This window comes from Diaphorobacter limosus (assembly GCF_033100095.1).
GTDB classification, from domain to species: Bacteria; Pseudomonadota; Gammaproteobacteria; order Burkholderiales; family Burkholderiaceae_C; genus Alicycliphilus; species Alicycliphilus limosus.
In genome coordinates this window covers 935,508-988,960 of record NZ_CP136921.1, presented here as the reverse complement: position 1 = coordinate 988,960, position 53,453 = coordinate 935,508, and the positions used below count along the sequence as shown (strand labels likewise).

The following is a 53,453-nucleotide window of genomic DNA, read 5'->3' as shown; positions in this document are numbered from 1 at the left end:
TGCAGGTCGTTGACGCGCTTGAAATCATCCAGGTTGATGAAGGCCAGGGCCAGCTTTCCGCCAGGCGGCTTGCGCGCAATCAACGCGGTGACCAGCTCCTGCACATGGGCGCGGTTAGGCAGGCCGGTGAGCTGGTCGTGGTTGGCGCGAAAGCGCAGTGCGTCGCGGCTTGTCTGCAACTTGTCCTGCAACTCCCGAAGCCGGCGGCTCTCGGCCTCCTTCAGGGTGGCTCTTTGGGCCGCCATCACATGCGTGCCGAGCAGGGAAAACTTGCGCGCCAGGGCGACATGGCTGCGGTCGAAGCCGCTTTGATGGGGTTCGCGCACCAGCACCATCAGGCTGCGCCGTCCCTGTATGAGCAGCGGCAAATACAAGGCCGGCTGCTGCGCTGACAGGGTGCCGCTCGGGCCCTGCGGCCAGGCGTCAAGGAGGGGGTCGGCAACGCCGCTGACCGTGCGCCCGGCAAGCACTTTGTGCAGAAAAGGGCCCACCGGCCAGCTGTGGTGCATCAGCTCCGGACGGCTGGTCGCCACGCATTGCACTGCATCGCTGCCTGGGTGCAGCTCCAGCAGCACCAGGGCAAGGGAACATTCGAACACCGGCTTGACGGCCGCAAAGACACCGGAAAACAGGTCGCCTTCGCTGCTGGTGCACAGCACGGCATCCAGGGCAGAGAGCAGCAGCTGCGAATGGAGGTTCTCGGTGCGCAGGGAGTCGATCTCGCGGCGCATGCAGATGATGGTCTCGCGTAGCTTCTCGGTGTCTTCCATGCGCCTGTGCCTATTTGCCAAAAGCGATTGCGGAAATCATCAGGTTGCCGTGCATGTTTCGCCCTTGCATGGCGCCCTGTTCACCAAAAGTGAAGCAGCCGACGAAGGGCGCGCCGGCGAGGCGTTGCGCCACCGCCTGGGCTACCTGGGGCATGTCCTCGCCCACGGCAAACATGCAGCCCGCGCAATACACCACCAGGGCGCCCGCCAGCGTGTTGGCGCCACCCGGCAGACTGGCGGCGGCCGCTGCGGCAACCAGGCCGGCGCGCTCCACCAGATGTGATTTGTGGCCGCGCATGGCGTACAGGCGCATCCCTTCCTCGACCTGGGCAAAGGTGGACAGCGCGCCGCCGGGCAGGATGCGTTCAGGGTGTATCAGTCGATGGCAGCGCACCTCGCCAATCCTGCCCGCAGCGAGCTGCGGCTCGAGTGCTCCGCCAAGCCAGCGGTTGTAGACCTCGGTGGCAGGCTGTTCGTCGATGGCGATGATGTGGCGTGCCGCCCCGCCCGCGGCGGCGGTGGCGCCGACGCGGGTGATGGTGCCGCTGTGACCGCTGGGTTCATAGCCACCCTGGAAGACGTGGCTGATGCCCCCGGAGGGGAACAGCACGCCGACCACCAGCCCGTCGCACAGCGGCCCATCCGGGCCGAGCTGACGCCAACGGCCGCCGATATCGTCGTCCGCCGAGCTGCCGCCAATGATGGGGCAGCGGTCGCTGACGATGCGGCGCAGGCCCTCGATGACGGCCTCTTCCTGCCCCGGGGCCTGGTAGATCCAGACCAGTTCGGGCAGCTCGCCGGGGCAACCGGCATCGTGCAGTGCTGCCTGGAGTGCGCGCTCTGCGCAGTCGGCGGCATTGCCCTGCAGACGGATGGCGGCCGTTCCGTAGTCACCGTCGGGGTCTTGCACCAGCAGCAGCCCTATGGAGCCGCCGCCGGCCAGGAAAAGCGTGATCGCCTGGTCGTCATGCAGCGCGTCGTAGAACACGCACAGAAAGTCCGCCGTGAACGGCTGCGCCTCGGCCAGGGTCTGGGCCAACGTGGCCAGGACCTGTGCCGTGCAGCTGCCGCTGGCGGTGTAGGACTTCATTGCGACCATGGCGATGTCGGTTTTCTTGGCCCTTGACGGGCGTTTGATTGGTGTTCAGCTGGTCGTGCTGCAAAGTTACCAGATGTACAAAGAATGACAAAACATATTGTGGCAAATTTGCAATTGTTTTACATCGTGGTAATGGGGCATGGCGGGGCGAGGCAACGCGCAGGCCATGGCGCGTTGCTGCCCGCGGCGCGCCGGGGCGGATTGGTCAGGCGGTCGAAGCGCGTGCCGGTGCCGGCGCGGCCTTGCCTGGCAGCAGCAGGGCCACGCCGGAGGCCAGCATGAGCAGCGCGCCCGCCAGGCCAAAGGCAAGCCAGTGCGTGCCCAGATGCTCGAAGCCCCAGCCGCCCAGCCAGGAGCTGATGGCCGCGCCGACCTGGTGCCCCAGGTAGGCCCAGCCGTAGAGCACGCCTACCAGGCGCACGCCATAGATGTCGGCCAGGATGGCCGAGGACAGCGCGATGCTGCCGGCCCAGGCAATGCCGCCTATGACCGAGGTGCCGTAGAGCTCCAGCGTGCTGCCGGCCAGCAGCAGCGAGAAGAAACCGAAGCCGCGCACGCAATAGATGGCGGCGAGCAGCTTGCGCCGGGGCATGCGGTCGGCCAGCCGGCCCAGCACCACGGTGCTGGGAATGGCCACCACGCCAATCAGGCCGATCCCCAGGGCACTGGTGGTAGCGTCAAAGCCATGATCCATCAGCATGGGCATGCCATGCGTGCCCAGCAGGTTCATGCTGAAGCCGCAGGCAAACAGGCCCAGCGTGATCTTCAGAAAGGTGGCCGTGCGCATGGCCTGCAGCACCGTGTAATGCTGGCCCACGGGCGCTACCGGATTGGCGGCATGGGCGGCACTGCCGGGCAGGGGCGCATCGCCGTCGGGTGGAGCCTGGTCGCGCATCACCAACAGAGCGGAGGGCACGGTGATGGCGCTGAACAGGACCGCGAAACCCAGCAAGGTGGCCTGCCAGCTCAGGTGCTGCAGGGCCAGGCCCAGGGCGGGCGTCATGATGGCGATGCCGGCCATGGAGCCGGTGGACAGGAAGAACAGTGCCATGCCACGGCGCCGGTTGAACCAGCGGCTGATGATGGGGGTCAGCGCGATGGGGCTGGTAAAGCCCGCGCCTAAGGACATCAGCACGCCAAAGCTCAGCATCAGGCCCAGCGGCGTGCGCGTGTTCACCGCCCACAGCGTCGCCAACACCAGCATGGCCGTGCCGCACAGCAGCACATGGCGTGTGCCGCGGCGCGCCACCAGCCAGCCCGCCAGTGGCATGGCCGCGCCATAGCACAGCATGCCCACGGCAACGATGGTCGAGAGCAGGCTGCGCGAGAAACCCAGATCCTCGGCCATGGGCAGGAACAGCGGGCCCAGGCCCAGGCGCATGCCCACCGTCAGGGCGGTGAGCACGGTGGCCGCGGCCACGATGTTCCAGCCGAAGTACCAGCGTTGGGGGTCTGCAGAAGGCATAGGGGGGAAGGAGCTGCGGGACGCAAACCGCTACTTGTACGCCATTCGGCGCCGCTGCGCCACGCCAGGGGCATCTTCATCGGCGCCGGCTGCCTTCGCGCCGCGCATCACGCTGGCGACAGGCAGGCAGTCACAGGGCCGCCACAATAGCCGCTGACTTTCACTCACGGAGACGGACTCATGGCGCGCACGGTGCAACAGCTTTTTGATCTTTCGGGCAAGACAGCCCTGGTGACCGGCGGATCGCGCGGCCTGGGGCTGCAGATGGCGCAGGCCCTGGGCGAGGCGGGCGCGCGCATCATGCTCAGCTCGCGCAAGGCCGACGACCTGGAGCAGGCCACGGCCCAGCTGCAGGCCGCCGGCATCAACGCGCGCTGGATCGCCGCCGACTGCGCGCGCGAGGACGACATCCAGCGCCTGGCCAGCGAGACCCTGCAGCGCATGGGCGACGTGGACATTCTGGTGAACAACGCCGGCGCCACCTGGGGCGCGCCGGCCGAGGATCACCCGCTGGCCGCCTGGGATAAGGTCATGAACCTGAACGTGCGCGGCTACTTCCTGCTGTCGCAGGCCATTGCCAGGCACAGCATGATCCCGCGGCGCGGCGGGCGCATCATCAACGTGGCGTCCATTGCCGGCCTGGCGGGCAACCCGTTTGCCATGAAGACCATTGCCTACAACACCTCCAAGGGTGCGGTGCTCAACTTCACGCGCGCGCTGGCCGGAGAATGGGGCGCCCATGGCATCAACGTGAACGCCATCTGCCCGGGTTTCTTCAAGACCAGGATGACCACCGTGCTCATCGAAACCTTGAACGAGGAGCGGATGACGGCCCAGGCGCCCCTGCGCCGCCTGGGCGACGACGAGGATCTGAAGGGCATCACGCTGCTGTATGCCAGCGATGCCGGCAAGCACATCACGGGCCAGTGGCTGGCCGTCGATGGCGGGGTGAGCGCCATCCTGGGCGGGTGATTGGCCAGCGGCCAAGCGCAAAGCGCCGCCTGGGGCTATTCTTGCCGTCTCAATTTTTCTAGGAGCCGCCCGTGCTGGATTTTGGAGCCGACATTCCCTTCGTCAAAGAACTGGGCTTTAGCCTGCAGCGCATGCATGGCGGCGAGTCGGAGCTGCACTATGAGGCGCGAGCCCAGCACACCAATTCCTACGGCGTGATGCATGGCGGCGCCGTGATGACCCTGCTGGACGTGGCCATGGCCACGGCCGCGCGCAGCGACACGCCGGACATGGGCGTGGTCACCATCGAGATGAAGAGCAGCTTCATACGCCCGGCGCGCGGCCCCATGGTGGCCAAGGGGCGCATGCTCGAGCGCACGCGCTCCATGGCCTTTGCCGAGGCCTGGGTGTATGACGCCGAGGGGCGCCTGTGCAGCCACTCCACCGGCACCTTCAAGTACGTGCCCAAGGCCCAGCCGGCGGCGGGGCAGGGCGCAGGCACCATCTCCACCGATGGGTGATATGAGCAAAATCGGCCGCTAACGCTTACCCCATAAGCGTGAACAGCTATCAAAACTGTAAAGGAGGCGCACAGCCATGCCACGCAATCAGCAAATCCTGCTCGACAACCGCCCGCAGGGCGAGGCCACGGCCGGCAACTTCCGCCTCGTCGCCAGTGACACCCCAGCGCTGCAGGACGGCCAGGTGCTGGTGCGGCATCACTACCTGAGCCTGGACCCCTACATGCGCGGGCGCATGAATGAGGGCAAGAGCTACGCAGCCTGCCAAAGCCTGGGCCAGGTGATGATTGGCGGCACCGTGGGCGAGGTGGCCGAGAGCCGCCACCCGGCCTGGGCCGTCGGCGACGCGGTGGTCGGCATGGGCGGCTGGCAGGAATACAGCGTGGTCGATGGCAACGCGCCTGGCCTGCTGCGCAAGGTCGATACCAGCCATGTCCCCTTGTCGTACTACCTGGGCGCGGTGGGCATGCCCGGCGTGACGGCCTGGTATGGGCTGGTGCAGATCATCGACCCCAAGCCCGGCGAGACCCTGGTGGTCAGCGCCGCCAGCGGCGCCGTGGGCAGCGCCTTTGGCGCCCTGGCCAAGGCACGCGGCTGCCGCGTGGTGGGCATTGCCGGCGGGCCGGACAAATGCCATTACGTGACCGACGAGCTGGGCTTTGACGCCTGCATAGACCATCGCGCGCATGGCGATCTGAAGAGCATGGCTGCAGCGCTGAAGGAGGCCTGCCCGGACGGCATAGACGGCCATTTCGAGAACGTGGGCGGCCATATCCTGGACGCCGTGCTGCTGCGCGCCAACGCCTTCGCCCGCGTGGCCCTGTGCGGCATGATCGCCGGCTACGACGGCCAGCCGCTGCCGCTGCACAACCCGGCGCTGATCCTCATCAACCGCATGAAGATAGAGGGCTTCATCGTCAGCGAGCAGATGCAGGTCTGGCCCCAGGCGCTGGCCGAGCTGGGCGCGCTGGTCGCCAGCGGCCGGCTGCGCCCGCGCGAGAGCATTGCCCAGGGCCTGGCGGCGGCGCCCGAGGCGTTTCTGGGCCTGCTCAAAGGCAAGAACTTTGGCAAGCAGCTGGTGAAGCTGATCTAAGCGCTTGGGCGGCCAGCCCCCATGCCGGGATGGCCCCGGCCGCCGCCCGCAGGAGTCGCACCATGACCGAACTCATACTGCACCACTACCCCGCATCGCCGTTCGCGCACAAGGCGCGCTGCGTGCTGGGCTTCAAGCAGCTGGCGTGGAGGTCGGTCACCGTGCCCAGCGTGATGCCCAAACCCGACGTGGTGGCCCTCACGGGTGGCTACCGGCGCACGCCCGTCCTGCAAATTGGCGCCGACATTTATTGCGACACGGCGCTGATCTGTGACGTGCTGGAGCATCTGCGGCCCGAGCCCACCTTGTACCCGCCGCACCTCAAGGGCGTCTCGCGCGTGTTCGCGCAATGGGCCGACGGCACGCTGTTTGCCGCCGCCATGGCCTACAACTTGCAGCCGCGCGCGGCCGAGGCGCTGTTTGCCGACTACCCCGCCGGCGCCGCCCAGGCTTTCAGCGCGGATCGGCGCGCCATGGGCATGGCGCACCTGGCTGTGCCGGACGCGGCAGCGGCCTACCGCTCCTACCTGCGGCGCATTGCCAACATGGTGGAAGAGCATGACTTCCTGTTTGGTGCCGAGCCCTGCGTGGCCGACTTTGCCGCCTATCACCCGCTGTGGTTCACGCGCCATTGCGTGCCCATGATGGCCGACATTCTGAGCGCCACGCCGGCCGTGCTGGAGTGGATGGACCGCCTGGCCGCCCTGGGCCAGGGACGGGCCGAGAAGTTCAGCGCCCAGGACGCCATCACGGTGGCCGCCGGCGCCTTGCCCCAGCCAATGCCGCCCCAGGTGTTCCAGGACGAGCATGGCATCGCCCTGGGCAGCCGCGTGAGCATTGCCGCCGAAAGCTTTGGCACCGAGCCTACCGAAGGCCTGCTGGTCGCCGCCACGCGCATGCACTACACCCTGGCGCGCAGCGACGCGCGCGCGGGCACGCTGCATGTGCACTTTCCGCGCATTGGCTATGTGCTGCGCGCGATCTGATCAAGAGGTTTGAGAAAAATCGGCCGCAAGCGCCCGCGCATCAAGCGCAAATAGCTATTGATTAAGTAGTAAAAAACTCAGGGTGCCGGCCGCACCAGCTGCACATGCAGCCGCGTGGCCCTGCCGACGTCGCCGCGCGCCTCGCCGCTGGCCATGTCCACGGCCCAGCTTTGCTGCACCGTCATGCTGCTCTCGCCCGCGCCGCCGCGCGCCACGTTGCCGTAGGCGTAGGGGTTGACGGTGTTGGTGTTGACGCTGGCCGTGCCCGTCCACAGCCAGTCGCGCGGCATGGCCGGGAACAGCTGCGTGTCCACCGATGGCGGCAGCGCCTTGCGGTTGACCAGGCGGCGCAGCTCGTTCACGCGCGGCAGGCGCCAGCGCACGCCCTCGGCCTGCCAGCGCTGGCGCGCCAGGGCCTGGGCCTGGCCGTAGCTCAGCAGCTGTGGCACGCCGGTGCAGCCGTTGCCACTCCAGCGCATGCCCTCCACGCAACGCGGCCAGGCCAGGCGCGCGCGGGTGTCTATCACCAGGCTGCCGTCGGGCGACAGGATCAGCGGCGGCTGCACCGCCTGCATGGGTGTGGCCGGCATGTCGTCAGCGCCGGCGTCTTCTGGCGTGGCGGCGCCCGCCGGCAGCACCAGCGCCATGGCCGAAAGCGTCAGGGCGGCGTGCAACAGGAGGGTGCGGGAGGGCAGGGGCATGGCGGATGGTGCGATGTGGGCTTGACAATGGGGGCTGTGGGCATTGTCCCGCCAGGGTTGGCCCTGCAATGCGGGCAATAGCGGCGGTTTCAGGGCCTTGTTGTGCGCGTTCGGCAGGCTTGGGCGAGTCTGGCGACAATCGGGCCGATGTTGATACCAGCCTCCCACCGCATGGCGCTGCGCCCCTCGCTTGCGGGGCGGCCATGAGCGCACGCCCGCCAGCCGCGGCCATCACGGCCGTCAGCGACGGCCTGCCGCAAACCGAGCGCCGCCAGGCGATGCGGGTCATCATCCTGGGCCTGACGCTGGCCGTGCTCGACACCAGCCTGGTGAACCTGGCCCTGCCCGACATTGCGCGCCTGCTGCAGTCCGATGCGGCGCATTCGGTTTGGGTGGTCAACGCCTACCAGCTGGCCACGCTGATCGTGCTGCTGCCGCTGTCCGCGCTGGGCGAGCGCTGGGGTTACCGGCGCGTGTACCTGGTGGGCATGGCGGTGTTTGCCGTGGCCTCGCTGGGCGCCATGCTGGCGCAGTCCATGGCGGCGCTGATTGCCGCGCGTGCCCTGCAGGGCCTGGGCGCGGCCGGCGTGATGGCCGTCAACGCCGCCCTGGTGCGCCTGATCTACCCGCGCGCCCAGCTGGGCCAGGGCATGGCCCTCAATTCGCTGGTCGTGGCCACGGCCTCGATGGCCGGGCCCACGGTGGCGGCGGCCATTTTGTCGGTGGCCTCCTGGCACTGGCTGTTTGCCATGAACCTGCCGCTGGGCCTCTACATATGGCGCCTGGGGCGGCGCGCATTGCCGGCCAACCCACCATCGGCGCACGATGCACCGCGCTTTTCGGCCATCGACCTGCTGCTCAACGGCGCCATGTTCACGCTGATCTTCCTGGGGGGATCGAGGCTGGGCGTGGGCGCTGCCGCGCAGACTGGGGGCGGCGCGGCAGGCGCCTGGCTGCTGCTCGCCGGCCTGGCCGTGGGGGCCTTGTTTCTGTGGCGCCAGCGTGGCCTGGCGGCGCCGTTGTTTCCGGTGGACCTGCTGCGCATTCCGGTGTTCGCCCTGTCCATGGGCTCGTCGGTGGGGGCTTTTTGTGCGCAGATGATGGGCTTTCTGGCCCTGCCTTTCCTGCTGCTGCAGGCCCATGGTCGCAGCCATCTGCAAGCCGGCCTGCTCATCACCGCCTGGCCCCTGGCCACGGCCCTGGTGGCGCCGCTGGCCGGGCGCCTGATCGGCCGCTATCCGGACGGCTTGCTGGGCGGCATAGGCATGGCGGTGTTCGCCGCCGGCCTGCTGTCGCTGGGCCTGATGCCCGCCCAGCCGGCCGACTGGGACATGGCCTGGCGCATGGCGCTGTGCGGCGCGGGCTTTGCGCTGTTCCAGTCGCCCAACAACCACACCATCGTCACCTCGGCCCCGCTGCACCGAAGCGGCGCGGCCAGCGGCATGCTGGGCACAGCGCGCCTGACCGGCCAGACGCTGGGCGCCGTGCTGCTGGCGGCCATCTTCGCGCTGCGCCCGGGGCATGACGGCAGCGCTGAGTCGCTGGCGCTGCTGCTTGCGGCGGGGTGGGCGGTGGCCGCAGGCGTGTGCAGCTCGCTGCGCGTGCGGCAGGGGCCAGTTTAATTGGGGTCAGATTCCAATTAATTTAGGCCGTTCAGGCTCTCTGGTAGGGCGTGAGCAGCTCTTGTTTTTGATGTGATTGACCAAGGCGCGCACCCGGCTACCCGCCAAACAGCCCACCCTCATCCAGCAGTTCAAAAACAATCCCCGACCGCGTCTCCATGCTTTTCTTGATGGCCGCGGGGATGGCCTGGCGCGTCTTGCGGCACAGGCCCGGCTGCTCGTGCACCAGGACGGTGATGCCGCGCAGGCTGCGCACCCCGTTGGGGCTGGTGCCTATCGTCAGGCGTACGCCAAGTTGCTCGAACAGGCGCCGCTCCATGTGGCGCAGGTCGGCCAGGCTGGTGATCTGCTCCAGGCGCTGCACCAGGCGCTTTTCCTCCTCGCGCGTGAGGCGCAGGATGCGCGTGTCGCCGCCACTGGCCTGCATCAATGCATCGCGCTGGCACACGCAGCTGCCGGGTGGGCATTCGGTGCGAATGGGAGGGGGCGGTGCGTTCATGGCGGCCCTTGATTATGGCGGGCACCTACAGCCTGTCACAGTGCCCGTGGCCCCTGTGGCAAACTCCCGCGCTTCGTTTTAGCGACTCGTTTCCAGGTACATGCAGCAAATCGTTCGGCAGTTGGCCGCAGAAATCAAAATCACCGAAGCCCAGGTGCGCGCCGCCGTGGATCTGCTCGATGGCGGCGCCACCGTGCCCTTCATCGCGCGCTACCGCAAGGAGGCCACGGGCGGGCTGGACGACGTGCAGCTGCGCGAGCTGGACGCGCGCCTGGCCTACATGCGCGAGCTGGACGATCGGCGCGCCGCGGTGCTCAAGGCGATTGACGAGCAGGGCAAGCTGACCGATGTTCTGCGCGGGTCCATAGCGGCCGCCGCCACCAAGCAGGAGCTGGAAGACATTTACCTGCCCTTCAAGCAAAAGCGCCGTACCAAGGGCCAGATCGCCAGGGAGTTCGGCATAGAGCCGCTGGCCGACAGACTGCTGGCCGACCCGACGCTGGACCCGCACGCCGAGGCCCAGGCCTTCTGCCAGCCCGCCACCCTGCTTGACGACGGCAAGCCGGGGCCAGACTTTTCGACGACGTTTGCCGTGCTCGACGGCGTGCGCGACATCCTGTCCGAGCGCTGGGCCGAGGATGCGGCACTGGTGCAAGGCCTGCGCGAGTGGCTGTGGGACGAGGGCCTGCTGCGCTCCAAGCTGGTCGATGGCAAGAACGCGAACGACCCCGAGGTCGCCAAGTTCCGCGACTACTTCGACTACGACGAGCCGATAGGCCGCGTGCCCAGCCACCGGGCGCTGGCGGTGTTCCGCGGCCGGGCGCTGGAGATTCTGGAGGCCAAGCTGGTGTTGCCTGAGCCGGAGGCGAACTCCACATCCCAGCCTGACCCGCGCCAGCCCAGCCTGGCCGAGGGCCGCATCGCCCTGCACCTGGGCTGGAGCCACGCCGGCCGCAAGAGCGACGACCTGCTGCGCAAATGCGTGGCCTGGACCTGGCGCGTCAAGCTGTCCCTGTCCACCGAGCGCGACCTGTTCTCGCGCCTGCGCGAAGACGCCGAAAAGGTGGCCATCAAGGTCTTTGCCGACAACCTGCGCGACCTGCTCCTGGCCGCGCCCGCCGGCCCCAAGGCGGTGATGGGGCTGGACCCGGGCATACGCACCGGCGTCAAGGTGGCCGTGGTGGATGCCACCGGCAAGCTGGTCGAGACCGCCACCGTCTACCCGCACGAGCCGCGCCGCGACTGGGACGGCAGCCTGGCGACGCTGGGGCGGCTGGTGCAAAAGCATGGCGTACAGCTGATCGCGATCGGCAACGGCACGGCCAGCCGCGAGACCGACAAACTCGCCGCCGAGCTCATCAAATTAATACAAAAATCGGCCTTAACCCAAGCAGGACAAGCGCAAACAGCTATTGAAAAAATAGTGGTGAGCGAGGCCGGCGCCTCGGTCTACAGCGCCAGCGAATATGCCAGCCAAGAGATGCCCGACGTGGACGTGAGCCTGCGCGGCGCCGCCAGCATCGCCCGGCGCCTGCAGGACCCGCTGGCGGAACTCGTCAAGATCGAGCCCAAGAGCATTGGCGTGGGCCAGTACCAGCACGACGTGAACCAGAGCGAGCTGGCGCGCACCCTGGGCGCGGTGGTCGAGGACTGCGTGAACTCGGTCGGCGTGGATCTGAACACGGCCAGCGTGCCGCTCTTGTCGCGCGTCTCCGGCCTGTCGGGCAGCGTGGCCAAGGCGGTGGTGCGCTGGCGCGAGGCCAACGGCGCGTTCAGGAGCCGCAAACAGCTGATGGAGGTCAGCGGCCTGGGCGCCAAGACCTTCGAGCAGGCGGCGGGCTTTTTGCGCATTCGCGGCGGCGAGAACCCGCTGGACATGACCGGCGTGCACCCCGAGACCTATCCGGTGGTCGAGCAGATCATCGTCAAGACCGGCAAGCCGGTGGCCGAGCTGATGGGTCGCACCGACACGCTCAAGGGGCTGAAGCCCGAGCTCTTTGCCACCGAGAAATTTGGCGCCATCACGGTCAAGGACATCCTGGCCGAGCTGGAAAAGCCCGGCCGCGACCCGCGCCCGGACTTCAAGGTGGCGCGCTTCAACGAGGGCGTGGAGGGCATTGCCGACCTGAAGGAAGGCATGGTGCTGGAGGGCACGGTGAGCAACGTGGCGCAGTTTGGCGCCTTCGTCGACCTGGGCGTGCACCAGGATGGCCTGGTGCATGTGAGCCAGCTGGCGCACAAGTTTGTCAATGACGCGCGCGAAGTGGTCAAGACCGGCCAGGTGGTCAAGGTCAAGGTGCTGGAGGTCGATGCGGCGCGCAAACGCATCAGCCTGACGATGAAACTGGACGCCGCGGCACCACGGCGCGACGGCCCGCGCGAGAACCGCTTCGAGGGCGCGGGCCGGGGCTACGCCCAGCCGCAGCGCCGCGCCGCAGACCCGGCGCCGCAAGGCGCCATGGCCTCGGCCTTTGCCAAGCTGCGGCGCTGACGGCGGTTGTGCAGCTTGGGCTCGGGCTTACTTGAGCCGGGGCTGAACGATGATCTTCACCGCCGATTCGTTGTTCTGGATCAGCGTTTCAAAACCCTGCGAGACCAGATCCTGCAACTGGATGCGCTGGGTGATGAAGGGGGTCAAGTCAATCTTGCCTTCCTCTACCAGCTTGATGGTTTCCTGGTGGTCGTTGCAGTAGGCGATGGTGCCGCGCACGTCCAGCTCCTTCATCACCACGGTGTGTACGTTGATGGTGGCCGGGTGGCTCCAGATCGAGACGATCACCACCACGCCGCCTGGCTTGGTGGCGGCCACCAGTTGGTCGAGCACCTTGTTGACGCTGGTGCACTCAAAAGCCACGTCGGCACCCTTGTCGCCGGTGATCTTCATCACCTCGGCCACCACGTCCACCTGGGACGGGTCGAGGATGTGATCGGCCACGCCGGACTCGCGCGCCTTCTCCTTCCGCTTGGCGCTCAGCTCGGTGATGATGACCTTCAGGCCCTTGGCTTTCAGCACGGCCGCCAGCAACAGCCCGATGGGGCCGCCGCCGCCCACCAGCGCCACGTCGCCGGCCTTGGCGCCGCTGCGCACATAGGCGTGGTGGCCTACTGACAGGGGCTCGATCAGGGCCGCCTGGTCCAGGGGAATGGCGTTGGAGATCGGGTGCACCCAGCGGCGCTTGACGGCAATCTTTTCAGACAGGCCGCCGCCGCGACCGCCCAGGCCGATGAAGTTCATGTTCTTGGACAGGTGGTAGCGCTCGCCCGGCCCGGTGGGCACGTCGTCGGCAATGATGTAGGGCTCGACCACCACATGCTGGCCCACCTGGATGTCGGTCACGCCTTCGCCGACGGCATAGACCACGCCCGAGAACTCATGGCCCATGGTGACGGGCGCGGACTCGCCCGATATGGGGTGCGGGTGGCCGCAGGGCGGAATGAAGATCGGCCCCTCCATGAACTCGTGCAGGTCGGTGCCGCAGATGCCGCACCAGGCGACGTCGATGCCGACGGTGCCGGGGGCCACGGTAGGCTCTGGAATGTCTTCGATGCGGATGTCGCCGCGGGCGTGGAAGCGTGCTGCTTTCATGGTTCAAGCTCCTGTGCTGGGTGGAAGATTGGGGGGCTCGGCGGCTTGCGCCACGATGCACTGCCTGGGCGCTGCCGAGTGAGAGAGGCCAGGCGCATGGCCCGAGAGTTCACGGGCCGCGTGGGCGCGCCAAGCGATGGGACATTGTCACGCCGCAGGGCTCTTCTGTCCATGCATGGCGATGGGCCGGTCACCGCCGTGGTGTGTCGTCCTCTGCAACTGTTTTGATAGCTGGATGCGCATGCACTGCAAGCGTGCCGAGCGAATTCGTCAAGTATCTGCAATGCACCTGCGTGCATAGAATGCACGCATCATTCACCTCGCCGCGCGGCGCCGCCATGCTTGCCAACCTGACTCCATTCCTGATCCATTGGGCCACGCTGGCGCTGGGCCTGTGGGTCTGTAGCCATGTGTTCAAAGGCATACGCTTTGATGGCGTTGGCGCGTTGGTCATCTCGGCGCTGCTGCTCGGCCTGGCCAACGCGGTCGTGCGGCCGCTGCTGGTGTTCTTGACGCTGCCGCTGACGCTGATCACCTTCGGCCTCTTCCTGCTGGTGATCAACGCGCTGGTGCTGATGCTGGTGGCAAAGCTGGTGAACGGCTTTTATCTGAGCGGCTTCTGGACGGCCTTCTGGGCCAGCATCTTCATGTCGCTGCTCAGCCTGGTGCTGGGCGCCTTCGTGCTGGGCGGCACGCCAGAGTTCATCATCGAAACCGGCCCCAGGGCCGGATCGACCTGGTTGTGAGGAATCAGTGGTGCCTGCTGCCGCCATAATGGCCGTTTCTTTTTGCGTCCCACCTGAGAGGCTGAGAGGAAATTCCCCGTGCCCGCTTTACACGCCAAAACACCCCCACTCTTTGTTGCAAATACTCGCCATAGCCCGAGCTATGGCTGCGTTTTGCGTCTCGATTGGCGGCGTTTTGACGCGTCCTTCGGGCACGGCCAATTTACTCTCAGCCTCTGACCTGTCATGGAGCTTCAAGCCTTGCTGGCGCAGCCCATCGCGCTGCCCAGCCTGCCACGCGCGGTGGCGCTGTTGATGAGCGAGCTGGCCCAGGCCGAGCCCAGCCTGCGGCGCCTAAACCAGTTCTTCGGCACTGATCCGGCCCTGGCCGCACGCCTGCTGCAAGAGGCCAACGCGAGCGCCTTTGGCGCGCAGCAGCAGATCAGCGGCATTCCCGAGGCGCTGGCCCTGCTGGGCGTGGCGCAGCTGCGCACGCTGGTGCGCGCGGCGCCGCTGGGCGCCTCCTCGCGCTCGGTGCCGGGCGTCAACCTGCAGCTGTTCTGGCGCTACAGCCTGAATACCGCCAAGCTGGCGCGATCCTTTGCCGGCCTGGTGCAGCAAAGCCAGATCGTGGCCTATACCGCCGGGCTGCTGCATGGCGTGGGCGAGCTGGCGCTGCACCTGGCAGACCCGGAGCGCATGCAGTCCATCAACAGCCTGATGCCGCCGCTGGATCCGCGCCGCGCCAAGCTGGAACAGCGCCTGCTGGGCTACTGCTACGCCCAGGTGAGTGCCGAGCTGGCCCGCCGCTGGCAGCTGCCCCTGGTGGTGGTGGACGCCCTGCGCCACCACCACGCACCGTTTGACAACAACGACTACGAACCCCTGGCCGGCGTGTTGCATCTGGCCGCCTGGCGCGCCCGGGCGCGCGAGGCGGGCCTGAGCGAGCGCGAGCTGGCGGTGTCCTTTCCCGGCAAGGTCGGCCTGACCCTGGGCCTGGACATCGACATGGTGCTGCAGCAGGATCCCATCGACTGGAAGGCTCGCCCGGACGCCGGCGACTAGATCTGCCACCATCGGCCGCATACCCACAAACAGGAGACTGGCATGAGCATGAAGCAGACCCTCGTCGCGCTGGCGGCGGGCATCACCTGGGCTTTGGGCGCGCAGGCGCAATGTCTGAGCGATGGTGACGTGGGCGTCATGGCCTCGCACTATGCGTCCAAGACACCGGCGCCCAACTTTCCCGCCTTGTCGGATGCCGACGGCGCCTGCACGCGCGCCAAGTTCAATGCGCTGCTGGCGTCCAGCTTTGGCAAGGTGGTGGGCTACAAGGCGGGCCTGACCAACCCGGCGGTGCAAAAGCGTTTCAACACCGACAAGCCGGTGTGGGGCAAGCTCTACGAGGGCATGATCGAGCAAAGCGGCGCCAGCGTGCCGGCCGCCTTTGGCGCGCGCCCTTTGTTCGAGGCCGACATGCTGGTGCGCGTGAAGGACGCGGCCATCAACCAGGCCAGCACGCCGTACGAGGTGCTGCAGCATATCGACCAGGTGATCCCCTTCATCGAGCTGCCCGACCTGGTGGTGCAGGCGCCGGCGCAGCTCAACGGCCCGGGCGTGGCCGCCATCAACGTGGGCGCGCGTCTGGGCGTGGCGGGCCAGCCGATTGCCGTGCCCGCGACGCGCGGCGAGCGCTATGCGCTGCTCGATGCGCTGGAGCGCATGCAGGTGCAGCTCACCAACAACCAGGGCCAGCTGCTGGCCAGCGGCAAGGGCAGCGACATCCTGGGCCAGCCGCTCAATGCCGTGGTCTGGATCGCGCAGGCGCTGCAAAAGGACGGCATCACGCTGCAGCCGGGCGACCTGATCAGCCTGGGCAGCTTCTCGCCGCTGCTGCCGCCACGCCCGGGCCTGAGCGTCACGGCCAGCTATGTCGGCCTGCCCGGCGCACAGCCCGTGCAGGTGCATTTCAAGCAATGACGAACACCGACCTCGCCGCGCAGACCCATGCGCGACTGACGCCGCAGATGCGCAGCGTGGTAGACCGCCTGGCACGCGCCGGTCGGCCTGCACTGCATACCTTGAGCCCGGCCCAGGCGCGCATCGCCTACGAGGCTGGTGCCGGCGTGCTGGAGGTGCCCAGGGCCGAGCTGCCGCGGGTCGAGGATCTGCATGTCCCCAGCCGTGATGGCGTGCAGCTGCCCGCGCGCCTGTATGCGCCCGGCACCGCGGCCGCGCTGCCGGCGCTGCTGTACCTGCATGGTGGCGGCTTCACCATTGGCAGCGTGGCCACGCATGATGTGCTGTGCCGCGAGCTGGCGCGCCTGGGCCGCTGCATGGTGCTGTCGCTCGATTACCGCCTGGCGCCCGAGCACGCCTTTCCCACCGCCAGCAACGACGCCTGGGACGCGCTCGCCTGGCTGGCCGCCAACGCCGCCCGGCTGGGTGCAGACCCCGGCCGCCTGGCCGTGGGCGGTGACAGCGCGGGCGGCACGTTGGCGGCCGTGAACGCCATCCTGGCGCGCGACGCGGGCCTGCCGCTGGCGCTGCAGCTGCTCATCTACCCAGGCACCACGGCGCACCAGGACACGCTGTCGCATACCGAGTTCGCGCACGGCCCGATACTCGACCGCGCCGCCATAGGCTGGTTCTTCGACCAGTACATTCCCAGCCGCGCCGAGCGCGAGGACTGGCGCTTTGCCCCGCTGCTGGCGCCCGATGTGGACGGCGTGGCACCGGCCTGGATAGGCCTGGCCGAATGCGACCCGCTGGTGGACGAGGGCGTCGAATATGGCGACAAGCTGCGCGCCGCCGGCGTGGCCGTGGATCTCGAGATCTACCGCGGCGTGACGCACGAATTCATCAAGATGGGCCGCGCCATTGCCGAGGCACGGCGCGCCCACCAGGACGCGGCGCGCGCACTGCGCGCCGCCTTTGGCATCGACGGAGGCTAAGCCCATGCAACGCCAGGACTTCCGCTGTTTTCACCGCCTGCGCGTGCGCTGGGCCGAGGTGGACATCCAGAAAATCGTCTTCAACGCCCATTACCTGACCTATGCCGACTGCGCCATGACCGATTACTGGCGCGCCCTGGCCCTGCCTTACGAGACCGGCATGCAGGCCCTGGGCGGCGAGGTGTATCTGAAGCAGGCCACGGTGCAATACCACGCCTCGGCGCGCCTGGACGACCTGCTGGACGTGGGCATGCGCTGCGCGCGCGTGGGCCATACCTCGCTGCTGTTCGAATGCGCCATGTTCGCCGGCGACCGGCTGCTGGCCACGGTGGAGCTGGTCTACGTGTTTGCCGACCCGGCCACGCAGACCAAGCGCCCCGTACCGCCCGCGCTGCGCACCATGATCGAGCACTATGAGGCCGGTGGCGAGATGGTGGAACTGCGCGTGGGCGACTGGGCCACGCTGGGCGCCGATGCCACGGCACTGCGCATGGCGGTGTTCGTGCAGGAGCAGGGCATAGACCCCGCCATAGAGCTGGACGCGCACGACCCCACGGCCGTGCACGCCGTGGCCTATAACCGCCTGGCCCAGCCCGTGGCCACCGGCCGCCTGTTGTACGAGGCACCGGGCGACGCGCGCATAGGCCGCATGGCCGTCGATCGCGTGGTGCGCGGCCAGCGCTGGGGCCGCGCGGTGCTCGATGCTCTGGTGCGGGCCGCACAGGCGCGCGGTGACGCCCAGGTGACGCTGCACGCGCAGTGCAGCGCCGAAGGCTTTTACCGCCGCGCCGGCTTTGTGCCCGTGGGTGCGGTGTTCGAGGAAGCGGGCATCGCCCACATCACCATGCGGCGCATGCTTTCTTAACTATTCTATTGATAGCTGCTTGCGCTTATCTGGCAAGCGCCAAAGCTTTTTTTGGCTTGAAGCCTGCTGGATGGGCTAGCGGATTTACTTGAGCAGCTCCTGCACCTGGTCGAGCGCCGCCTTGGCGCATTGCTCGTCCAGATGGCCGCCAGGGGCGCCGCCGATGCCCACGGCGCCTATCACCTCATTGCCCGCCTTGACCGGCAGGCCGCCGCCCAGCAGCAGATAGCCTGGAATCTGGCCCAGGTTGGCCGCGCCAGGGTTCTTTTGCGAGGTTTCCATGATGGCGCTGGTGGCGTTCTTGGCCGATGCCGAGGTGTAGGCCTTCAGGCGGCTGGCCTCCAGGGTGTGCGGGCCGGCGTTGTCGGCGCGCAGCTGCGCGCGCACCTGGCCGGCGTTCGCCCACGGGCGTGGTGTCCATCGCCTGCAGCGCGTTGGTCAGCAGGTTGTGCAGGATTTGTTGCAACGCCACCGCATCGGCACGGGCCGCAGGCAGGCCGGGGGCGAACTGCGGGTGCAGATGTACCTTGTGGGCGGACAGCTGCGGTTCGAGCAGGTGCAGCGCATCGATGACGGCCTGGGGCAGGTCGATGGCGCTGCTCTGCATGGCTGCGTCGGGGCGCTCGACCAGGCGGCGCAGCCTGGTCACCACATCCGATGCGCGCCGCGCCTGCGCCACCACCTGCGCCAGGGCCTGGCGCAGCAGCGGCATGTCGGGCGCGTCCTCGGCCAGCAGGCGCTGCGCGGCCTGGCTGCTGGCAAGCACCGCCGTGAGTGGCTGGTTGAGCTCGTGCGCCATGCCGGCGGCAAGCTCGCCCAGGGTGTTCAAGCGCGCCACCTGGCCCAGCTGCAGCAGCTGCTCGGCGCGCCGGCGCGCCACGCGCTGGCGCAGCAGCTGGCGCAGCGCCGTGAGCAGGGCGGCGCTGCCCGCCAACCAGCCCAGCATGCTGCCCCACGGCAGCATGGCCGCGCGCACCGCCTGCTGCATGTGCAGCACAAGGGGCTGGCTTGTGGCGGCCAGCGTTTTGGCGGCCTGCCACTGCCAGCGTGCAGCGTTTTCCGCGGCGCCCTGGATGGTGTAGCGTTGACCATCGAGCGCGAGCCAGGCGTGCACCGGGCTGCCGGGCGACAGCGGCCAGTCGTCGGCCAGGGCCGTGGTGCGCAGATCCAGGCGCAGGGCAAAGCTGGCTGGTGTTCCGGCCTGCACCAGGTAGAGCTGGCCACCGGTCAGATTGCTCGGAGCCAGCACGGCGTGGCCGCTGGCGCGGGATTGTGCGAGTGCCGCATCCATGCCCGGCGGCCAGCCAGCAGGCCAGGCGGGCGCGCCATGGTCATGGCGCAGCACTTCGCGCACCTGTGGGTAGGGGCGGGTGAGGGCGCTCCAGGGGGCCGGCTCGGTGGCGCGGCTTTCAGGTTGCAGCAAAACCAGCGTGGCCAGGATGGCCTCGTGCTGCACCATGCGCTGGCTGAGCACGCGGTGGGCAATGCGCGCGCCGGTGTCAAAACTGTCATGCAGTTGCTGCAGGCGCTGTTGCGCCAGCCAGACGCAGCCGGCTGCGCCCAGCACCAGCCAGGCCAGCCACCAGGGCGCCATGCGTCGCAATCCGTTCATGGGTAAATTCTGGCACGCGGCTTCACGGCACCGGCGGCTGCATCACGCGCTCGTACTGCGTGGGTGCCAGGCGCGCCACCAGCACGGCCACCAGCAGCGCCATGGCGCACTGCAGCCACCAGCCACCGGAGAACCCGCCGCCGCCCTGGTGCAGCCGCGCCATCAGCCAGGGCGGCAGGGCCGAGAGCAGAAAGCCGCCGCCCTGCATGAGCGCGTTCAGCGCGCCGGCCTGCAGCGGCGCGCGCAAATGGTCCAGTGCCACCAGCATGAAGAAGGTGAAGCAGCCGCCCAGGCCCACGCCCAGCACGATGGCCGTGGCCAGTGGCGCGGCAAGAGGTGCCATGGCCAGCAGCGCAAAGCCCAGCGCCTGGCAGCCCAGGGTGAACCATAGCCAGGGCCGGCGGTCTGGCCCGCCGCGCGCGGCCAGCACCGGCAGCAGCAGGGCCGCTGCCGCCTGAGCGATCGACAGCAGGGCGACCAGCGTGCCGCTCTGCGCGGCGCTCCAGCCCAGCTCCTGGTAGTGGGGCGCCAGCCACGCAATCATGCTGGCGTAGCCGCCGTTCATCAGGCCAAAGGCCAGCATCAGATACCAGGTGCGCGGGCGGCGCAGCAGCCAGGCGCTGGCGCCACGCTGCGTGGCGCCGGCCGCGGGCGTCGCCATGCGGCCCAGCTGCCACCAGGCCAGCGCCAGCGCCGCCAGCACCGGCAGCGTCCACAGCGCCAGGGCGCCGCTCCAGCCCAGGCCCCACTGCAGCGCCAGTGGTGACAGCTGCGCGCCTAAAGCGCCGCCGCCCATGAGGGAGGCCGAGTACACGCCCATCATCGGTGCCACGTGGCGTGGCGTGTGCAGCTTGATCAGGCCCGGCAGCGTGCCCTGTACCAGCGCCACGCCCACGCCGCACAGCGCGGCGGTGGCCAGCAGCCAGGCGGGCACCAGGCGCAGCGCGCAACCCAGGGCCAGCAGCGTGAGCGCCAGCGCCAGTGTGGGTCGTGCGCCCAGGCGGGGCAGTAGCGCAGGCGCCAGCCAGGTGCCCGCGCCCATCAGGGCCATGGGCAGCAGCGTGAGCCAGGCCAGCGTCTGCAGTCCCAGCCCGGTGTGCGCCTGTATGGTCGGCGTGAGCGGCCCGATGGCGGTGAGAAAGGGCCGCAGGTTCAGCGTGACCAGCACCACCGTGGCCAGCCAGGCCAGCGCGATGCGAGGGCGCTCAGCCACGGCGGCGTTGCAGCCTGAACGCGCTCAAATGTCTTCCAGCAGCGCGTAGGGCAGGGGCAGCAGCGTCAGCGGCACGCCCTGCGCGGCGCCCACCTGCAGCGCCCCGGCAGTGGCGGCAATCTGCAGCGACACCAGCGCATCCACGCCGCCACCGGGCGCAGCGGCAGCCTGCACCACCAGGCCCACGGGCTGCTCGGCGTCATCCTGTGCAAACACCTCGGCACCGACGGCGACCGGGGCCGGCGCATGGGCCAGGTAGGCGCGGCGCTTGAGCGTGCCGCGGAACTGGCTGCGCGCCACCACCTCCTGGCCGGGGTAGCAGCCCTTCTTGAAGTTCACGCCACCCACCGATTCGTAGTTCAGCATCTGCGGCACGAAGGCCTCGACCACCGGGGCGGTCAGCGTGGCGACGCCGCTCCTCACCTCGCTCCACAGCCACAGTGCCTCGCTGGTCGGCGCGCCGGCGGGTGCGGGGCTGGCGGCGGGCGCCAGCCACAGCGCGCGCGGCTGGCCGTCGGCGGGGTACAGGCGCACCACGCTGGCGTCGCCCAGGTCGGCCTTGGCCCAGGGCTCGTCGCCCTCGGGCAGCGCGGCGCGCGCGGCGTCACCCAGCAGGCCGTAGAGGGCGTAGTCGCCGCTGGCATCGCTCAGGCGCGCCTTGGCGCGCAGCACGAACATGGACAGGCGCTTGAGCGTGGGCGCCAGCAGGTCGCGTGCGCAGACCAGCAGCACCTCGGCATCGCTGCGCTTGAAGGCGATGCAGCTGGCGAGCATGCGGCCCTTGGCCGTCAGCAGGGCGGCCAACCGTGCGTGCTGCTCGTCCAGCAGGGCAAAGTCCTGGGTCAGCTGGCCGTGGAGGAATTTGGCGGCGTCTTCACCGGCTACGCGGATCACGCCAAGATGGTTCAGGGGGGACACGCCGTCCCGGGGCAGGGTGGACGGCGCTGGCTGCTTGTCGTTCATGCGCTGAATTATGATGCCCGGTTGTCTCTCTTACGGGCTGCAGGGTTGTGCGTCGTTTTCTCGTTTTGCTGGTGCTCATTGCCGTGATCGTTGGCGCCGCGGCCGCGTGGTGGCTGCAGGCGCCCCTGACACTGGCCGCGAACCAGTCGCTGGAGCTGGAGATAGAGCCCGGCACCACGCCGCGCGCCGTGGCCCGCGCCGTGGTTCAGGCCGGGGTGCAGACCGATGCCCGCCTGCTGTATTGGTGGTTTCGCCTGTCGGGCAAGGATCGCGGCATCAAGGCCGGCAATTACGAAATCCCCCAGGGCACCAGCCCCTATGAGTTGCTGCAGAAACTGGTGCGAGGCGAGGAGGCGCTGCGCGCCGTGACCCTGGTGGAGGGCTGGAACTTCCGCCAGCTGCGCCAGGCCCTGGCACGCGCCGAGCAGCTCAAACCCGAGACCGCGGATTGGAGCGATGCCGACATCATGGCCCGCCTTGGGCATGCTGGCTTGGCCGCAGAGGGCCGTTTCTTTCCCGATACCTACACCTACGCCAAGGGCAGCAGCGATCTGGCCGTGCTCCGCCGCGCCCTGCATGCCATGGACAGACGTCTGGAAGCCGCCTGGGCGCAGCGCGCGCCGGATACGCCGCTCAAGTCCGCCGACCAGGCGCTGATCCTGGCCAGCATTGTCGAGAAGGAAACTGGCCGTGCCGAGGACCGCGCCCAGATCGCCGGCGTGTTCACCAACCGCCTGCGTATGGGCATGCTGCTGCAGACCGACCCCACGGTGATCTACGGCCTGGGCGAAAAATTTGACGGCAACCTGCGCCGGCGCGACCTGCAGGCCGACACACCCTACAACACCTACACCCGCGCCGGCCTGCCGCCCACCCCGATCGCCATGCCGGGCCGCGCCGCGCTGCTGGCCGCCGTGCAGCCGGCGCAAACCAGGGCGCTGTACTTTGTGGCGCGCGGCGACGGTTCCAGTCACTTCAGCGAATCGCTGGACGAGCACAACCGCGCCGTCAATCGCTACCAACGCGGGCAGAAATAAATGCAAGGCCTGTTCATCACCTTCGAGGGCATAGACGGCGCGGGCAAGTCCTCGCATATCGACACCCTGGCACAGGCCCTGCGCGCCGCCGGGCGCCAAGTGACGCTCACGCGTGAACCGGGTGGCACGCCGCTGGCCGAGAAGCTGCGCGCCATGCTGCTGCACGATGCCATGGACGCGTTGACCGAGACGCTGCTGGTGTTTGCCGCGCGGCGCGACCATCTGCGCGTGGTGATAGAGCCGGCGCTGGCGCGCGGCGACGTGGTGCTGTGCGACCGCTTCACCGACGCCACCTTTGCCTACCAGGGGGTAGGGCGCGGCTTTGATCTGCAGGTGCTCTCTTATATGGAGCGCCTTGCGCAGACGGGTATTGCCCTAGAGCCCGATTTGATGCGAAACCCGGATCTGACCCTGTGGTTCGACGTACCGCCCGAGGTGGCGGCCGAGCGCCTGGCCGCCGCGCGCACCCCCGATCGCTTCGAGGCCGAGGGCGTGGAGTTTTTCACCCGCGTGGCGCGCGGCTATGCCGATCGTGCCGCCGGCGCCACGCAGCGCTTTGCCCGCCTGGACGGCGCCCAGCCGCGCGCGCAGGTCGCCGCCCAGATGCTGGCCGCCGTGGCCGCGCGTGGTTGGCTGCAGGGGGCCACGCCATGACGGCGGTCGCGCCCTGGATTGCCGCGCAGCGCACACAGCTCTTGGCCCAGCGCGGCCATGCCTGGCTGCTGCAGGGGCCCTCGGGCCTGGGCCAGTACCAGCTCGCGCTGGAGCTGGTGCGCGCCTGGCTGTGCGAGGCGCCCACCGAGCAGGGCGCCTGTGGCCAGTGCGCCAGCTGCCACGGCATAGCGGTGCACACCCATGCCGACCTGTGCGTGCTCATGCCCGAGACGCAGATGCTGGCCCTGGGCTGGCCCCTGCCCGAGAAGGCCCAGGCCGAGATCGAGGACAAGAAGCGCAAGCCCAGCCGCGAGATCCGTGTCGAGGCCATGCGCGACGCCGTCGAGTTTGCCCAGCGCACCTGCGGGCGCGGGCGCGGCAAGGCGGTGCTGGTGTTTCCGGCCGAGCAGATGAACCATGTCACGGCCAACGCGCTGCTGAAGACGCTGGAGGAGCCGCCCGGTGACGTGCGCTTTGTGCTCGCCACCGAGGCCGCGCACGAGCTGCTGCCCACCATACGCAGCCGCTGCCTGGGCCACACCATGCTCTGGCCCCGGGCCGACGTGGCGCAGGCCTGGCTGGTGGAGCAGGGCGTGACGCCGGATGCGGCTCAGGCACTGCTGCGCGCCGCCGGTGGCCGGCCCGACGACGTGCTGGCCCTGCACCGCGCCGGCCGCAGCCCCCAGGCCTGGGCGCTGATCCCCAGGGCCATGGCGCGCGGTGAGGTGGCGGCCCTGGCCGACCTGGAACCGGCCCAGGCCGTGGATGCGCTGCAAAAGCTCTGCCACGACCTGCTGGCCAGCCGCGTGGGCGCACAGCCGCGCTACTTTGCCGCAGCCGACCTGCCGCAGGCGCCGGGCGTGGGCCCACTCACGCGCTGGTCGCGCGCCCTGATGCAGGAGGCGCGCACGGCCGATCACCCCTTCAACGCCGGCCTGATGCTGGAGTCGCTTGTAGCGCAGGCGAAGAGCACACTAAACTCTCGCCGTTGAACGACCAAAGCCACCCATGAGCAGTCCCTCCACAGCGCCGCGCCCCAGCGTCATGCAGCTGAACATCAAGGAAAAGGCCGCGCTGTACGCGGCCTACATCCCGTTCTTCGAGGAAGGCGGCATCTTCGTGCCCACGCCGCGCGAGTACAAGCTGGGCGACGATGTCTACGTGCTGCTGACGCTACCCGATGACCCGCAGCGCTACCCCGTGGCCGGCCGTGTGGCCTGGGTGACCCCCGCACGCGCGGCCGGCAACCGCACGCAGGGCGTGGGCATCCAGTTCCCCAAGGACGAAAAATCGCGCCAGCTCAAGCACAAGATCGAGGAAATCCTGGGCACCGCCCTGGCCTCGGACAAGCCCACGCAGACCATTTGAGCTTTACCCGCTCAACCGCCGACCGCGCGCCGGTCGGCGTTTTTGTTTCTTTACCACCATGTTTGTCGATTCTCACTGTCACCTGAACTTTCCCGAGCTGATCGACCAGCTGCCGCAGATCCGCCAGGCCATGGCTGCGGCCCAGGTTGATCGCGCGCTGTGCATTTGCACCACGATGGAGGAATTTGCCGCCGTGCATGGCCTGGCCACCCGCTACGACAATTTCTGGGCCACCGTGGGCGTGCATCCCGACACCGAGCACATGACGGAGCCGTCCGTGCAAGACCTGGTCGAGCGCGCCGCGCTGCCGCGCGTGGTGGCCGTTGGCGAGACCGGGCTGGACTACTACGGTATGGAGGACCGCAAGGGCGGACGCAGCATTGCCGACCTGGATTGGCAGCGCGAGCGTTTTCGCACCCATATCCGCGCGGCGCGGTTGACGGGCAAGCCCTTGGTGATCCACACCCGCAGCGCATCCGAGGACACGTTGGCCATCCTGCGCGAGGAAGGCGAGGACGGCGGCGCGGGCAGCGCCGGCGGGGTATTCCACTGCTTCACCGAGACCGCCCAGGTGGCGCGCGCGGCGCTGGACATGGGCTTCCATGTCTCCTTCTCGGGCATCATCACCTTCAAGAGCGCGCAGGATCTGCGCGATGTGGCGGCCTTCGTGCCCATGGACAGGCTGCTGATCGAAACCGACAGCCCCTACCTGGCGCCCGTGCCCTACCGCGGCAAGACCAACAACCCGTCCTACGTGCCCTTCGTGGCCCGGCAGATCGCGGCCGTGAAGGGGCTGGCCGTGGAGCAGGTGGCCGAGGCCACCAGCCGCAATTTTGAACAGCTGTTCTTGCAAGGAGCCGCAGCATGACGCGCCGCCGCACCACCCTGGCCTGGCTGACCCTGGCGGTCATGGGCCCCGTCGCAGGCTGCGCCCATGCCGGCGCCTACGAGGATTTCTTCAAGGCCATAGAGCTGGACAACGGCGCCGCCATCAGCGATCTGCTCAAACGCGGCTTCGACCCGAATGCGCGTGACCCCAAGGGCCAGCCGGCGCTGGTCGTGGCGCTGCGCGAGGATTCACGCAAGGCCGCCGCGGCCCTGATCGGCGCCAGGGGCCTGAAGGTGGAGGAGCGCAACGCCAAGGACGAAAGCGCCCTGATGCTGGCCGCGCTGCGCGGCAACCTGCCGGCGGCGCGCGCCCTGATCAAACTCGACGCCGACGTCAACAAGACCGGCTGGACGCCGCTGCACTACGCCGCCTCGGGCACCACGCAGGACGCCAAGGCCATGGTGGCGCTGCTGCTGGAAGAAAACGCCTACATTGACGCCGCCTCGCCCAACGGCACCACGCCGTTGATGATGGCCGTGCGCTACGGCCCGGGCGATGTGGCGCGGCTCTTGGTGCAGGAGGGCGCCGACCCGACGCTGAAGAACGAACTGGGCCTGACGGCGCTGGACTTTGCCCGCCAGGCCGACCGCGCCGACATGGTGGAGCTGATCGCCCAGGCCGTGCGCCGGCGCCAGCCCAGTGCAGGCAAATGGTAATGCTATAAAAATAATTGCTATCTGCGCTTGATACACAAGCGTTAAGGCGGTATTTTGCTGTTGAATTGGTGATGGAGAACTCCTGCGAAAGCGGCTGGCATGGGGTTCACGAAGATTCTTTTAAATGCGAACGATTTGCATTTAGAATGAATTCTCCAACCACACACCGGAGGATCGCATGGAGTACTCGCCTTCTTCATCCAGCTGCCAGCATGCCTTGCTGGCGCGCAGCCCGCTCGGTCATGTGACCGTCTGCCCGGATTGCGCCGTGGTGCATCTGTCGCTCAACTGCGTCTCCGTGCGGCTGGAGGTGGAAGCCTTCGCCGCCCTGGCCGAGATGTTGAATCGGGCCCAGGAATGCCTGCATGGCAACCGCCCAGCGCAGGGTCTCGGCCATGGCGGCCAGGCGTGCGCGGTGCACTGAAGAGCGGGTCTGCGCACCATGGACAGGCTGCAGCAACAGGCCGGGTCGGCGCTGCGGGCCGACGTTGCCCATGTCGATGGTCTGGCCGGCGAGCATGGGGTCTTGTCCCGCGAGCTGGGCAGGGTGCAGGAGCGCTGCTCCCGGGTCATCGCCGAGCAGTCGGCCGAGATCGAACGGCTCAAGGCCCAGCTGCTGCGCCAGCGCGCCGTGGCGATAGCCAAGGACACGCGGATTGCCTTCCTGGCGCAGGATCTGGAGCGGCTCAAGGCGTCGCTGCCGGAGTATGCAAACACCATGAAACTGCGCGAGAAGCTGGAGCAGCTCGGCGCCCGGCAGGCCGATCTGGACGCGCAGAATGCAAGGCTGCGCCGGCAGCTGGCTGAAGCGCAGCATATGCTGGGCCAGCATGCGACCGGGGGTAGGCCCGATCCGGTCGCGCAGCATCACGGCGACGCGCCCAGGGCCATCCCGGTGACCGTTCACTCAAGGAAAAAAACCATCCTGTGCGTGGGTGGCCGCAACGGCCATATGTCCAGCTACCGGGATGCCGTGGAGAAGGCAGGCGGCCATTTTGCGCACCACGACGGCGCTCTGGAGGATAGGCAAGGGACGCTGGACGCGGTGCTTGCCGCGGCCGATCTGGTGATCTGCCAAACCGCCTGCATCAGCCACAACGCCTATTGGCGCGTCAAGGATTTTTGCCAGCGCACCGGCAAGCAATGCGTGTTCGTGGAGAACCCCAGCACCTCTTTGTTGACCCGCAAGCTGCAACAAATCGCCGCCGATGAGGTTGCTGCAAAGCCGGTTGCCAGCTCCCGCTGGTGACCGGCCTGAGGGCCTCACCTGCCCGCGCCGCTGCCTGCAATGCGCCGCGCATAGGCCGCCAGCACGATGCGCTCGGAGTGCACCAGGTAGTCGCCCAGCGCGGCCGCAGCCTCTTGGGGGTGGCCGGCTTCGAACAGGTCGATGATCTTCACGTTGCTGTCCACATAGGGTGCGTGCAGAAACTCCGGGTCGTCCAGCAGCCCGAAGGCCAGGCGCAGCTCGGCCAGCAGGTGGGTGAACATGTCGTTCAGCCGCTCGCTGTCGGCCAGCGCCACGATGGCCTTGTGGAACTCCATGTTGGCCGTGCCCACGCCGCGCCAGTCGCCGGCCTCGCGCCAGCGCAGGGCCGCGTCCACGGCCTGGCGCATCTGCTTGCGGGCGGGGTGGCGCGGGTAGGCCTGGGCCAGGGCCTGGCATTCGATGAGCCGGCGCACACGGTAGATGTCGATGATGGCCGCAATGCTGGGCACGGCCACCGACACGCCACGGTTGGGCTCGTGTTTCAGCAGTCCTTCCTTGGTCAGCATGCGGAAGGCCTCGCGCAGCGTGTTGCGCGAGATTTCCAGGCTCTCGCTCAGTGCCGCTTCGGACAGGCGCTGGCCCGGGGCGAACTCACCATGCACGATTTTCTCGCGCACCTGCTCCGCAATGCGGTCGGAGAGGTTTTGTTGCGGGTCGGCGGCACTCGTCATGGGCTGGGCGGGCTGGTGTTGAGGCAGCAAGTGTAGCCAGCACCCGCATGCCCGTTTGCCGCATGGCGGCAGCGCTGCTGGGGTGATCCCAGGGTTTTTCAGGATGCAAATTGCCACTCATTTGATAAATCATTGTTGAACAATTTAAGTTGAATGGTTCTGCGATCCTGCGATCCTGCGGTGCTTGTGGGCTGTAGGACAGGTTCCGCAGCGTCGGGGCGCTGCTTGCTTTTTGCCCGCGGAAGTTTGTAAATGCGATCTGCGCATGGGCGCCGCAGCGCAGCCCCGTGGGACTTGCCTTCACTTGTTTGTTTTCAACTGTCAATCCAAGGAGTCACCTCATGAAACGCATTCTTCTGTCGGTTGTCTGCCTGGCGGCGGCGGCTTCCCAGGCCCAGGTGAAGTGGGATCTGCCCACGGGCTACGCGGCCAACACCTTCCAGACGCAGAACAACCAGCAGTTCGCCAAGGAGGTGGACGAGCTCACCGGCGGCAAGCTCAAGATCACGCTGCACCCGGGCGGCTCGCTGTACAAGGCCAATGAGATCAAGCGCGCGGTGCAGACCGGCCAGGTGCCGGCGGCCGAGTTCATCCTCTCCGGTGCAGCGAATGAGAACCCCTTGTACGGCGTTGACTCCGTGCCCTTCCTGGCCAGCTCGTACGCCGGTGCCTGGCGCCTGTACCAGGCGGCCAAGCCGGCGCAGGAGAAGCTGCTGGCCTCGCAGGGCATGCAGCTGCTCTACAGCGTGCCATGGCCGGGCCAGTCGCTGTACTCCAACAAGCCGGTGCAGTCGCCTGCCGACCTGGTGGGCACCAAGATGCGCGCCTACAACCCGACCTCCACACGCATCGCCCAGCTGCTCAAGGCGCAGCCGGTCACCATCCAGCTGTCCGAGCTCGGGCAGGCGCTGGCCACGAACACGGTGAACAACTTCCTTACCTCCAGCGCCAGCGGCGTGGAGAGCAAGCTGTATGAGCAGATCAAGTACTTCTACCCGGTGAACGCCTGGCTGCCGCGCAATGCCACGGTGGTCAACAAGAAGGCCTTCGACAGCCTGGACAAGGGCCTGCAGGACGCCGTGCTGAAGGCTGCCGCCACGGCCGAGAAGCGCGGCTGGGAGAGCAGCGAGCGTCTGGACAAGGAGTTCCTGAAGGAGCTGGCCGCCAAGGGCATGACCGTCTCCGAGCCGTCGGACGCGCTGAAGAAGGAGTTCGCCCGCATCGGCACCGTCATGACCGAGGAATGGGTGAAGGCGGCGGGCGCCGAGGGCAAGGCCATCGTCGACGCGTACAACAAGCGCTGACCTGTCTCATCGGGACGCGGGCCGCATAGGCACTGCGTCCCTTTCCATCCACTTTCAGAGCCCGCCCGGAGCCCGCCATGGATCAGCTCTTCCGACCTTTGTACCGCCTGCTCATAGCGCTCGCCTGCCTTTCCATGGTGGCTGCGTTCGTGATCGTCATGCTCGGCATCCTGGCGCGCCAGGTGACGTTCATCGACATCCAGGGGCTGGATGCCTATGCCGGCTACGCCATTGCCGCCACGCTGTTCTTTGCCTTGCCCACGGCGCTGATGCATGGCGACCATATCCGCGTCACGCTGCTGCTTGACCGTATGGGCAGCCGTACCCGTGCGGCTTTTGAGTGGGCCATGCTGATTGCGGGCCTGGGCCTGGCGCTCTATCTGGCCTGGTTTGCCGCGCGCGCCGTGTGGCTGTCCTACATCACGCACGACGTCTCACCCGCGGCCGACGCCACGCCGCTGTGGATTCCGCAGCTGTGCATGGCGATTGGCTGTGCGGCCTTTGCGCTGGCGTTTCTGGATGCCATCGTGGCGCGCTGGCGCGGGCGTGAATGGTTCATTGCCGGCCCGGGCTCGGTGGCCGAATAAAGGAGAACAACATGGACATGATGGCTGCACTGGTGCTGATCATTGCGCTGTTCGCGGTGCTCGGCGCGGGCATGTGGATCGGCCTGGGCCTGCTGGCCGTGGGACTCATCGGCATGGGGCTGTTCACCAGCCGCCCGGTGGGCGACAGCATGATGCTGACGATCTGGGGCGCCAGCTCGGCCTGGACGCTGACGGCGCTGCCGCTGTTTCTGTGGATGGGCGAGATTCTGTTTCGCAGCAAGCTATCGGACAGCATGTTCCGCGGCCTGGCGCCGTGGATGGACAAACTGCCAGGGCGCCTGCTGCACACCAACGTGGTCGGCTGCACCATCTTTGCCGCCATCTCCGGCTCTTCGGCCGCCACCTGCGCCACCATCGGCAAGATGACCCTGCCCGAGCTTAAAAAGCGCGGCTACCCCGACGCCATGGCCGTGGGCACGCTGGCGGGCTCGGCCACGCTGGGGCTGCTGATTCCGCCCTCCATCATCATGATCGTCTATGGCGTGGCGGCGAACGTGTCGATTGCCAAGCTGTTCCTGGCCGGCGTGTTCCCGGGGCTGCTGCTGGCCGGGCTGTTCATGGCCTATATCGCTACCTGGGCGCTGTTCAACCGGGACAAGGTGCCGGCGTCGGACATGTCCATGGGCTTCATGCAGAAGATCTACGAATCCCGCTTTCTCATACCGGCGGTGATCCTGATCGGCCTGGTGCTCGGCGGCATCTATAGCGGCGTGGCAACCGCCACCGAGGCCGCTGCCCTGGGCGTGGCCGGCGCGCTGGGCCTGGCAGCCATTGAGGGGTCGCTGACCTGGCAGAAGTTCACCGAGGGCCTGGTCGCCGCCTGCCGCGTGTACTGCATGATCGGCCTGATCCTGGCCGGGGCGGCCTTCCTCACGCTGGCCATGGGCTTCATCGGCCTGCCGCGCCACCTGGCCGAATGGATAGGTTCGCTGCACCTGTCGCCGTTTGCCCTCTTGATGATGCTGACGGTGTTCTTCATCGTGCTGGGCTGCTTTCTGGACGGCATCTCCATGGTGGTGCTGACGATTGCCGTGCTGCTGCCCACGGTCGAGGCGGCGGGCTATGACCTGATCTGGTTCGGCATCTTCATCGTGCTGGTGGTGGAGATGGCGCAGATCACGCCGCCCGTGGGGCTGAACCTGTTCGTCATCCAGGGCCTGACCAAGCGTGACATAGGCTGGATCGCCCGCGTGGCCGCGCCCATGTTCTTCGTCATGCTGGCCGCCGTGATCATGCTCTATGTCTGGCCGCAGATCGTGCTCTGGCTGCCTTCGCACATGTAAGGGAGTGCGCCATGTCCGTGATCGACCTGAACAGCGACCTGGGCGAGAGCCTGGGCGCCTGGAGCATGGGCGACGACGCCGCCATGCTCGACATCGTCAGCAGCGCCAACGTGGCCTGCGGCTTTCATGCGGGCGACCCGGCCGGCATCCTGGCCACGCTCCGGGCCGCAAAGGCGCGCGGCGTGGCCGTGGGCGCGCATGTGGCCTATCCGGATCTGATCGGCTTTGGCCGGCGCAACATGGATGTGGCCAGCCCCGACCTGGTGGCCGACGTGATCTACCAGATCGGCGCCCTGCAGGGCCTGGCGCAGGCGGCCGGCACGCGCATCGCCTACGTCAAGCCCCATGGCGCGCTGTACAACACCATTGCGCACGACGAGCGCCAGGCGCGCGACGTGATTGCCGCCATCCGCGCCGTCGATGCCGGCCTGGCACTGGTGGTGCTGGCGGCCTCGCCGCTGGTGCAATGGGCGCGGGACGCCGGCCTGCGCGTGATCGCCGAGGCCTTTGCCGATCGTGGCTACACGCCCCAGGGCACGCTGGTGTCGCGCCGCGACAAGGGCGCCGTGCTGCACGACAGCGCCCTGGTGGCCCGGCGCATGCTGCGCCTGGTGAAAGACGGCGTGGTCGAGGCCATCGATGGCAGCCTGGTTCGCCTGGACGCCCAGTCCATCTGCGTGCACGGCGACAGCCCTGGCGCCGTGGAGATGGCGCGCGCCGTGCGCAAGGCGCTGGAGGCGGACGGCGTTGCCGTGCGGCCATTTGTTTGACGGCTGATTGACGGGAGCCAGCACCATGACGAACAACCCATTGCAACAGGTCCACACCCCTGCTCAGGCCGCCGCTCGCCAGGCGCGCGCGGCCTACCGCGCCGGCCTGAAGCAGCCCACGGCAGGCGTGGCGCCCGGCATGACCCAGGCCAACATGATTGCGCTGCCGCGCGACTGGGCCTGGGACTTTCTGCTCTACGCCCAGCGTAACCCCAAGCCCTGCCCGGTGCTGGACGTGATCGAGGCCGGTGCGCACCACACGGTGCTGGCCGAAGGCGCCGACATCCGCACCGACATTCCGCTGTACCGCGTCTGGCGCCATGGCAAGCTGGCCGAGGAGGTGCAGGACGCCACGGCCCTGTGGGCCGAGCACCCGGACCTGGTCACCTTTCTGATCGGCTGCAGCTTCACGTTTGAAACCCCGCTGCAGGAGGCCGGCATCGAGGTGCGCCACATTGCCGACGGCGGCAACGTGCCCATGTACCGCACCAGTCGCCAATGCCGCCCGGCAGGGCGTCTGCATGGCGAGATGGTGGTGTCCATGCGGCCCATTCCCGCGCACCGCGTGGCCGATGCGGTCAGCATCTCGGCGCGCTTTCCCGCCGTGCATGGCGCACCCGTGCATGTGGGCGACCCGGCCGCGCTGGGCATTGCCGATCTGGCCAGGCCCGACTTTGGCGACCCGGTGCGTATCGAGCCCGGCGAGATCCCCGTGTTCTGGGCCTGCGGCGTCACGCCCCAGGCGGCGGTGATGGCCTCGGGCGTGCCGTTCGCGGTCACGCATGCGCCGGGCTATATGTTTATCACTGATGTGCCCGACAGCAGCTACCACGTCTGATATGCGCTTCCTGCCCGTCTCATTGAACGCGCTGCTGGTGGAGCTGGCCGATCTGGATCAGACCCTGGCGCTGCTGGCTTCGCTGCAGCGCGAGCCCCTTCCGGGCGTGCAGGAGTTGGTGCCTGCGGCGCGCACCATCCTCGTGCAGTTCCGCCCTTCGGCCACCAGCGTGGCCGCGTTGGTGCAGGCTATTGCCGCGCGCGACCTGTCGCAGCAGGTGCGGCGCGACGCCACCCTGGTGGAAATCCCCGTGCACTACGACGGCGAGGATCTGGCCGAGGTGGCGCAAATCCTGGGCATCACGCCCGAGGAGCTGGTGCGCCGCCACACAGGTAGCGACTACAGCGTGGCCTTCGTCGGCTTTGCGCCGGGCTTTGCCTACCTGTCGGGCGGGCATGAGAGCCTGGATGTGCCGCGCCGCGCCACGCCGCGCACGCGCATTCCGGCGGGCGCCGTGGCGCTGGCCGGGCGCTTCAGCGGCGTCTATCCGCAGGCCAGCCCCGGGGGCTGGCAGATCCTGGGCACCACGCCGCTGGCCATGTGGGACATAGAGCGCGAGCAGCCGGCGCTGCTGCAGCCGGGTTTTCGCGTGCGTTTTGTCGATATTGCTACTCTGTCTGTAGCTGTTCGCGCACAACTGGAGCGCGCTGCAGACCAAAAACACTTGAAGCCCGCAGCGCCCGCACCAGCGCGGGGGCAGGCGCTGGAGGTGCGCTCGCCCGGCCTGCTCACGCTGCTGCAAGACATGGGCCGGCCCGGTTTGGCGGGGCAGGGCGTGTCGGCCTCCGGTGCGCTGGACCAGGGCGCCTGCCGCACGGCGAATCGGCTGGTGGGCAACCCACCCGACATGGCCTGCCTGGAGACCGTGAACGGCGGCCTGCGGCTGATGAGCCATGGCGACACCGTGGTCGCCGTGACCGGCGCCGATGCGCCCCTGACGCTTACCAGCGCCGGTGGCCTGCGCACCAGCGTGCCGCGCTACCAGCCCCTGGCCCTGGCGCATGGCGATCTGCTGGCCATTGGCGAGCCCGTTGCCGGCACGCGCTGCTATGTGGCGGCGCGCGGCGGCTATGACGTGGCCCCCATCCTCGGCAGCCTGAGCACCGACACCCTGGCCCATGTCGGCCCGCCGGCGCTGGCGGCGGGCGACCGGCTTGCCTTGCGCCCCGTGGCGCGGGGCTCGATAGTCGGCGGCGCCGAGCTGCCGCCCGATGATCTGCCCGGCCCCGATGGGGAGGTGGTGCTGGACGTGATCATGGGCCCGCGCACCGACTGGTTCACGCCCCAGGCCGTGCAGCTGCTCGCCAGTCAGCGCTGGCGCGTCACGCCCCAGTCCAACCGCGTGGGCCTGCGCCTGGCGGGCGAGCAGCCGCTGACCCGCTCCATCACCCAGGAGCTGCCCAGCGAGGGCACGCCCACCGGCGCCATCCAGGTGCCGGCCAGCGGCCAGCCGGTGCTGTTCCTGGCCGACCACCCGCTGACCGGCGGCTACCCCGTGATCGCCTGCATCGCGCCGCACCACCTCGATCGCGCGGGCCAGATCCCCGTGAACGCCTGGGTGCGCTTCAACCCCATCCGGCCCTTCGAGGCCATCAACCGTCCTTGAATGCCATGAAAAAAGTCCTCATTGCCAATCGCGGAGAAAACGACCGCGCAGCGGGCGTTTCATCACATTGCGGTGCCTGCGCAGCAGGCGACGGCGTTCTCGCCATCCAGCATTTACTGAAGGCGAAAGGTTTGAAGTCATGAAGAAGGTTCTGATTGCCAATCGGGGCGAGATCGCCGTCCGTGTGGTGCGCGCCTGCCGCGACTACGGCGTGCAGTCCGTCGCCGTGTATGCCAATGCCGACATCGACGCCCTGCACGCACGCATGGCCGACGAGGCCTGGGGGCTTGACGGTGACCGCCCGGCAGACACCTATCTGCACATAGAAAAACTGCTGGACATCGCCCGCAAGAGCGGCGCCGACGCCGTGCACCCCGGCTACGGCTTCCTGTCCGAGAGCGCAGCGTTTGCCCAGGCCGTGCTTGATGCGGGCCTGGCCTGGATTGGCCCCACGCCCCAGGCCATTGCGCGTCTGGGTGACAAGCTGGAGGCGCGCAAGATCGCGCTCAAGGTGGGCGCGCCGCTGGTGCAGGGCACGTCGGAGCCGGCAAAAGACGCCGCCGAGGTGCTGGCCTTTGCCGAGCAGCATGGCCTGCCCATCATCATCAAGGCGGCTTTTGGCGGCGGCGGGCGCGGCATGAAGATCGCGTGGCGCATGGATGAGGTGGCCGAGCTGTACGCGTCTGCCGTGCGCGAGGCCACGGCGGCCTTTGGCCGCGGCGAATGCTTTGTCGAGCAGTTTCTGGACAAGCCGCGCCATATCGAGGCCCAGGTGATGGGCGACAAGCATGGCAAGGTGGTGGTGCTGGGCACGCGCGACTGCTCGTTGCAGCGGCGCAACCAGAAGCTGGTGGAAGAAGCACCCGCACCGTTTTTGACCGACGCCCAGCGCCAGCGCATCCACCAGGCCGCGCACGACATCTGCGCCGAGGTCGGCTACGAGAGCGCGGGCACGGTGGAATTTTTGCTCTCGGGCAGCGGCGCCCTATCGTTTTTGGAGGTGAACACGCGCCTGCAGGTCGAGCACCCGGTGACCGAGCAGACCACCGGCCTGGATCTGGTGCTGGAGCAGCTGCGCGTGGCCGACGGTCTGCCCCTGTCCATCACCGAGACGCCCGCGCCACTGGGCCATGCGTTTGAATTCCGCATCAACGCCGAGGACGTGGGCCGCGGCTTTCTGCCCACGCCCGGGCCCGTGCAGCGCTTTGATGCGCCCAGCGGCCCCGGCGTGCGCGTGGACTCGGGCGTGCAGGCGGGCTCCATCGTGCCCGGCACTTTCGACTCGCTGATGGCCAAGCTCATCGTCACCGGCAGCACGCGCGAGCAGGCGCTGGCACGTGCGCGCCGCGCGCTGGCCGAGTTTCAGATCGATGGCGTGGCCAGCGTGCTGCCGTTTCACCGGGCGGTCATGGAGCAGGCGGACTTCATAGCCGCCGATGGCTTCAAGGTGCATACGCGCTGGATAGAAACCGCCTTTGCCAACGACCTCGCGGCGGCGGTACGTGCCGCGCCCCAGGCCGACGCCAGCCTGGTGCGCTGCGCCATCGAGATCGATGGCCGGCGCCTGCAACTGGGCCTGCCGGCCGTGCTGCTGCAGGGGCTGGCCGCCGCCGGCGGCGCATCGGCCACTGCGGCCGTCGCCCAGGAGTCGGTGGACGAGGCCGCCGTCGCCGCCCCCATCGCCGGCAACCTGCACGCCTGGAAGGTAGGGGAGGGCGATGCCGTTCAGGCCGGCGACGTCATTGCCGTCATGGAGGCCATGAAGATGGAAATGCAGGTCACTGCGCACCGCTCCGGCCGCATCACGCTGCAGGCGGCGGCCGGCAGCTACCAGGCGGCAGGCTCTTGCATCGCGCGCATTACTTGATGGTTTGAAGGTTTTTTGGCCTCTGGCCCTCATAGGGTAAGCGCGAGTAGCTATCTTTTTTGCGTCAAGAGGTGTGTGCCTGCAGGCGCGCAAACAGCCCGCCGGCGGCCACCAGCTCGGCATGCGTGCCCTGCTCGGCAATGCGCCCGCGCTCCATCACCACCACGCGGTCGGCATGCTCGATGGTGGACAGGCGGTGGGCGATGACCAGGGTGGTGCGCCCGCGCATCAGGCGCTGCAGGGCGTCTTGCACCAGGCGTTCGGACTCGGTATCGAGCGCCGAGGTGGCCTCGTCCAGGATCAGGATGGGCGCGTCCTTGTACAGCGCGCGTGCGATTGCCAGGCGCTGGCGCTGCCCACCCGACAGCTGCGTGGCGTTGTGCCCCACGATGGTGTGCACGCCCTGGGGCAGGGCGGCCACATGCTCGGCCAGATTGGCGGCCGCCAGGCAGTGGTGCACGCGCTCTTCGTCAATGGCGGCACCCAGGGCCACATTGGCGGCAATGCTGTCGTTGAACATCACCACGTCCTGGCTCACCATGGCGAATTGCGCGCGCAGCGACTCTAGGCGCCAGTCCTGCGCGGCCACGCCGTCGATCAGCACCTGGCCGCTGCTGGCTGCCACAAAGCGCGGCAGCAGGTTCACCAGCGTGGTCTTGCCGGCGCCCGACGGCCCGACCAGGGCCACGATCTCGCCGGGGCGGATGTCCAGGCTCACGCCGCTGAGCGCGGGCGCATGCTCGCTGTCAAACGACACGTTCACATCGCGCAGGCTGATGGCGCCCTGGGCATGCTGCACGGCATGCGTGCCGCCGGTTTCGGCCGGTGCGTCGCTGAGCAGCAGCAGGCCGCGCTCCAGCGCCGCCACGCCGCGCGTGATCGGGTTGGCCACATCGGCCATGCGGCGTATCGGCGCAATCAGCATCAGCATGGCCGCGATGAACGAGGCAAAGCCGCCCACCGACACATCCTTGGCACCATGGCCATGGCTTTGCCACAGGGCGATGCAGATCACGGCCGACAGGGCGCCGGCGGCCAGCAGCTGCGTGGTGGGCGTCATGGCCGCCGAGGCGATGGTGGATTTGATGGCCAGGTGGCGCAGGCGCTGGCTCAGGCTGTTGAAGCGCGCGGCCTGACCGGCTTGTGCGCCATGCAGGCGCACCATGCGGTGGGCGAGCACGTTCTCTTCCACCACATAGGCCAGGTCGTCGGTGGCCTGCTGGCTGCTCTTGGTGATCTTGTACAGACGGCGCGACAAGGCCTTCATGATCCAGCCCACGCCGGGCACCATGACGGCCACGATGAGCGTGAGCTGCCAGTTCAAATAAATCAGGTAACCCAGTAACGCCACCAGGGTGAAGCCGTCGCGCGACACGCCAATCAGCGCCTGCACCAGCGAGGTGAAGCCGGTCTGCACCTCATACACCACGGTGTTCGACAGGGTGCTTGCCGACTGCTGTCGAAACAGCGCCATGTCGGCCGCCAGCAGTCGCTCGAACAGGGCCGTGCGCAGGCGCAGCATGCCTTCGTTGGCGATGCGCGAGAGCGCATACTGGCCAGTGAACTGGGCCAGTCCGCGCACCAGGAACACACCGATGATGGCCGTGGGAACCATCCACAGATTCAGTGATCCCTCCGTGAAGCCCTGATCGAGCAAGGGTTTGAGCAGCGCGGGTATCAGCGGCTCGGTGATGGCGGCCACCACGGTGGCCAGCAAGGCCATGGCCCAGGCCAGACGCTGGTAACCAAAGTACGCATGCAGGCGCCGCAGCCGGGCTAACAGCGATGGTGTTGGCGGCTGGGGGGGCTTGGGCGCGCTATGATTCAAGTCTTGCATGAGGGGCGGATTCTACGCAGCAGCACAGTTTGTGACATGGCGCGCTACGCTATGTGTAACATCGCAGGTTCTGTTGACCGGCACTAAACGGTTATTTGACGGTTATTCAACGGTTGCCAATGACTATCGAGCGCACCTTCCCATCCTCACCCCTTCGCGCGGCCATGCCGCACATCTCGCGCCGCCATGCTGTCGCAGCACTGGCCGCCGCCTCCAGCCTGCCAGCACTTGCCCAGTTCCGTGTCGAGATCACGGGCGTGGGCCTGACGCAACTGCCGATCGCCATCGCGCCGCTGCGCGGTGAGGCGCAGTCGCCGCAGAAGATCTCCGCCATCGTGCAGGCCGACCTGGAGCGCAGCGGCCGCTTTGTCGGCGTTGACGCCTCGGGCGTGCCGCTCGATGAAACCTCACGCCCGGACCTGTCGCAGTGGCGCCAGCGCAAGGCCGACGCCCTGAACACCGGCAGCGTGACGCGTCTGGCCGACGGGCGCTTTGACGTGCGCTTCAGGCTATGGGATGTGGTCAAGGGCCAGGATCTGGGCGGACAGAGCTTTGTCGTGACGCAGGCCGACCTGCGCCTGGTGGCGCACCGCATCGCAGATTTCATCTACGAGAAGCTCACCGGCGAACGCGGTGTGTTCTCCACGCGCATCGCCTATGTCACCAAGGTGGGCGCGCGCTACAGCCTGTGGGTGGCCGATGCCGATGGCGAAAATGCCCAGTCGGCACTGTCAAGCCCCGAGCCCATCATCTCCCCGGCCTGGTCGCCCACGGGTACGCAATTGGCCTATGTGTCGTTCGAGTCGCGCAAGCCGGTGGTCTATGTGCACGATGTGGCCACGGGCAAGCGCCGGCTGATCGCCAACTTCCGCGGCTCCAACAGCGCTCCCGCCTGGTCGCCCGACGGGCGCACCCTGGCCGTCACACTGAGCCGCGACGGTGGCTCGCAGCTCTACACCATCGACGCGGGCGGCGGCGAGCCGCGCCGCCTGATGCAAAGCGCCGGCATTGATACCGAGCCGGCCTTCTCCAGCGACGGCCGCAGCATTTACTTCGTGAGCGACCGCGGCGGCTCACCGCAGATTTATCGCGTGGGTAGCGGTGGCGGCAATGCCGAGCGCGTGACCTTCAATGGCTCCTACAACATCTCGCCGGCCATCAGCCCCGACGGGCAGTGGCTGGCCTATATCTCGCGCATCGGCGGCGCCTTCAAGCTGCAGGTCATGGATCTGAAGTCGGGCACGGTCAGCTCGCTTACCGATACCTCTGCCGACGAAAGCCCGAGCTTTGCACCCAATAGCCGCCTCATCCTGTACGGCACCCAGCAGCAGGGGCGCGAGGCGCTCATGACGACCACCCTGGACGGCAAGATCAAGGCCAGGCTGGCCGGGCAGGGAGGCGACATCCGCGAGCCCGATTGGGGCCCGTTTCAGAAGTAAGTCTTCCCAGCTTTCCAAACACCTGTTTTTCTCAGCACGACATCATGAAATCAACTCCATTCAAACGTCTTTCGATCGCCTTCACCATTGCCGCCCTCATGGCCGGCTGCAGCTCCGGCGTCAAGCTTGACGATGTTCCGGTCGAGGACAAGGGCGCCACCTCCACCACCGGCGGTGGCGCTGGCGCCGGTGGCGCAGGACAGAGCGGCGTGGCGCCGGTGGATCTGAGCCAGTCCAGCCGCGACGTCGGCGGCCCCGTCGGTGTGGCGCGCATCATCTACTTCGACTTTGACAGCTACACCGTCAAGCCCGAGTTCCAGTCGCTTCTCGAAGCCCACGCGCGTTACCTGAAGGCATCCTCCGCACGCAAGGTCATGCTCGAAGGCCACACCGACGATCGCGGTGGCCGCGAATACAACCTGGCCCTGGGTCAGAAGCGTGCCGAGGCCGTGCGCCGTTCGCTCGGTCTGCTGGGCGTGTCCGATGCGCAGGTCGAAGCCGTGAGCTACGGCAAGGAAAAGCCAGCCGTGCAGGGCAACAACGAAAGCGCATTCGCACAGAACCGCCGCGTTGAGCTGTCGTACCGCTGATGGTCGCGCGCATGTCTTTTCCCCAACGCTCGCGCGCCCTGACGGTGGCAGTATTTGCCGCCGTGGCGACCTGGGCCGTGCCCAGCCATGCGTTGTTCGAGGATGACGAGGCGCGCCGCGCCATCCTGGAGCTGCGTCAGCGCTTCGATGCCTTGCAGCAGTCCAACCAGCGCTCTGGCGAGCGCTCGGGTGAAGAAGTCTCGCAATTGCGCCGCAGCCTGCTCGACCTGCAAACGCAGATCGAGGCATTGCGTACCGAGCAAGCCAGCCTGCGCGGACAAAACGAGCAGCTGCAGCGTGAGGTGGCGGAGCTGCAGCGTCGGCAAAAGGACATCGCCCAAGGCGTGGATGAGCGGCTGCGCAAGTTCGAGCCGTTGGCAGTGACGGTGGATGGGCGCGAGTTTCGTGCCGACCCGGCAGAAAAGCGCGAGTTCGAGGCGGCTCTGGCCGTGTTCCGCTCGGGCAAATTTCCTGAGGCGGCAACGGCGTTCGGCAGCTTTATGCGCCAGTACCCGCAGTCCGGCTACCTGCCATCGGCACGCTTCTGGCTGGGCAATGCGCAATACGCCACGCGAGACTACAAAGAGGCTATCAACAACTTCAAGAGCCTGCTGGCAGCCGCGCCCGACCATGCGCGCGCGCCCGAGGCAGCATTGTCAATTGCCAACTGCCAGATCGAGCTGAAGGACACGCGCGCAGCGCGCAAGACGCTGGAAGACCTGATGCGCGTATATCCGCAATCCGAAGCCGCAGCCGCTGCCAAGGAACGTCTGGCGCGCCTGAAGTGAGCGTGCCGGCGCAAGAGTCGGCCGATCTGCAGCGCCGCTTTGGCGGTCTGCAGCGGCTGTATGGCGTGGCCGGCGCCCAGCGCATCCGCGCCGCGCATGTCGCCGTCATCGGTATCGGCGGCGTCGGTTCCTGGGCCGCGGAAGCCCTGGCCCGCTCCGGCGTGGGGCGCCTCACCCTGATCGACATGGATCATGTGGCCGAATCCAACGTCAACCGTCAGATACACGCCCTGAGCACCACCCTCGGACAAGCCAAGGTGCGCGCCATGGCCGAGCGCATTGCGCTCATCAACCCAGAGTGTCGGGTCGATTGCATAGAAGAGTTCGTGGATCCGGCCAACTGGCCAACCATCGTGCCCGCCCCGGTGGATGCCGTCATCGATGCTTGCGATCAGGTTCGCGCCAAGGCCGCCATGGCTGCCTGGGCCATGCAAACGCGTACCGCTTTCATCACCGTGGGCGCGGCCGGCGGAAAGCGACTGGCGCACAAGGTCGATGTGGATGACCTGGCACACACCACACATGACCCGTTGCTGGCTCAGCTGCGCTACCGCCTGCGCCGCGAACATGGCGCCGCCCGCGAAGGGAAGCGCATCGGCGTGGCCTGCGTCTTCAGCCGCGAAGCCGTGGCCCCGCCGCATGCCTCCTGCGCCATCGATGAAGGCGATGGTTCATTGAACTGCCATGGCTACGGCTCCAGCGTGGCCGTCACCGCCACCTTCGGGCATTGCGCGGCCGGCTGGTTGCTGGACAAACTGTCGGCGGACGTTCCAAAAAACACGCTATAATTTACAACTTTGCTGTAGACATGCAGCAAAGCTTGGGACGTTAGCTCAGTTGGTAGAGCAGCGGACTTTTAATCCGTTGGTCACAAGTTCGAATCTTGTACGTCCTACCAAGCTATATAAGGAAAGCGCACTATCTAAACAATAGTGCGTTTTTTTTGGGTTTGGCTTGTAGCTTGTAGGTGACCTGTAGACAGTTTGCCCAAAAATGGCATGTCCCAGCGCCTGGTCCAAGCTATAGCAGCTTGCGCAACTCGGGCCAGACGTTGTCCAGCATACGCGGCTGGGCCTCGGATCGCGGGTGGATGCGGTCGGGCTGGAACAGCGCCGTGGGGTTGGGTGCATCGGCCACGCCCTTGAGCAAGAAGGGCACCAGGGCCGCCTTGCGCTCCTTGGCTACGGCCTCAAACAGGCTGGCAAAGCGGCGCCCATAGTCGGCACCATAGTTGGGTGGCATCTGCATGCCCACCAGCAGCACGCGCGCGCCTGCCGCCTGCGCCTGCTCGGTCATCCAGTCCAGGTTGTCCTGGGTATTCGCCAACGGCAGGCCGCGCAATGCGTCATTGCTTCCCAGCTCCAGTACGACATGCGTGGGCTGATGCAGTTTGAGCAGCGCGGCCAGGCGTGCGCGGCCACCGGCTGTGGTGTCGCCGCTGACGCTGGCGTTGACGACCGTGGCCGGGATTTTTTCCTGTGCCAGGCGCTGTTCCAGCAGCGTGACCCAACCCGTTCCGCGTGCCAGACCATACTCGGCGCTGAGCGAGTCGCCAACCACCAGGATGACGGAACCCTTGGCGGAGCCGTTCTTGCCTGGCTGGGTGCCAGCGTATGCCATGCCCACAATGGCCAGGGTGGCCAGGGTGGCCAGCACGATAAAGTCACGCCTCATCATAGAAATCAACTTCGAGAACCTTTCATGTCCGAAACCATTGCCGTCCCTGCCCAAAGCCTGGCAGCGACCGCGTCGCAGGCACCCATCATTGACGTAGCGCATGTGCACAAATCCGTTACCGACTCCACGGGCACACTGGAGATTTTGCGCGATATCGATTTCACCCTGGCCGAGCGGGAAACCGTGGCCATCGTCGGTGCCTCGGGTTCGGGCAAGAGTACCTTGCTTTCCATCATTGCCGGGCTGGATACACCCACCCGTGGCACGGTGCGCCTGGCGGGGGAGGACTTGTTTGCATTGAACGAAGACGAGCGTGCCGCGCTGCGTGCGCGCAAACTGGGGTTTGTTTTCCAGAGCTTCCAGCTGCTGGCCAATCTCACGGCGCTGGAGAACGTGATGCTGCCGCTGGAGCTGGCGGGTCACCGTGACGCGCGCCGGCGCGCCGCCGACATGCTGGGCCGTGTGGGGCTTGCGCAGCGGCTGTCGCATTACCCCAAGGTGCTCTCCGGCGGCGAGCAGCAGCGTGTGGCCCTGGCGCGCGCCTTTGTGGTGCAGCCAGCCGTGCTGCTGGCGGACGAACCCACGGGCAGCCTGGACTTTGCGACCGGCGAGACCATCATGGAACTGATGTTCGCCCTGAACCGCGAACAGGGCACGACCCTGGTGCTGGTGACGCACGATCGCGCCATCGCCGAGCGCTGCGACCGGCGCATCACCATCGAGGCCGGGCGGCTGGTGTAGCCAAGCTGTGTCGGTGCGCGACCGTCACTCGGCCAGAGGTGTGTCGCATTCGACGCGGTTGCGCCCGCTGTGCTTGGCCCGGTACAGCGCCGCGTCTGCCCGTCCAAGCAGCGTGGATTGGGTGTCGCCAGACCGGTAGACGGTTCCACCTATCGATATGGTGATGTTGTGCCTACCCAATTCAGGAATGCGTAGGCGCTCTACCTGCACGCGCAGGCGCTCGCTCGCAACTTTGGATTCAGCAAGGTCGTTGGCCGCAATTAGCAGTACGAACTCCTCGCCTCCGTAGCGGGCCATGTAGTCGCCTTTTCGCAGCGCCTCACGCATGGCGTGGGCCACCCTCTTCAAGACCAGGTCGCCCACCAGATGCCCAAAACTGTCGTTAATGTGCTTGAAGTGATCGATGTCCGCGATCAACAGTACAAAGGCTGGGGCACCGCGTTCGCAGCGGCTGACCTCACGATCAAGCATTTCTCCCATGTGATGGCGATTGAACGCGCCGGTCAGCGCGTCACGTTCGGCCATGTCTTTGATCGTGCGCAGTGATTCTGACAGCCTGCGCCGCACGTGGCTCATGTAACCCACCAGCGGGCCCATCACAGCCAGGGTGGCGGTGAGCGTGGCCCATTGCGTCCACTCGACCGATGGTTCGATTTGCTGCGGCTTACGCGTCGTGAGCAAAACGATGACCAGCGCATAGGCGGCCGACGATAGTGCCCCCATGGCTAGCAGTTCCACGGTTGTTAGCCGCAGCACACCGAACAGAAGAATCACCAGCAGCAGCATCAACATGCCGCCACGAATGGCGTCGGCGTGATAGAGGATCACGGCCACTGCGGCAATGGCCACGGTCATTTGCGCCATGGTCATGCTGGGATCATTGAGGCGCAGGTTCAACCCGCTTTTGATCAGCGCGTAGAAGACGGTGTTCGTCACCGTGAAAATCGCCAGCCAAAGCGGAGTGAACCAGCGCGGCAAAAAACCCAGCCACGTCACCATCAGCAGCATCAACGCGCAGGGCAGGTACACGGCCACGGAAAGCAACAGGCGCCGCAGGCGTAGCCTTTGCTTATCATCGATGCGGTGGTCGGACTGCGCCGCCGAAGCGGGGGTGGCATGGGGTTTCGGTACCGATGATTCCTGATGTGTGTAATTTTGTATCTTGCCGGCAAATTTGCAGTTTGGCTACGGCATATCGGCGTGAGTAGTATTCAGGCCACAGGGGCTGGCGGCTATATCGGGACGTCTCAGCCGCGTTCCTGCGCCATGCAGGCCGTGGCGGTGAACAGTACGTCGGTGGAAGAGTTCAGCGCCGTCTCGGCAGAATCCTGCAGCACGCCGATGATGAAACCCACGCCCACCACCTGCATGGCCACGTCGTTGCTGATGCCAAACAGGCTGCAGGCCAGCGGAATCAACAGCAGCGAGCCCCCGGCCACGCCCGAGGCGCCGCAGGCGCAGACCGAGGCCACCACGCACAGCAACAGTGCCGTCGGCATGTCCACCGAGATGCCCAGTGTGTGGGCTGCGGCCAGCGACAGCACGCTGATGGTGATGGCCGCGCCCGCCATGTTGATCGTCGCACCCAGGGGAATGGCGATGCTGTAGGTTTCTTCGTTCAGGTTCAGGCGCTTGGCCAGCGCCAGGTTGATGGGGATGTTGGCCGCCGAGCTGCGCGTGAAGAAGGCGGTTACGCCGCTCTCGCGCAGGCAGGTGAAGACCAGCGGATAGGGATTGCGGCGAATGACCAAGAATACGATCAGCGGGTTCACCACCAGCGCCACGAACAGCATGCAGCCGATCAGCACCGCCAGCAGGTGAGCGTAGCCCCACAGCGCCTGGGTGCCGGCCTCGGCAAAGGTGGCGGCTACCAGGCCCATGATGCCGACCGGCGCGCAGCGTATCACCCACTGGATGACCAGGGTGACGGCCTGCGCGCCGTCCTGCAGCGCGGTGCGTGTGCTGGCGCTGGCGTGGCGCAGGGCAATGCCCAGCGCCACGGCCCAAGCGAGGATGCCGATGTAGTTGGCCTCCAGCAGCGCCTTGACCGGGTTGCTGACGATGCTTTGCACCACGTTCAGCAATACCTGAGACACCGCACCCGGCGCCGCTTGATCCTGCGCCGCCGATTGCAGCACCAGCGTGCTCGGGAACCACAGGCTGGCGGTCACGCCGACGATGGCAGCGGCCAGGGTGCCAACGAGGTATAGCAGCAGCACGGGGCGCATGTGCGTGCTCTCTCCCGGGCGGTGGTTGCCGATCGCGGCCATCACCAGCACGAACACCAGTATTGGCGCAATGGCTTTCAGGGCGGAGATGAACAAGGTGCCCAGAAAGGCCACCGAGGGCGTGGCCGCTGGTACCAGCATGGCCAGGGCCAGGCCGACCAGCAGGCCGATGATGATCTGGGTGACCAGGCTGGTGCGCTGCACCCAGCGCAGCAAGGCGGAAAACAACATGATGGGATACACGTGCAAAGCGCGCGCCAGGCGCACGGATCGGTGCAGCGGGCATTTCCACCAAGGCGGGTTGCCTTGGCGTGCGCGGGGTTGTATGGAGGGCAACCCGGTATTTTAAAAGCTGCACCGGCGCATCGCTGGATAATCCCCTCCATGTCGTCCCCCAAAGTCCTGTTCGGCTTTCATGCCGTGGGCGTGCGCCTGAAGACGGCGCCGCAATCCATCATCGAGGTGTATTACGAGGCCACGCGCCGTGATGCGCGCATGCGCCAGTTCCTCGCGCGTGCCAAGGAGGCCGGCGTGCGCCTGATCGAGGCCGACGGCCTGCGCCTGGCGAAGCTGGCCGGCAGCCATGGCCACCAGGGCGTGGCCGCGCGCGTGGAGGCCGTGGCCCAGCTGCAGTCGCTGGACGATCTGCTTGACCAGCTTGAGGCCGATGGCGTGACGAATCCGCTGCTGCTGGTGCTCGACGGCGTGACCGACCCGCACAACCTGGGCGCCTGCCTGCGCGTGGCCGATGGCGCCGGCGCGCATGCGGTGATCGCGCCCAAGGATCACGCGGTGGGCATCAACGCCACAGTGGCCAAGGTGGCTAGCGGCGCGGCCGAGACCGTGCCCTACTTCATGGTGACCAACCTGGCGCGCACCCTCGGCGAGCTCAAGGAGCGCAATATCTGGGTGATAGGCACCAGTGGCGACGCCGACAAGAACCTCTACCAAGTGGACTTGAAGGGCCCCGTGGCCCTGGTGCTGGGCGCCGAGGGCCCCGGCATGCGCCAGCTCACGCGCAAGACCTGCGACGAGCTGGTGTGCATCCCCATGCAGGGCGCCGTGGAGAGCCTGAACGTCTCTGTGGCCAGCGCTGTCTGCCTGTACGAAGCGCTGCGCCAGCGCGGCCTGGCGTAGCGGCTGGCTCGAATCCGCGGTGCCATCAGGGGTGACGCATGTGCGTCGGCAACCCCGCACAATCGCAGCGTATGCTTGCGGCGTCAGCTGTATCCATCACTGATTGGAGACGTCATGATCCGCATGTCAGCCATCACGGTTTTTGTTGCCTTGGTGCCGGGGGCATTCCTTTTGGCACCTGTCTGCGCCTCGGCCGAGGGCTCGGTCACGATCGAGTCTCCCAAGGACGGTGCGCGACTCGACGCGATGAAGCAAACCAGTCTCGTTTACGAGGTGCTGCCCGGGCCCGACGGCAACCATGTGCATGTCTACTTGGACGACAAGGAGGTCGGCATCCTGCGTCAGCTCAAGGGTAGTTATGCCCTCCCGACGCTGGCCGCCGGAAAGCACGACATCTGCATCAAGGTCGTCAACAAGGGGCATACGCCGATCGGCTTGCAGCGCTGCGTCGGCGTCACCGTCGAGTAATCGATGTGGATCTGCAGAACCTTGCGTATGCGCTGACCCAGGTCGCCCATAACTTCGGGGCCGTGGCGGTCGTTGCAGTTCCTCTGTATGCGCTTTGTTCCATGCACCCCGCGGGCTCGCGCGGCCTGCTGTGGCTGGCGTTGTCGGGCTGGGCGCTGCAGCTCGCCAGCGGTGCTGTGTTTGGCGCGGTGAGCTGGCATTTCTACGGGCAATTTCCAGACATCCACGGCATTGCGATTGCTGCCCTGGTGCTCAAGGTGTTGTGCGCGCTGGTGGCGCTGGTACTGATCGCGCTGTCGCTGTACGCACGTCCTTTGCACGATGGCCGTCGCAGCACCGTGACCTGGCGCCTGCTGGCCACGCTGGGCGGTACGGCACTGACGGGCGCGGCGTTTTTGCGCTGGTTTTCGTGATCGCAATGCGACGGTGTGGCCGGGTGTTCAACGCCCAGGGTTTCTTGCCGCTTGGGCTAGTACTGCAACTCGGAAGTAGAGGAACACAATGAAATCGATGCATTCGCGCGCAAGGCAAGGCGCAAACCGCAGCAATAGCCGTAGCCATTGCGAGGATTTGCAACGCCGCCATGCGGGCGAAGGCGCGATTTCACGTTCCGATACTTTCGGGTTGCAGTACTAGTACTGAGGCCAATCGATCCAGGTTCTGCTCGTTGCTGGGAGCGCACAGCGGGGCCATGCGCGCGCAGGCCTCGGGGCTGTCGAAGCGCTGCTGCCAGCCGATGCGGGTGCCGCCGTCCTGTGGTGCCAGGCTGAGCGTCAGCTCGAACCAGTGCATGTTCAGGTGTTCGATCACCACCCGCTGGTCGGCCACGATCTCAATAAAGCGGCAGACGTTGGGGTAGTCGGTGCCATCGGGGCCGTGCAGCGTGAAGACCCAGTCGCCACCGGGGCGGAAGTCAAAGGTCTGGAAGCTGCTGCTAAAGCCATTGGGGCCCCACCAGCGTGTCAGTAGCGCCGGGTCGGCGATGGCGCTAAAAACGGCCTCGGGCCGGGCGGGCAGGATACGCGCCGTGGTCAGCGTGAAGACATCGTTGGATGAAAATTCGCTCATGGCTTGGCTCACTCGTTTGGGCCGCCGGCGCGCTCTTGGCGCCGCAGGACGGCATGCATGGCTTTCTGCGATGCGACAAATTCAACGCATTCGTATCCCAGGGTTCGCAGGTCAAGCCCCTGAAACAGCGACTCGCCCCGGCCCAGCAGGACGGGCGCGATGGCAAGATGCAACTCGTTGATGAGGCCCTCGCGTAGATACTGCCAGATGGTGCTCGGCCCGCCGCCTATGCGCACGTCCATTCCCGCCGCGGCCTCGCGCGCACGGTCGAGCGCCTCGCGGATGCCTCCGGTGATGAAGTGAAAGCTCGTGCCGTCTTCCATCGCTATGGAGGAACGCGCATGATGGGTCAGGATGAAGACCGGAACGTGGTACGGCGGATTGTTGCCCCACCAGCCTTTCCAGCCTGCGTCCGGCCATGCGCCGCGAATCGGGCCGAACATGTTTCTGCCAAGAATCCAGGCGCCCACATTCCGAAAACCACGGGCGGCGAACTCATCGTCCACTCCGGCCGTGCCGCCGTCCTTGCCGAACAAGGCCCGTTGGAGGGTACGCGTTGGCAGTAGCCACTGGTGCAGTTCCGTCCCGCCCACGCCGAGCGGATGGTCGATGTCCTGATCCGGGCCCGCTGCGTATCCGTCAAGAGATATGGTGAAGGCCTGAACGCGAACTCTTGTCATTGATTGCCTCCGCTGGACGCCCGAACGGTTGCTGCGCCTTCGCCGGCTTACTGCATCGAATGCAGGCCGATGGTGTTGCCCTCGGTGTCGATCACCAGCGCGCAGTGGCCGTATGGGCCGATGGCGAACTTTGGTTTGAACACCTTACCACCTGCCGCCTCGACGCGGCCCTGCTCGACGGCGCAGTCCGTGCATGCGAAGTACACCAGGGTGCCTGGCCCACCTGCGGGCCGCGGGCAGTCGGCCATCTGCACCAGCATGCCGCCGGCGCCGGGCGCCTCCATGGTCATGGGAAAGCCGAGCATCTGCAGGCCGCTGGCTTCGCCCTCGGGGGCGGCCATGGGCTCCAGTTGGCAGCGGAACACGGTTTCGTAGAACTTGCGTGCGCGCTCCATGTCTTGCACGTAGATCTCGAACCAGACGACAGGATTGGGTTTCATGCTGTTCACCTTGTTGAAGGGGGGCGCAACCACTGGGCCACGGGCCGGCCATCGCGCCACCACCAGGCTCCGGCCTCGCCCTGTGGCCAGCCGGCGGGGGAGTCTTCCCAGGCTTCCTGCCGCCCGTAGGCCGTGAGGTCGAGCAGTTGCAGCGTGGGTAGCATGGCCTCGACCCCGCGTGCGGTGGTCTCGTAGGTCTGGAACACATCATCGCCGTCGCGCAGGTAGCAGCGCAGGTCGCCGCCGTCGCGGGTCGCCGGCAGCGCGGTGCCGGTGTCTTGTGTCGAATACCAGGGACCGGTCCAGCCCATGAATTCGCGATAGGCGGCGATCTCGGGCCAAGGGCCGGCGCTGAAGACCGCGTAACTCACGTCGCGTTCGGCCAGGTAGGCGCGCACGGCCTCGTTCAGCGCCACCTGGGTGTGCGTGCAGCCGGGGCATTGCTTGTCATGTGACGCGCCGCGTTTCCACATGAAGTGGTAGACGAGCAGCATGTGCCGGTCCTCGAACACCTCGCGCAGCGGCGTAGGCCCGTTGGCGCCGGTGACCGTGACGGGCCCCATGCGCGTCATCGGCAGGCGCCGGCGTGCTGCGGCCAGTTGGTCGCCGGCGCGGGTATGCGCCTTCTCGCGGGCCAGCAACTCCGATCGTGCGCCTTCCCACGCGCCACGTTCGACGACGGGAGGCCTGCTGGGGTATTCCATGGTCATGCTCCTTTTCAACCGCGCCGCGCCGCCTCGATGGCCGCAACGTCGATCTTGCGCATCTGCATCATGGCGTCGAACACGCGCCTGGCGGCGGCGCGGTCTGGGTCGGTGTATCCCTGGATCAGAGCCATCGGCGTGATCTGCCAGGAGATGCCCCACCTGTCCTTGCACCAGCCGCACTCGCTCTCCTGGCCGCCGTTGCCGACGATGGCGTTCCAGTAGCGGTCGGTCTCGGCCTGGTCTGCCGTCGCCACCTGGAACGAGAAGGCCTCGCAGTGCCTGAAGGCCGGCCCACCGTTGAGCCCCAGGCAGGGGATGCCCATGACCGTGAACTCCACGGTCAGCACGTCCCCCTGCTTGCCCGAGGGGTAGTCGGCCGGCGCGCGGTGCAGCGCGGTGACGCACGAGTCGGGAAAGGTGCTGGCGTAAAAGCGCGCCGCTTCTTCGGCGGCGCCGTCGTACCAAAGGCAGATGGTGTTCTTTGCGGGCTTCATCATGTTTGCGTCCATGCCCCTTGGGGCCAGCCTGTTCTAGCCTGGAATCTCCGGCTCGGCGAGCGCCGCCAGCTGTGCCAGCGACTCCTGCCAGCTCAGGTAGCACATCTCCAGCGGGATGGCCTCAGGGATGCCGGCCTGGGTGATGCGCAGATCCGTGCCGCATGGCACGGGTTGGAGCCGCACCGTCACCTCCAGCAAGCCGGGCAGGCTGGGATCGTCAAACTGGTCGGTGTAGCGGATGAGTTCACCCGGCACCAGCTCCAGGTATTCGCCGTGAAAGGCGTGTGCGCCGCCGCTGCCGAAGTTGTGGAACGACATGCGGAAGCTCCCGCCCACGCGCGCCTCCAGGTGATGCACCTGGCAGGTAAAGCCGTGTGGCGGCAGCCACTTGGCCATGGCGCCGGCCTCGGTGAAGGCGCGGTACAGCCTTTGCGGCGGGCAACGCAGTACGCGATGCAGATGGATGGTTCGCTCGGACATGTGAGCCTCCGGGGTAGAAACAGCGGGATCAGGTCTGCGGGACATTCACCATCCACGGCGTGCCGAAGCGATCCTTGACCATGCCAAAGCCCGGCGACCAGAAGGTGGCGGCAAACGGCATCGCCGCCTGGCCGCCCTGGGCTAGCGCGTCGAACAGGCGCCGGCCCTCGGCCACGTCGGCGGCCTGAATCGACACCCACAGGCCCTGCGCCGGCTGGTAGCCGCCGCAGCTGGCGTCGGCGCCGGGCATGGTGTCGGAGCCCATCAGCGCCTGATCCTTGACCTGCAGGCGGACATGCATGATGCGGCTCCTGGCCGACTCGGGGATGGGCGGCATGCCCTCGCCAGGCGGCATCTCGCCGAAGCTGCTCTGGTGCACGATGGTGCCGCCAAACAGCCGGGCGTAGAAGGCAAACGCCTCGGCGCAGTTGCCGTCGAAATTCAGGTAGGGATTGAATTGCATGGATGCCTCCTGTGGTTGAAACCCGGGCGCGGCGACGCTATGCGCTCAGCAGCACGCGTAAGCCGCCGTAGATCAGGCGCTTGCCGTCGAACGGCATGTCCTTGGGGCAGCGCGGGTCTTCCATGAAGGCCTTCATGCCCGTGTCGCGCACCTGGCGCGAGGGCCAGGTGATCCACGAGAACACCACGGTCTCGCCCGGCTTCAGCCTGACGGCCATCGGCATCGAGGTCAGCTTGCCATCGGGCACGTCGTCGCCCCAGCATTCGACGACCCCCAGGGCGCCATGCTCCTTGAACAGCCGCGCCGCTTTGCTGGCGACCTGCAGATAGCGCTCCTTCTGCGCGCCGGGAACGGCAAGCAGAAAGCCATCGACATAGTGGTCGGATTGCATGGCGCGCCTCCTTTGTGGACGGCGTACACTTATACGCCTGTCCAAGCTGAAATTGACCGAGGTCTAGGTAAGCCTGAGTAAAAATGTCGGATAAAAAACCAAGCCCCACGCGCAGCACCTTTCGCCATGGCGACCTGCGCCGTGCCCTGTTGGACGCGGGCGTGGCGCTGGCGCGTGAGGGCGGGCCTGGCGCCATCGTGCTGCGCGAGGCCACGCGCCGCGCCGGCGTGGTGCCCAATGCCGCATATCGGCATTTCGAGAGCCGCCAGGCCCTGCTGGAGGCCGTGCGCGCCGCCGCGCTGGCCGCACTGGCGCGCGCCATCGAGGCCGAGATCGACGCCGTCCAGCAGCTGCCCGAGCCGCGCCGGCGCGCGCGCGCCGCCTTCCGTGGCGTGGGCCTGGGTTATCTGCGCTTTGCGCGGCAGGAGCCGGGGCTGTTTCGCACCGCCTTCGCGGCGCGGCCCTTTGACGTGCATGAGCGCGCGGCGCAGGACGACGCGGCGCGCGGCGCCAGCGGCATGGATCCGTTCGAGCTGCTGTGCCACGCGCTGGACGGCCTGGTGCAGGGCGGCGTGCTGCCGGCCGCGCGGCGCCAGGGCGCCGAGTTCATGGCCTGGTCGGCCGTGCACGGCATGGCGATGCTGCTGCTCGACGGCCCCTTGCGCGGCCTGGGCGAGGCTCCCAGCCAGGCGCTGGCGGAGCGCCTGGTGGCGATGGTGGAGCAGGGCTTGCTGGCCGAGGCCGCGCCGCAATGAGGCACCGCGCGGGGTCAGACCCAGCCCAGCGCGCCCAGTAGCGCCCCCGCGCCCAGCAGCCACAGCAGGTGGATGCGCGTGCGCCACACCAGCAGCGTGGTGGCGGCCGACAGTAGCCACAGCGGCCAGTCGCGCGCCGCATCGCCCTGGGCGCGGGCCAGCACCCAGGCGGTGGCCAGTATCAGCCCGATCACCAGCGGCGCCATGCCTTGCTTGAAGGCACGCACCGAGCGGCGCTCGCGGTTGCGGTGCGCCCAGCGCGTGGCGGCCCAGGTCAGCACGCAGCTGGGCAGCAGCACGCCCAGCATGCACAGCGCCACGCCCAGCGCGCCAAAGGCCCAGGCCAGCGGCGTGGCGCCGCCCGCGTTCAGTCCCAGGTTCCAGCCCAGCAGGGCGATGAACAGCACGTTCGGGCCGGGGGCGGCCTGGGCCAGCACGATGGAGGTGTTGAACTGCAGCTCGGTGAGCCAGCCCTGGCGCTCCACCAGAAAGCGGTGCATGTCGGGCGCAGTGGCAATGGCGCCGCCCACGGCCAGCAGCGAGATCGACAGGAAGTACAGAAACAGGTTCAGCCAGTCCAGCGGCTGCAGGTTCAGCGTCAGTGCGGTGGTCATGCGGTCA

59 protein-coding genes, 1 tRNA gene and 2 pseudogenes (2 of these 62 cut by a window edge) are annotated in these 53,453 nt (G+C 67.4%); 37 read left to right on the top strand and 25 right to left on the bottom strand.

The window, feature by feature from the left end:
• From P4826_RS04845 to P4826_RS04835, 3 genes are all read right to left on the bottom strand, one after another.
• On the bottom strand, positions 1-770 hold the 5' end (the start) of the coding sequence (locus P4826_RS04845) for a putative bifunctional diguanylate cyclase/phosphodiesterase (RefSeq protein ID WP_317702777.1). 1,162 nt of this gene lie to the left of the window's left edge; 770 of the gene's 1,932 nt are visible here — the first part of the coding sequence; it begins with the start codon at positions 768-770; the stop codon falls past the left edge of the window.
• Positions 771-780: 10 nt separating this feature from the next.
• Positions 781-1,860, bottom strand: coding sequence for an FIST signal transduction protein (locus P4826_RS04840; protein WP_317702776.1), 1,080 nt, complete (start codon positions 1,858-1,860; stop codon positions 781-783).
• A gap of 214 nt (positions 1,861-2,074) precedes the next feature.
• Complete coding sequence (locus P4826_RS04835) at positions 2,075-3,334, bottom strand: MFS transporter (protein ID WP_317702775.1); 1,260 nt, start codon at positions 3,332-3,334, stop codon at positions 2,075-2,077.
• A gap of 180 nt (positions 3,335-3,514) precedes the next feature.
• Here P4826_RS04835 and P4826_RS04830 point away from each other — a divergent pair, with 180 nt between their 5' ends.
• The 4 genes from P4826_RS04830 (at position 3,515) to P4826_RS04815 (ending at position 6,885) form a co-directional block, all read left to right on the top strand.
• A complete protein-coding gene (locus P4826_RS04830; protein ID WP_317702774.1) occupies positions 3,515-4,306 on the top strand; it encodes an SDR family oxidoreductase in 792 nt (263 codons plus the stop codon).
• A 71-nt stretch (positions 4,307-4,377) separates the two neighbouring features.
• Positions 4,378-4,806 (top strand): PaaI family thioesterase, encoded by a 429-nt coding sequence (locus tag P4826_RS04825; RefSeq protein ID WP_317702773.1) that lies wholly within the window; start codon positions 4,378-4,380, stop codon positions 4,804-4,806.
• Between the two features lie 76 nt (positions 4,807-4,882).
• The gene (locus tag P4826_RS04820; protein ID WP_317702772.1) at positions 4,883-5,899 is read left to right on the top strand and encodes an NADP-dependent oxidoreductase; all 1,017 of its coding nucleotides are present in this window, start codon (positions 4,883-4,885) and stop codon (positions 5,897-5,899) included.
• 62 nt (positions 5,900-5,961) lie between these two features.
• Positions 5,962-6,885 (top strand): glutathione S-transferase family protein, encoded by a 924-nt coding sequence (locus P4826_RS04815; RefSeq protein WP_317702771.1) that lies wholly within the window; start codon positions 5,962-5,964, stop codon positions 6,883-6,885.
• Positions 6,886-6,962: 77 nt separating this feature from the next.
• Here P4826_RS04815 and P4826_RS04810 read toward each other — a convergent pair whose 3' ends face one another.
• Positions 6,963-7,586 carry an Lcl C-terminal domain-containing protein gene (locus tag P4826_RS04810; protein WP_317702770.1) on the bottom strand — a complete coding sequence of 208 codons (624 nt, stop codon included), beginning with the start codon at positions 7,584-7,586 and terminating at the stop codon, positions 6,963-6,965.
• A 203-nt stretch (positions 7,587-7,789) separates the two neighbouring features.
• Here P4826_RS04810 and P4826_RS04805 point away from each other — a divergent pair, with 203 nt between their 5' ends.
• Positions 7,790-9,208: an MFS transporter gene (locus tag P4826_RS04805; protein ID WP_317702769.1), complete on the top strand. Its 1,419-nt coding sequence runs from the start codon at positions 7,790-7,792 to the stop codon at positions 9,206-9,208.
• A 97-nt stretch (positions 9,209-9,305) separates the two neighbouring features.
• Here the strand turns inward: P4826_RS04805 and P4826_RS04800 are convergent, their stop codons facing one another.
• On the bottom strand, positions 9,306-9,707 hold the full coding sequence (locus P4826_RS04800) for a hypothetical protein (protein WP_317702768.1): 402 nt from the start codon (positions 9,705-9,707) through the stop codon (positions 9,306-9,308).
• A gap of 100 nt (positions 9,708-9,807) precedes the next feature.
• On the opposite strand from P4826_RS04800, the gene P4826_RS04795 reads away from it, so the two are divergent.
• Positions 9,808-12,198: a Tex family protein gene (locus P4826_RS04795; protein WP_317702767.1), complete on the top strand. Its 2,391-nt coding sequence runs from the start codon at positions 9,808-9,810 to the stop codon at positions 12,196-12,198.
• A gap of 27 nt (positions 12,199-12,225) precedes the next feature.
• On the opposite strand, the gene P4826_RS04790 is transcribed toward P4826_RS04795, so the two are convergent.
• Entirely contained in the window at positions 12,226-13,293 is a 1,068-nt protein-coding gene (locus tag P4826_RS04790) for a 2,3-butanediol dehydrogenase (protein WP_317702766.1), read from the bottom strand.
• A 338-nt stretch (positions 13,294-13,631) separates the two neighbouring features.
• Here P4826_RS04790 and P4826_RS04785 point away from each other — a divergent pair, with 338 nt between their 5' ends.
• The 5 genes from P4826_RS04785 to P4826_RS04765 all read left to right on the top strand — a co-directional run bounded on the left by P4826_RS04785 (position 13,632) and on the right by P4826_RS04765 (position 17,837).
• Positions 13,632-14,039 (top strand): phage holin family protein, encoded by a 408-nt coding sequence (locus P4826_RS04785; protein WP_317703710.1) that lies wholly within the window; start codon positions 13,632-13,634, stop codon positions 14,037-14,039.
• Between the two features lie 225 nt (positions 14,040-14,264).
• Complete coding sequence (locus P4826_RS04780) at positions 14,265-15,083, top strand: HDOD domain-containing protein (RefSeq protein WP_317702765.1); 819 nt, start codon at positions 14,265-14,267, stop codon at positions 15,081-15,083.
• Positions 15,084-15,125: 42 nt separating this feature from the next.
• Positions 15,126-15,998, top strand: a complete 873-nt coding sequence (locus P4826_RS04775; RefSeq protein ID WP_317702764.1) for a 2-keto-4-pentenoate hydratase — start codon at positions 15,126-15,128, stop codon at positions 15,996-15,998.
• Entirely contained in the window at positions 15,995-16,972 is a 978-nt protein-coding gene (locus P4826_RS04770) for an alpha/beta hydrolase (protein WP_317702763.1), read from the top strand. Before P4826_RS04775 ends, P4826_RS04770 begins: the two co-directional genes overlap by 4 nt.
• A gap of 4 nt (positions 16,973-16,976) precedes the next feature.
• On the top strand, positions 16,977-17,837 hold the full coding sequence (locus P4826_RS04765) for a YbgC/FadM family acyl-CoA thioesterase (RefSeq protein ID WP_317702762.1): 861 nt from the start codon (positions 16,977-16,979) through the stop codon (positions 17,835-17,837).
• 84 nt (positions 17,838-17,921) lie between these two features.
• Here the strand turns inward: P4826_RS04765 and P4826_RS04760 are convergent.
• The 4 genes and pseudogenes from P4826_RS04760 to ygfZ form a co-directional block, all read right to left on the bottom strand.
• Positions 17,922-18,233 (bottom strand): annotated as a pseudogene (locus P4826_RS04760) (GlcG/HbpS family heme-binding protein); the annotation flags it as partial.
• Between the two features lie 292 nt (positions 18,234-18,525).
• Positions 18,526-18,636: pseudogene (locus P4826_RS04755) on the bottom strand (hypothetical protein); the annotation flags it as partial.
• A gap of 835 nt (positions 18,637-19,471) precedes the next feature.
• Positions 19,472-20,662, bottom strand: a complete 1,191-nt coding sequence (locus tag P4826_RS04750; RefSeq protein ID WP_317702761.1) for an MFS transporter — start codon at positions 20,660-20,662, stop codon at positions 19,472-19,474.
• Positions 20,663-20,686: 24 nt separating this feature from the next.
• Positions 20,687-21,625 carry a CAF17-like 4Fe-4S cluster assembly/insertion protein YgfZ gene (gene ygfZ, locus P4826_RS04745; protein ID WP_317702760.1) on the bottom strand — a complete coding sequence of 313 codons (939 nt, stop codon included), beginning with the start codon at positions 21,623-21,625 and terminating at the stop codon, positions 20,687-20,689.
• 47 nt (positions 21,626-21,672) lie between these two features.
• Here ygfZ and mltG point away from each other — a divergent pair, with 47 nt between their 5' ends.
• The 8 genes from mltG (at position 21,673) to P4826_RS04705 (ending at position 27,478) form a co-directional block, all read left to right on the top strand.
• Complete coding sequence (mltG, locus tag P4826_RS04740; protein ID WP_317702759.1) at positions 21,673-22,662, top strand: endolytic transglycosylase MltG; 990 nt, start codon at positions 21,673-21,675, stop codon at positions 22,660-22,662.
• Positions 22,663-23,316 carry a dTMP kinase gene (tmk, locus tag P4826_RS04735; protein ID WP_317702758.1) on the top strand — a complete coding sequence of 218 codons (654 nt, stop codon included), beginning with the start codon at positions 22,663-22,665 and terminating at the stop codon, positions 23,314-23,316. It abuts the gene before it with no gap.
• On the top strand, positions 23,313-24,308 hold the full coding sequence (locus P4826_RS04730; protein WP_317702757.1) for a DNA polymerase III subunit delta': 996 nt from the start codon (positions 23,313-23,315) through the stop codon (positions 24,306-24,308). The genes tmk and P4826_RS04730 overlap by 4 nt, the downstream gene beginning before the upstream one ends.
• A 16-nt stretch (positions 24,309-24,324) precedes the next feature.
• Entirely contained in the window at positions 24,325-24,684 is a 360-nt protein-coding gene (locus P4826_RS04725) for a PilZ domain-containing protein (RefSeq protein ID WP_317702756.1), read from the top strand.
• Between the two features lie 58 nt (positions 24,685-24,742).
• Complete coding sequence (locus P4826_RS04720) at positions 24,743-25,552, top strand: TatD family hydrolase (protein ID WP_317702755.1); 810 nt, start codon at positions 24,743-24,745, stop codon at positions 25,550-25,552.
• The gene (locus P4826_RS04715; protein WP_317702754.1) at positions 25,549-26,229 is read left to right on the top strand and encodes an ankyrin repeat domain-containing protein; all 681 of its coding nucleotides are present in this window, start codon (positions 25,549-25,551) and stop codon (positions 26,227-26,229) included. The genes P4826_RS04720 and P4826_RS04715 overlap by 4 nt, the downstream gene beginning before the upstream one ends.
• Before the next feature lie 178 nt (positions 26,230-26,407).
• Positions 26,408-26,653 carry a hypothetical protein gene (locus P4826_RS04710; RefSeq protein WP_317702753.1) on the top strand — a complete coding sequence of 82 codons (246 nt, stop codon included), beginning with the start codon at positions 26,408-26,410 and terminating at the stop codon, positions 26,651-26,653.
• An 18-nt stretch (positions 26,654-26,671) separates the two neighbouring features.
• Positions 26,672-27,478, top strand: a complete 807-nt coding sequence (locus tag P4826_RS04705) for a DUF2325 domain-containing protein (protein ID WP_317702752.1) — start codon at positions 26,672-26,674, stop codon at positions 27,476-27,478.
• Between the two features lie 14 nt (positions 27,479-27,492).
• Here P4826_RS04705 and P4826_RS04700 read toward each other — a convergent pair whose 3' ends face one another.
• A complete protein-coding gene (locus P4826_RS04700) occupies positions 27,493-28,170 on the bottom strand; it encodes a GntR family transcriptional regulator (protein ID WP_317702751.1) in 678 nt (225 codons plus the stop codon).
• Between the two features lie 341 nt (positions 28,171-28,511).
• Between P4826_RS04700 and P4826_RS04695 the strand changes: the two genes are divergently transcribed.
• From P4826_RS04695 to P4826_RS04660, 8 genes are all read left to right on the top strand, one after another.
• Positions 28,512-29,474, top strand: coding sequence for a TRAP transporter substrate-binding protein (locus P4826_RS04695; RefSeq protein ID WP_317702750.1), 963 nt, complete (start codon positions 28,512-28,514; stop codon positions 29,472-29,474).
• Positions 29,475-29,551: 77 nt separating this feature from the next.
• Entirely contained in the window at positions 29,552-30,061 is a 510-nt protein-coding gene (locus P4826_RS04690) for a TRAP transporter small permease (RefSeq protein WP_317702749.1), read from the top strand.
• 11 nt (positions 30,062-30,072) lie between these two features.
• Positions 30,073-31,365, top strand: a complete 1,293-nt coding sequence (locus tag P4826_RS04685) for a TRAP transporter large permease (RefSeq protein ID WP_317702748.1) — start codon at positions 30,073-30,075, stop codon at positions 31,363-31,365.
• Between the two features lie 11 nt (positions 31,366-31,376).
• A complete protein-coding gene (locus P4826_RS04680; protein ID WP_317702747.1) occupies positions 31,377-32,135 on the top strand; it encodes a LamB/YcsF family protein in 759 nt (252 codons plus the stop codon).
• 25 nt (positions 32,136-32,160) lie between these two features.
• Positions 32,161-32,973: a putative hydro-lyase gene (locus P4826_RS04675; RefSeq protein ID WP_317702746.1), complete on the top strand. Its 813-nt coding sequence runs from the start codon at positions 32,161-32,163 to the stop codon at positions 32,971-32,973.
• A 1-nt stretch (position 32,974) separates the two neighbouring features.
• On the top strand, positions 32,975-34,579 hold the full coding sequence (gene pxpB, locus P4826_RS04670; RefSeq protein WP_317702745.1) for a 5-oxoprolinase subunit PxpB: 1,605 nt from the start codon (positions 32,975-32,977) through the stop codon (positions 34,577-34,579).
• A 5-nt stretch (positions 34,580-34,584) separates the two neighbouring features.
• Entirely contained in the window at positions 34,585-34,722 is a 138-nt protein-coding gene (locus P4826_RS04665) for a hypothetical protein (protein ID WP_317702744.1), read from the top strand.
• Positions 34,719-36,446: an acetyl/propionyl/methylcrotonyl-CoA carboxylase subunit alpha gene (locus tag P4826_RS04660; RefSeq protein ID WP_317702743.1), complete on the top strand. Its 1,728-nt coding sequence runs from the start codon at positions 34,719-34,721 to the stop codon at positions 36,444-36,446. Before P4826_RS04665 ends, P4826_RS04660 begins: the two co-directional genes overlap by 4 nt.
• Before the next feature lie 64 nt (positions 36,447-36,510).
• Here the strand turns inward: P4826_RS04660 and msbA are convergent, their stop codons facing one another.
• Positions 36,511-38,283 carry a lipid A export permease/ATP-binding protein MsbA gene (gene msbA / locus P4826_RS04655; protein WP_317702742.1) on the bottom strand — a complete coding sequence of 591 codons (1,773 nt, stop codon included), beginning with the start codon at positions 38,281-38,283 and terminating at the stop codon, positions 36,511-36,513.
• Positions 38,284-38,402: 119 nt separating this feature from the next.
• Between msbA and tolB the strand changes: the two genes are divergently transcribed.
• The 5 genes from tolB (at position 38,403) to P4826_RS04630 (ending at position 41,998) form a co-directional block, all read left to right on the top strand.
• Complete coding sequence (tolB, locus tag P4826_RS04650; protein WP_317702741.1) at positions 38,403-39,722, top strand: Tol-Pal system beta propeller repeat protein TolB; 1,320 nt, start codon at positions 38,403-38,405, stop codon at positions 39,720-39,722.
• Positions 39,723-39,766: 44 nt separating this feature from the next.
• Complete coding sequence (gene pal, locus P4826_RS04645; RefSeq protein ID WP_317702740.1) at positions 39,767-40,312, top strand: peptidoglycan-associated lipoprotein Pal; 546 nt, start codon at positions 39,767-39,769, stop codon at positions 40,310-40,312.
• Entirely contained in the window at positions 40,312-41,100 is a 789-nt protein-coding gene (gene ybgF / locus P4826_RS04640; protein WP_425605220.1) for a tol-pal system protein YbgF, read from the top strand. The genes pal and ybgF overlap by 1 nt, the downstream gene beginning before the upstream one ends.
• Positions 41,097-41,888, top strand: coding sequence for a tRNA threonylcarbamoyladenosine dehydratase (locus P4826_RS04635; protein WP_317702738.1), 792 nt, complete (start codon positions 41,097-41,099; stop codon positions 41,886-41,888). The genes ybgF and P4826_RS04635 overlap by 4 nt, the downstream gene beginning before the upstream one ends.
• A 34-nt stretch (positions 41,889-41,922) precedes the next feature.
• Positions 41,923-41,998: transfer RNA gene (locus tag P4826_RS04630), tRNA-Lys, on the top strand.
• Positions 41,999-42,120: 122 nt separating this feature from the next.
• Here the strand turns inward: P4826_RS04630 and P4826_RS04625 are convergent.
• On the bottom strand, positions 42,121-42,720 hold the full coding sequence (locus P4826_RS04625; RefSeq protein ID WP_317703709.1) for an arylesterase: 600 nt from the start codon (positions 42,718-42,720) through the stop codon (positions 42,121-42,123).
• A gap of 81 nt (positions 42,721-42,801) precedes the next feature.
• Here P4826_RS04625 and P4826_RS04620 point away from each other — a divergent pair, with 81 nt between their 5' ends.
• On the top strand, positions 42,802-43,518 hold the full coding sequence (locus P4826_RS04620; RefSeq protein ID WP_317702737.1) for an ABC transporter ATP-binding protein: 717 nt from the start codon (positions 42,802-42,804) through the stop codon (positions 43,516-43,518).
• 24 nt (positions 43,519-43,542) lie between these two features.
• On the opposite strand, the gene P4826_RS04615 is transcribed toward P4826_RS04620, so the two are convergent.
• Positions 43,543-44,553, bottom strand: a complete 1,011-nt coding sequence (locus tag P4826_RS04615; RefSeq protein ID WP_317702736.1) for a GGDEF domain-containing protein — start codon at positions 44,551-44,553, stop codon at positions 43,543-43,545.
• A gap of 212 nt (positions 44,554-44,765) precedes the next feature.
• The gene (gene sstT / locus P4826_RS04610) at positions 44,766-45,977 is read right to left on the bottom strand and encodes a serine/threonine transporter SstT (protein ID WP_317702735.1); all 1,212 of its coding nucleotides are present in this window, start codon (positions 45,975-45,977) and stop codon (positions 44,766-44,768) included.
• A gap of 153 nt (positions 45,978-46,130) precedes the next feature.
• On the opposite strand from sstT, the gene rlmB reads away from it, so the two are divergent.
• The 3 genes from rlmB (at position 46,131) to P4826_RS04595 (ending at position 47,764) form a co-directional block, all read left to right on the top strand.
• Positions 46,131-46,883 (top strand): 23S rRNA (guanosine(2251)-2'-O)-methyltransferase RlmB, encoded by a 753-nt coding sequence (gene rlmB / locus P4826_RS04605; RefSeq protein ID WP_317702734.1) that lies wholly within the window; start codon positions 46,131-46,133, stop codon positions 46,881-46,883.
• Between the two features lie 114 nt (positions 46,884-46,997).
• Positions 46,998-47,351, top strand: coding sequence for a hypothetical protein (locus P4826_RS04600; RefSeq protein WP_317702733.1), 354 nt, complete (start codon positions 46,998-47,000; stop codon positions 47,349-47,351).
• Between the two features lie 101 nt (positions 47,352-47,452).
• The gene (locus P4826_RS04595; protein ID WP_317702732.1) at positions 47,453-47,764 is read left to right on the top strand and encodes a hypothetical protein; all 312 of its coding nucleotides are present in this window, start codon (positions 47,453-47,455) and stop codon (positions 47,762-47,764) included.
• Between the two features lie 190 nt (positions 47,765-47,954).
• Here P4826_RS04595 and P4826_RS04590 read toward each other — a convergent pair whose 3' ends face one another.
• The 8 genes from P4826_RS04590 to P4826_RS04555 are packed head-to-tail and all read right to left on the bottom strand — an operon-like array spanning position 47,955 to position 52,077.
• Entirely contained in the window at positions 47,955-48,419 is a 465-nt protein-coding gene (locus P4826_RS04590) for an SRPBCC family protein (RefSeq protein WP_317702731.1), read from the bottom strand.
• A gap of 8 nt (positions 48,420-48,427) precedes the next feature.
• Complete coding sequence (locus P4826_RS04585) at positions 48,428-49,099, bottom strand: dihydrofolate reductase family protein (protein WP_317702730.1); 672 nt, start codon at positions 49,097-49,099, stop codon at positions 48,428-48,430.
• A gap of 47 nt (positions 49,100-49,146) precedes the next feature.
• Positions 49,147-49,539, bottom strand: a complete 393-nt coding sequence (locus P4826_RS04580) for a VOC family protein (protein WP_317702729.1) — start codon at positions 49,537-49,539, stop codon at positions 49,147-49,149.
• A gap of 5 nt (positions 49,540-49,544) precedes the next feature.
• Entirely contained in the window at positions 49,545-50,243 is a 699-nt protein-coding gene (locus tag P4826_RS04575; protein WP_317702728.1) for a DUF899 family protein, read from the bottom strand.
• A gap of 14 nt (positions 50,244-50,257) precedes the next feature.
• Positions 50,258-50,743, bottom strand: a complete 486-nt coding sequence (locus P4826_RS04570; protein WP_317702727.1) for a VOC family protein — start codon at positions 50,741-50,743, stop codon at positions 50,258-50,260.
• A 33-nt stretch (positions 50,744-50,776) separates the two neighbouring features.
• Complete coding sequence (locus tag P4826_RS04565) at positions 50,777-51,223, bottom strand: SRPBCC family protein (RefSeq protein ID WP_317702726.1); 447 nt, start codon at positions 51,221-51,223, stop codon at positions 50,777-50,779.
• A 28-nt stretch (positions 51,224-51,251) separates the two neighbouring features.
• Positions 51,252-51,686: a VOC family protein gene (locus P4826_RS04560; protein WP_317702725.1), complete on the bottom strand. Its 435-nt coding sequence runs from the start codon at positions 51,684-51,686 to the stop codon at positions 51,252-51,254.
• A gap of 37 nt (positions 51,687-51,723) precedes the next feature.
• The gene (locus tag P4826_RS04555; RefSeq protein ID WP_317702724.1) at positions 51,724-52,077 is read right to left on the bottom strand and encodes a DUF1428 domain-containing protein; all 354 of its coding nucleotides are present in this window, start codon (positions 52,075-52,077) and stop codon (positions 51,724-51,726) included.
• An 83-nt stretch (positions 52,078-52,160) separates the two neighbouring features.
• Here P4826_RS04555 and P4826_RS04550 point away from each other — a divergent pair, with 83 nt between their 5' ends.
• Complete coding sequence (locus P4826_RS04550; protein ID WP_317702723.1) at positions 52,161-52,832, top strand: TetR/AcrR family transcriptional regulator; 672 nt, start codon at positions 52,161-52,163, stop codon at positions 52,830-52,832.
• Positions 52,833-52,846: 14 nt separating this feature from the next.
• On the opposite strand, the gene P4826_RS04545 is transcribed toward P4826_RS04550, so the two are convergent.
• Both P4826_RS04545 and P4826_RS04540 read right to left on the bottom strand, forming a co-directional pair.
• The gene (locus P4826_RS04545) at positions 52,847-53,446 is read right to left on the bottom strand and encodes a chromate transporter (RefSeq protein WP_317702722.1); all 600 of its coding nucleotides are present in this window, start codon (positions 53,444-53,446) and stop codon (positions 52,847-52,849) included.
• Between the two features lie 4 nt (positions 53,447-53,450).
• A protein-coding gene (locus tag P4826_RS04540) for a chromate transporter (protein WP_317702721.1) crosses the window boundary here: on the bottom strand, positions 53,451-53,453 show its end. The gene runs 579 nt beyond the window's last position; the window shows 3 of its 582 coding nt (coding positions 580-582); its start codon lies off the right edge, out of view; its stop codon occupies positions 53,451-53,453.

What these genes read in the sequence shown, in the direction of transcription:
- P4826_RS04815 (WP_317702771.1), top strand. Translation starts at nt 5,962, where the DNA reads ATGACCGAACTCATACTGCACCACTACCCCGCATCGCCGTTCGCGCAC.
- P4826_RS04565 (WP_317702726.1), bottom strand. Translation starts at nt 51,223, where the DNA reads ATGTCCGAGCGAACCATCCATCTGCATCGCGTACTGCGTTGCCCGCCG.
- P4826_RS04780 (WP_317702765.1), top strand. Translation starts at nt 14,265, where the DNA reads ATGGAGCTTCAAGCCTTGCTGGCGCAGCCCATCGCGCTGCCCAGCCTG.
- P4826_RS04720 (WP_317702755.1), top strand. Translation starts at nt 24,743, where the DNA reads ATGTTTGTCGATTCTCACTGTCACCTGAACTTTCCCGAGCTGATCGAC.
- P4826_RS04770 (WP_317702763.1), top strand. Translation starts at nt 15,995, where the DNA reads ATGACGAACACCGACCTCGCCGCGCAGACCCATGCGCGACTGACGCCG.
- P4826_RS04590 (WP_317702731.1), bottom strand. Translation starts at nt 48,419, where the DNA reads ATGAGCGAATTTTCATCCAACGATGTCTTCACGCTGACCACGGCGCGT.
- P4826_RS04795 (WP_317702767.1), top strand. Translation starts at nt 9,808, where the DNA reads ATGCAGCAAATCGTTCGGCAGTTGGCCGCAGAAATCAAAATCACCGAA.
- P4826_RS04765 (WP_317702762.1), top strand. Translation starts at nt 16,977, where the DNA reads ATGCAACGCCAGGACTTCCGCTGTTTTCACCGCCTGCGCGTGCGCTGG.
- P4826_RS04700 (WP_317702751.1), bottom strand. Translation starts at nt 28,170, where the DNA reads ATGACGAGTGCCGCCGACCCGCAACAAAACCTCTCCGACCGCATTGCG.
- P4826_RS04835 (WP_317702775.1), bottom strand. Translation starts at nt 3,334, where the DNA reads ATGCCTTCTGCAGACCCCCAACGCTGGTACTTCGGCTGGAACATCGTG.
- P4826_RS04725 (WP_317702756.1), top strand. Translation starts at nt 24,325, where the DNA reads ATGAGCAGTCCCTCCACAGCGCCGCGCCCCAGCGTCATGCAGCTGAAC.
- P4826_RS04595 (WP_317702732.1), top strand. Translation starts at nt 47,453, where the DNA reads ATGCACCCCGCGGGCTCGCGCGGCCTGCTGTGGCTGGCGTTGTCGGGC.
- P4826_RS04685 (WP_317702748.1), top strand. Translation starts at nt 30,073, where the DNA reads ATGGACATGATGGCTGCACTGGTGCTGATCATTGCGCTGTTCGCGGTG.
- sstT (WP_317702735.1), bottom strand. Translation starts at nt 45,977, where the DNA reads ATGTTGTTTTCCGCCTTGCTGCGCTGGGTGCAGCGCACCAGCCTGGTC.
- P4826_RS04830 (WP_317702774.1), top strand. Translation starts at nt 3,515, where the DNA reads ATGGCGCGCACGGTGCAACAGCTTTTTGATCTTTCGGGCAAGACAGCC.
- P4826_RS04695 (WP_317702750.1), top strand. Translation starts at nt 28,512, where the DNA reads ATGAAACGCATTCTTCTGTCGGTTGTCTGCCTGGCGGCGGCGGCTTCC.
- P4826_RS04585 (WP_317702730.1), bottom strand. Translation starts at nt 49,099, where the DNA reads ATGACAAGAGTTCGCGTTCAGGCCTTCACCATATCTCTTGACGGATAC.
- P4826_RS04550 (WP_317702723.1), top strand. Translation starts at nt 52,161, where the DNA reads ATGTCGGATAAAAAACCAAGCCCCACGCGCAGCACCTTTCGCCATGGC.
- tmk (WP_317702758.1), top strand. Translation starts at nt 22,663, where the DNA reads ATGCAAGGCCTGTTCATCACCTTCGAGGGCATAGACGGCGCGGGCAAG.
- P4826_RS04545 (WP_317702722.1), bottom strand. Translation starts at nt 53,446, where the DNA reads ATGACCACCGCACTGACGCTGAACCTGCAGCCGCTGGACTGGCTGAAC.
- P4826_RS04600 (WP_317702733.1), top strand. Translation starts at nt 46,998, where the DNA reads ATGATCCGCATGTCAGCCATCACGGTTTTTGTTGCCTTGGTGCCGGGG.
- P4826_RS04820 (WP_317702772.1), top strand. Translation starts at nt 4,883, where the DNA reads ATGCCACGCAATCAGCAAATCCTGCTCGACAACCGCCCGCAGGGCGAG.
- P4826_RS04575 (WP_317702728.1), bottom strand. Translation starts at nt 50,243, where the DNA reads ATGGAATACCCCAGCAGGCCTCCCGTCGTCGAACGTGGCGCGTGGGAA.
- P4826_RS04705 (WP_317702752.1), top strand. Translation starts at nt 26,672, where the DNA reads ATGGACAGGCTGCAGCAACAGGCCGGGTCGGCGCTGCGGGCCGACGTT.
- pal (WP_317702740.1), top strand. Translation starts at nt 39,767, where the DNA reads ATGAAATCAACTCCATTCAAACGTCTTTCGATCGCCTTCACCATTGCC.
- P4826_RS04805 (WP_317702769.1), top strand. Translation starts at nt 7,790, where the DNA reads ATGAGCGCACGCCCGCCAGCCGCGGCCATCACGGCCGTCAGCGACGGC.
- P4826_RS04560 (WP_317702725.1), bottom strand. Translation starts at nt 51,686, where the DNA reads ATGCAATTCAATCCCTACCTGAATTTCGACGGCAACTGCGCCGAGGCG.
- P4826_RS04730 (WP_317702757.1), top strand. Translation starts at nt 23,313, where the DNA reads ATGACGGCGGTCGCGCCCTGGATTGCCGCGCAGCGCACACAGCTCTTG.
- P4826_RS04810 (WP_317702770.1), bottom strand. Translation starts at nt 7,586, where the DNA reads ATGCCCCTGCCCTCCCGCACCCTCCTGTTGCACGCCGCCCTGACGCTT.
- P4826_RS04680 (WP_317702747.1), top strand. Translation starts at nt 31,377, where the DNA reads ATGTCCGTGATCGACCTGAACAGCGACCTGGGCGAGAGCCTGGGCGCC.
- P4826_RS04840 (WP_317702776.1), bottom strand. Translation starts at nt 1,860, where the DNA reads ATGAAGTCCTACACCGCCAGCGGCAGCTGCACGGCACAGGTCCTGGCC.
- msbA (WP_317702742.1), bottom strand. Translation starts at nt 38,283, where the DNA reads ATGCAAGACTTGAATCATAGCGCGCCCAAGCCCCCCCAGCCGCCAACA.
- P4826_RS04620 (WP_317702737.1), top strand. Translation starts at nt 42,802, where the DNA reads ATGTCCGAAACCATTGCCGTCCCTGCCCAAAGCCTGGCAGCGACCGCG.
- P4826_RS04660 (WP_317702743.1), top strand. Translation starts at nt 34,719, where the DNA reads ATGAAGAAGGTTCTGATTGCCAATCGGGGCGAGATCGCCGTCCGTGTG.
- P4826_RS04790 (WP_317702766.1), bottom strand. Translation starts at nt 13,293, where the DNA reads ATGAAAGCAGCACGCTTCCACGCCCGCGGCGACATCCGCATCGAAGAC.
- ybgF (WP_425605220.1), top strand. Translation starts at nt 40,312, where the DNA reads ATGGTCGCGCGCATGTCTTTTCCCCAACGCTCGCGCGCCCTGACGGTG.
- ygfZ (WP_317702760.1), bottom strand. Translation starts at nt 21,625, where the DNA reads ATGAACGACAAGCAGCCAGCGCCGTCCACCCTGCCCCGGGACGGCGTG.
- P4826_RS04715 (WP_317702754.1), top strand. Translation starts at nt 25,549, where the DNA reads ATGACGCGCCGCCGCACCACCCTGGCCTGGCTGACCCTGGCGGTCATG.
- P4826_RS04555 (WP_317702724.1), bottom strand. Translation starts at nt 52,077, where the DNA reads ATGCAATCCGACCACTATGTCGATGGCTTTCTGCTTGCCGTTCCCGGC.
- P4826_RS04690 (WP_317702749.1), top strand. Translation starts at nt 29,552, where the DNA reads ATGGATCAGCTCTTCCGACCTTTGTACCGCCTGCTCATAGCGCTCGCC.
- P4826_RS04785 (WP_317703710.1), top strand. Translation starts at nt 13,632, where the DNA reads ATGCTTGCCAACCTGACTCCATTCCTGATCCATTGGGCCACGCTGGCG.
- P4826_RS04570 (WP_317702727.1), bottom strand. Translation starts at nt 50,743, where the DNA reads ATGATGAAGCCCGCAAAGAACACCATCTGCCTTTGGTACGACGGCGCC.
- P4826_RS04710 (WP_317702753.1), top strand. Translation starts at nt 26,408, where the DNA reads ATGGAGTACTCGCCTTCTTCATCCAGCTGCCAGCATGCCTTGCTGGCG.
- P4826_RS04580 (WP_317702729.1), bottom strand. Translation starts at nt 49,539, where the DNA reads ATGAAACCCAATCCTGTCGTCTGGTTCGAGATCTACGTGCAAGACATG.
- pxpB (WP_317702745.1), top strand. Translation starts at nt 32,975, where the DNA reads ATGCGCTTCCTGCCCGTCTCATTGAACGCGCTGCTGGTGGAGCTGGCC.
- P4826_RS04675 (WP_317702746.1), top strand. Translation starts at nt 32,161, where the DNA reads ATGACGAACAACCCATTGCAACAGGTCCACACCCCTGCTCAGGCCGCC.
- P4826_RS04625 (WP_317703709.1), bottom strand. Translation starts at nt 42,720, where the DNA reads ATGGCATACGCTGGCACCCAGCCAGGCAAGAACGGCTCCGCCAAGGGT.
- P4826_RS04775 (WP_317702764.1), top strand. Translation starts at nt 15,126, where the DNA reads ATGAGCATGAAGCAGACCCTCGTCGCGCTGGCGGCGGGCATCACCTGG.
- P4826_RS04665 (WP_317702744.1), top strand. Translation starts at nt 34,585, where the DNA reads ATGAAAAAAGTCCTCATTGCCAATCGCGGAGAAAACGACCGCGCAGCG.
- P4826_RS04800 (WP_317702768.1), bottom strand. Translation starts at nt 9,707, where the DNA reads ATGAACGCACCGCCCCCTCCCATTCGCACCGAATGCCCACCCGGCAGC.
- rlmB (WP_317702734.1), top strand. Translation starts at nt 46,131, where the DNA reads ATGTCGTCCCCCAAAGTCCTGTTCGGCTTTCATGCCGTGGGCGTGCGC.
- tolB (WP_317702741.1), top strand. Translation starts at nt 38,403, where the DNA reads ATGACTATCGAGCGCACCTTCCCATCCTCACCCCTTCGCGCGGCCATG.